Consider the following 57313-nt stretch of genomic DNA (forward strand, 5'->3'; position numbering starts at 1 on the left):
GCGGCACTTGCCCCGATGCCATTGTCCCCGCCAGGACGATCGATGCTGCCGCGCCAAGCACCGCGCGATGAAGTGTCTTCATAAAAGGCTGCCCCCTGCCTCTATCAATGGTTGAATAGTAACGCGCATCCAGACGCGGGCAACCACACTGCCGACGCCAGATATCCCGTCATGCCGGATTGTACTTCGCCAGGAACGTCTCGAGTTCCTCCAGGAATTGCAGGCGGTCGGCCTGACGCGTGAAATGGTGGTCGCCCAAAGGCTGCTCGACATAGCGATAGGTCGCGCCGGCCGCTTTCAGTCTCTCGACCATCTCGCGCGATTGCTTGACCGGCACGACCTGGTCGGCCTTGCCGTGCATGATCAGGATCGGCGTCGAGAAATCGGCGGCGAAGTTGATCGGCGACACCCCCTTCAGGTCGGGAGCCTGCTTGCGCAGATAATCCTTGTTTCGGCCGCCGTTGAGGAACGATCCGTCGTAGCGCAGCATCGCCGTCATGTCGGACACGCCGGCAAAGGACACCGCGCAGCGATAGACGCCCTTGTCGCGCTGCGCCGCGCGGAACGCGGCATAGCCGCCATAGGACGCACCGACGATGCACACGCGCTTGGGATCGGCGATCCCCTGTTTCGCCGCCCAGCCGACCGCGTCGACCAGGTCGTCCTGCATCTTCAGGCCCCATTGGCCCTCGCCGAGCTTGTTGAACTTGGTGCCGAAACCGGTCGAGCCGCGATAATTGGGCTTCAGCACGGCATAGCCGCGGCTTGCCAGGAACTCAGACCACCAGTCCCAGTCCTCCTCGTCTCGAACCGCCGGACCGCCATGCGGCATCAGGATCAGCGGGAGATCCTTCGCCTCGCGCCCCCTGGGCAAGGTCAGTACCGCGGACATTTCGGTACCGTCGCGCGCGGTGTAGCGGACGGTCTTGACCGGCGCATAGGTCCTGGTGCCGAGCGTCGCGTTGATCGTTGCGAAGACCGACATGCGTCCGTCGGCCGGCCGATAGAGATAATAGGCGCCCGGGCTGTCGGCCGCGCCGATATGCACGATCAACACGCTCAGATCGTTGCTCCACGACACGATATCGGGCCACAAATTGGGAACCGCTTTGTCGAGATCCGCCTGGACCTGGGCCAAAGTGGGGTCGAGCCACTTCGTGCGCGTCCGCGTATCGGTATATTGGAATCCCATCAGCTTCGTGCCTGTCGGGTCGAGAAAAGGCCCGTCGACGTCATAGCCGGGCGAATCGAAGATCTTGGCGCCGATCTTCATCGTGTCGAGATCGAAATCGTAGACCGCGTCGAACCCGTCGGCATCGTCGATCGCGATTGCCTTGCCCGATTGCGGCAAGATCAATGCCGGCAAAGTGGTGAGCGTGCTGCCCTTGCCGGTCGTGCGAGCTATCGTTTTCAGCGAGCCGCCGGCCTGCGTGCGGTACAGCGTACGGTACGACCGCCGGTCGTCGTCATAGGCGATGCCCATCCTGACCGTTCCGGCAGTATCGGCATACCAGTCCATCACATTCGTCGTCGAGCCCTGGACGATCTTGCTCTTGCCGGTCGAGATGTCGAAGTCGCGTACCTGCGGCCAGAAATCCTCGTCCATATAGATCGAGTTCTGCATCGCGATCAGGGCATGCGGGCTGCCGTCGCGTGCGATCCACAATATATCGGCGCCATTCTGGCCGGTGGTTGGCGTCGCCAGGACATTGATCTTGCCGCCATCGGCCCGGACGCCGAACGCGCGGCTGACATACCAGCTGTCGCCTTGAACCGGTTGCATCTCTCCGGCGCGGAGCAACAGCCAGTCATTGTTGACCCATTTCCAGCTCGTCAGCTCGAAATCGCCCGGATCGAGGAGCTTGAGCTTGGTGGTGTCGGCGAGCGGAATGATCGCCAGCCGCATCTTGCCCTGGATCGCCATTCGCGCGGCGATGCGGGTACCGTCGGGCGACAGCGCCGGCGCCTCGATGAACGGCAATTGCGCGAAGGCGGCAACGGGGGGCGGACCGGCATTGGCCGGCGCCGGTTTTGCCTCCGGTGCCGATGTGTCCGGCTTGGCGTCTTGCGCCGACACCGCGGTGGTCGCCGGAAACAGCGCAGCCGCCGCCGCTATCGATATGATACGCCCGAACATGGCTTTCCCCCCAATGCCCCGGCGCCAAGTCTAGCAATGAAAAAGGGGCAGACAAGCTGCCCCTGATCCATTTTTATGTCCGAAAAGAACGATCTGTTCCCATCCGGCGCAATGGCCGGATGGGAGTGGTATTGCCTAGCCGACGCCGTGCGCGGCCAGTGCCGCGAGCAGCAGCAGCGCCACGATGTTGGTGATCTTGATCATCGGGTTGACCGCCGGGCCGGCCGTATCCTTGTACGGATCGCCCACGGTGTCGCCGGTGACAGCGGCCTTATGGGCTTCGGAGCCCTTGCCGCCGTAATTGCCGTCCTCGATATACTTCTTGGCATTGTCCCAGGCGCCGCCGCCCGAGGTCATCGAGATGGCGACGAACAGGCCGGAGACGATCACGCCGAGCAGCATCGCGCCGACCGTGGCGAAACCTTCCTCACGATTGGCCACTGCCTGGATGACAAAGAAGACTACCACCGGGCTGAGCACCGGCAGCAGCGACGGGATGATCATTTCCTTGATCGCCGCCTTGGTCACGATATCGACGGTGCGACCGTAATTGGGACGGCTGGTCCCTTCCATGATCCCCTTGTCGGCGGCGAACTGCGCGCGAACGTCCTCGACCACCGATCCCGCCGCCCGGCCGACCGCGGTCATGCCGAACGCGCCGAACAGATAGGGAAGCAGCGCGCCCAGCAGCAACCCGACGATGACATAGGGATTGCTCAACTCGAAGTTGATCTTGCCGATGCCGAGCTGGGTCGCATAGCGATCGAGGTCGGTCGTGTAGGCGCCGAACAGCACCAGAGCGGCGAGCGCCGCCGAACCGATCGCATAGCCCTTGGTCACGGCCTTGGTGGTGTTGCCGACCGCGTCGAGCGCATCGGTACGGTGCCGCACATCATCAGGCAGCCCCGCCATTTCGGCAATGCCGCCGGCATTGTCGGTGACCGGACCATAAGCGTCGAGCGCGACCACCATGCCGGCGAGCGCGAGTAGCGACGTCGCGGCGAAGGCCACGCCGATGATCCCGGCCAACTGGTACGTCGCGATCACCGCGACGACGATGACGAGCGTCGGCAGCGCGGTCGATTCGAGGCTGATCGCCAGCCCCTGGATGACGTTGGTGCCGTGGCCGGTGGTCGACGCCTTGGCGATCGACTTGACCGGGCGATAGTTGGTGCCGGTGTAATATTCGGTGATCCACACCAACAGGCCGGTCACGGCCAGGCCGATCAGCATGCAATAGAACAGCGACATACCGGTAAAGCTCTTGTCGCCGACGGTGCCGATCGCGGCGTTGAGGTCACCGAGCACCCATTTCTCGGCGCCGAAGATGGCGAAGGCCGAGAGCACGACGGTGGTCCAGAATCCCTTGTACAGCGCGCCCATGATCGACTCGCCTTTGCCGAGGCGGACGAAATAGGTGCCGATGATCGAGGTGATGATGCACACGCCGCCGACGATCAGCGGCAAGGCCATCAGCGCGAACAGATTGGGCGCGTCCGACAGCAGCAGCGCGATCGACACCATGGTCAGGCCGATGGTCACGACATAGGTTTCGAACAGATCGGCCGCCATGCCGGCGCAATCGCCGACATTGTCGCCGACATTGTCCGCAATCGTCGCCGGGTTGCGGGGATCGTCCTCGGGAATGCCTGCCTCGACCTTGCCGACCAAATCGGCGCCGACATCGGCGGCCTTGGTGAAGATACCGCCGCCCAGACGCGCGAAGATCGAGATCAGCGAGGCACCGAAAGCCAGCGCGGTCAGCGCGGCGACGATCTCATGGTCGCCCGGCTCGAGATGCTTGACCCCGGTCAGATACCAGAAGATCCCGGCGATCGAGAGCAGGCCGAGACCCGCCACCAGCATACCGGTGATCGCGCCCGAGCGGAACGCCATGGTCAGGCCGCCCTGAAGCGAGGTCCGTGCGGCTTCCGCGGTGCGCACATTGGCGCGGACCGAGATGTTCATGCCGATGAACCCGGCAATGCCCGACAGCACCGCGCCGATCAGGAACGCCACGGTCGACAAAAGGCCGAGCGTGAAGAACAGGATCACGGCGACGATGACGCCGACGATCGCGATGGTGGTATATTGGCGACCCAGATAGGCTTTGGCGCCTTCCTGGATGGCGGCGGCGATATCCTGCATCTTTTCGTTGCCGGCCGGCGCGCGGAGCACCTGCTGACTGGTGATGAAGCCATAGACTACGGCGATCAGGCCGCAGACGATGGCCGCATAGACAATCGTCATTCCTCTTCCCCTATTAGACACGTCGCGCCGGATGGCGCGCGCGAACTTTCCCGAAGGTGGGCAGGAGGTATAAGGAGGGATCGAGCGAGCGCAAGCGCCCACGGACCCTGGCCGTCAGTGCTGAAAACCGAGGCTGGCCGGGAGCGGGACGGAGGCGCCCTGCCACGTCAGCGTGATCCCGCTGCCGGCGGCGAAACGGCCGACCGAGAATGCGCCGATGGGCGGCTCGTCGCCCTTGGGCAGCGCGAACAGCAATTCGTAATCGTCACCCGCGGTCGCCGCAGCGAGGTGAGCGGCGAGATCGGCGCCTGCGAAGGCGAGATAGTCTGCCGATAGCGGGATGGCGGCGAGCTCGACGGTGACCGCCAAGCTCGAGGCCGCGGCCATGCGGCTGGCATCGATCAACAAGCCGTCCGACACATCCATCATCGCATGGACGAGCGGGGCCAGCCGGAATCCCTCGGCGAGACGCGGCGTCGGGCGGCGATAGCGAGCGAGCAGCGCTTGCGGACCCGCTGCCCCCTGCGCGATCCGCAAGCCCGCACCGGCGTCGCCGATCGTCCCCGTCACCCAAAGCTCGTCGCCCGCTTGCGCGCCCGAGCGTAAGGGGGCGGGCGCATCGTGCCCGATCGCAGTCAAGGTGAGCACGCGTGGCGCGTTCGCGGGAAGCGACACCGTGTCGCCGCCGATCAGCAGACAACCGAACGTGTCGAGCGCTGCGCGCAGGCCGTCGAGGAACGCGCGATCCCAATCGTCGCTCGACAGCGGATAATTGAGCAATACGCCCCCGATCCGCGCGCCTTTGGCGGCGAGGTCGGACAGATTGACCGCGAGCAGCTTCCAGGCGACGTCGCCGGGCGGATCGTCGGGCAGGAAATGGACGCCCTCGACGATCGTATCGGTGGTGATGGTCAATCCGCCGATCGTCGCATTATCGTCGCGCAGATCATGCGCGTCCGGGTGGAGCGGCAGCGCGCGCAATGCGGCGATGAAATCGTCCTCGGTCACGCGCGCCGCGTCATGGCGCGCGCTTCGCCCCGTCCAGGTCGCGGGCGCGCCGCTCGGCTTCCGCCTTGGCAGCTTGTTTCTCTGCCTTGGTCCGGCCGTGTGCGACCCGGTTGGCGGCGGCAGTCGCCTGGGCCTCGCCGCGCGCTTTCGCCTTGCGGGCGCGGTTGAGGTTGACGATCTCCGCCATCGGCGCCGCCGGTCAGGCCCGCGCGCTCTTGGCGACGCCGTCGAGGATGCCGTTGACGAAGCCCTTTTCGCGACGTTCGTAAAAGGCATCGGTGACGTCGAGATATTCGTTGATCACGGTGCCGACCGCGACGTCCTTACGCGCGAGCAATTCGTAGGTCCCGGCGCGCAGGATTGCCTTCATCAATTTGTCGAGCCGCTCGATCTTCCAGTCGGCGGTCACATTTGCCGAGATCAGCGCATCGATCTCGTCGATCCGCGCCAGCGCGCCGGTCACCAGATCGTCGAAGAAATCGACATCGGCATCGGCATATTCGGCGTCCTCGATCGTCGCGCCGAGGCGATGCTGATGGAATTCGTGGAGCAGCGAGACGACGGCCGTTCCGTCCATATCGTGCTGATAGAGCGCCTGGGTCGCGGCGAGCCGCGCGGCGGCGCGGGCTTTGGATCGTGTGGCTGTACGTTGGGACATGACGGTGCCTTAGGCGCGCGCGCCGCCAAAAAAAAGCGGTGCCATGATGAATCGTTCCTCCGGGCGACGTTATCTAAGTTCGTCATGCCGGGCTTGTCCCGGCATCCACCGTGCAACAACTCCTCATCTCGGTTGCGGAGGAGTGGACCCCGGCACAAGGCCGGGGTGACGAAGGAATTGTGGGGAGGTTAGGGGCGCACGACGCCGCGCCTCAACCAACAGCCATCAGCCCAGCCGCAGCGCGACCGAGCGGGCATGCGCGGGCAAGCCCTCGGCTTCCGCCAGGGTAACCGCGGCGGGGCCGATCGCGGCCAGCGAGGCCGGATCGAGCGAGAGGAAACTGGTGCGCTTCATGAAGTCGAGCACCGACAATCCGCTCGAAAAGCGCGCACGGCGGCCGGTTGGCAGGACGTGATTGGGTCCGGCGACGTAATCGCCCACCGCTTCGGGCGTGTAGCGGCCGATGAACACCGATCCGGCATGCTTGACCATGTCGAACAGCGCATCGGCTTCGTCGCAGGCGAGCTCGAGATGCTCGGGCGCCAGCCGATTGACCAAGGGCATCGCCTCGACCAGATCGGCCGTCACGATGATCGCGCCGTTCGCGTCCCAACTCGCGCGTGCGACCTTGGCGGTCGAGAGGTCGCCGATCTGGAGGTCGACCGCCTCCGCCACCGCGCGGGCCAAGGCGGCATCGTCGGTGAACAGGATCGACTGGCTCGACGGATCGTGCTCGGCCTGGCTCAACAGATCGGCGGCGATCCATTGCGGATCGTTCTTGCCGTCGGCGACGACGACGATCTCGCTCGGTCCGGCGACCATGTCGATCCCGACCACGCCATAAAGTTGGCGCTTGGCCTCGGCGACCCAGGCATTGCCGGGCCCACACACCACGTCGACCGGCGCGATGCGGCCGGTGCCGTATGCGAGCGCGGCGACGGCCTGCGCCCCGCCGATCCGCCAGACCTCATCGACGCCAGCGATATGCGCGGCGGCGAGCACCAAAGGATTGACCTCGCCATTGGGGGTGGGCGTGACCATCACCAGCCGCTCGACCCCCGCGACCTTGGCCGGAATCGCGTTCATCAGCACCGAGCTGGGATAGGCCGCGCGGCCGCCGGGGACGTAGATCCCCGCCGCGTCGACCCCGCGCCAGCGCGCGCCCAACCGCGCGCCGACCGCATCGATCTCGTCGCGGTCCTCCGGCTTCTGCTTGATGTGATAGGCCGCGATCCGCTCGGCGGCGAGTTCGAGCGCGTCGCGCAGATCGGGTGCCAGTGCCTCGTGCGCGGCGAGCCATTCGGCCCGCTCGATCCGCCAGCCGGTCTCGTTGAGATCGTGATGGTCGAACTTGCGGGTGAAGGCATGGACCGCGGCGTCGCCTTCGTCGCGGACGCTGGCGACGATCGTGCGGACATCGCGCGCGACATCGCTATCCGCCTCGCGCCGCGCGTCGACCAGCGCCTGGAACTGGCGCTCGAAGCCGGGCTCGGACGTGGAGAGTTTGATCATTTTAAGCCCCTCCCCTTCAGGGGAGGGGTTTGGGGTGGGGGAGTCAAAAGGGATGCGCTCTGCGAGGCTTCGCCCCACCCCAACCCCTCCCCTGAAGGGGAGGGGCTAAGAACACGATCATGCCACATCGCGCTTCTCCACCGCGCGCCTAAACGCATCGACCAACGGCACCAGTTCCGGCCGCGTCTTGAACGCCGCACGGTTGACGATCAGCCGGCTGGTGACCTGGGCGATCACCTCGACCTCGACCAGGCCATTCTCCTTGAGCGTCCGGCCCGACGAGACGAGATCGACGATGCGCGGCGCGAGGCCCAAGGTCGGGGCCAGTTCCATCGCGCCGTTGAGCTTGACGCATTCGGCCTGGACGCCGCGCGCCTCGAAATGGCGCTGCGTCACATGCGGGTATTTGGTCGCAACACGAACGTGGCTCCAGCCGCGCGGATCGTCGGCCGCGGCCATTTCGGCCGGTTCGGCGACCGACAAGCGACAATGGCCGATGCCCAGATCGACCGGCGCATAGAGTTCGGGATAGTCGAACTCGGCGAGCACGTCCGACCCGACGATGCCGATCTGCGCGGCGCCATGCGCGACGAAGGTGGCGACGTCGAACGCGCGGACGCGGATCAGGTCGATGCCGGGATGGTTGGTCGAAAAGCGCAGCGCGCGGCTGTCCTTGTCGGAGAATGCTGCCTCGGGCTCGACGCCGGCGCGCATGAGCAGCGGCACGGCTTCCGACAGGATACGGCCCTTGGGGACGGCAATGACTAGGGGTTGCGCCATGGCGGGGCTTTACTTGTGCACCTGCGAAGGCGCAATGCATCCTGGTGGCTCCGCTTTCAGCGGTTTTGCCGCGCCGGCGCGCTTCCCCGCCCGACCCTCCGAAGGACAGCAATCTATGGAAGGTCGCGCGGGTTAGCGCGCCGGAACTGCGCGAATGAGGAGGCGACATGGCCGACGAGGCGGGCAATCGCGAGGCATTCCGGATCCAGGAATTCTATTGCCGGAACATGGACGCGCCGATCTATGCGCGGCTGTGCGCCGCCATCGCCGATGGATTGGCGCGCGACAGCCGTACCGGCGCCCGCATCCTCGACTGGCCCGGCGAGCCGACTCGCGACGCCTTGCCGCTCAGGTTCATCGGCGGACTGCATGCGCTGGTGCAGGCGAGTGCCGATTCGGGTCTGGCGGCAGTATTCTGCGGCGAGACGACCGATCAGGACGCGATCGCGGCGGCGGTGAATGCCGCGCTCGGCGTGCATGACGATTTCCTGCTGCCCTGGCTCGATGGGCCGCCGCAGACCAACGAACCGGGCCGATCGGGCGCGCTGATCGTCGGGTTGCTCGAGATCGCGCGGCGTCATGGCCCGAAAATCGAACTGCTCGAAATCGGGTCGAGTGCCGGGCTCAACCTGTTGATCGACCGCTATGCCTTCGATCTTGGCGGCGTGCAGGTCGGTGCTGCGGGGGCGCCGGTCACGATCGCGCCCGAATGGCGTGGCGACCCGCCGGTGCCGACGCCGATCGAAATCATCTCGGTGCGCGGTTGCGATGTCCGTCCGCTCGACGCGCCCGATCCCACGGTCGAGGCGCGGCTGGCCGCTTATGTCTGGGCCGAAACGCCGCTTCGTGCCGAGCGGCTGCGCCAGGCGATCGCGATGCAGCGCGCCAAGCCGGTCGATCTGGTCCAGGCCGATGCCGCCGACTGGATCGAAGCGCGACTTGCCGAACCGCAACCAGCCGGCGTAACGCGCGTGCTGATGCATTCGGTGGTGTGGCAATATCTGCCCGAGGAGCGCGCGAGCCGCATCCGCGCGACGATGAATGCGGTGGGCGCGCGCGCCACGACCAACCGTCCGCTCGCCTGGGTGATGATGGAACCCGACCGCGCCTTCGCGCATCAGGTGATCCGCGTGAAGAGCTGGCCCGGTCATGACCAATGGCAAGTGATCGCGACCGCGCATGCGCATGGCGCGTGGGTCAAGAATGGCGTCGAGGATAAGGACAAGCGCCGCTACGATCTGCCGGAATCGGCCAAGGTCGAAGCCGGGTAAGCTGTCGAACAACCGTGACTCATGCGAAGGTTGATTTGAACGATCGGGTCGCCGATCTTGGCAGCATGGCCACGCTCCATCGCTACCGCGTTTTCGAGACCGCACACGGCGTCGCCGCAATCGCGTGGAGCGGCGACGCGATCACCGCCTTTCGTCTGCCGGGAGAAACGGCGCGCGAGGCGGAGTGGTCGCTGCTTCGCCGCTTGCCCGACGCTGTTGCGGGCGACCCGCCCCCAGCCATCGCCGCGGTGATCGCCGACGCGGTCCGCTATTTCGCCGGGGAGCCGGTCGATTTCGATGCGGTCGCGATCGATCTCGGCGAGCAGGAGCCCTTCTTCGCTCGGGTCTATGACCGTGTCCGAGCGATCGGCCGCGGCGAGACGATGACCTATGGGGCGGTCGCCAGGGAATTGGGCGCGGGACCGGAAGCGGCGCGCGCGGTCGGGCAGGCAATGGCGAGGAATCCGATCCCGCTGATCGTGCCGTGCCATCGCGTGCTCGCGGCGGGCAGCCGGGTCCATGGCTTTTCGGCGCCCGGCGGCGCGCTCGCCAAGGTCCGCATGCTCGAGATCGAAGGCGTGGCGACCGAGCCGCCGCCTGCTGCACAGACCGCATTCGAATTCTGAAATCAGGCATCGCTTGCGCTTTGCCGCGCTGCGGCATAGACGCCGCGCCGTGACGGGTTCCCCGCAAGGGGAAGCAAAAGGGAAGTCCGGTCGAGATGCCGGCGCTGCCCCCGCAACTGTGACCGGAGAGCGGTCGCCCCAACAATGCCACTGGCCGCAGGGTCGGGAAGGCGGGGCGAACGCGACGACCCGGAAGCCAGGAGACCTGCCCGCCACGGTCGATCCTTTGCGCGGACGGGGTGTGCCGGGCGAACGAGGGATATCCCTCGCGTGAGCGACATGAACCGGGCCGTAGGGTCCGGGTGTCGCGTTCAGGCGCCCGGACTCCGCGGCCCCACCAAAGGGGCATGTCCAATGTTGAAGTTTTCCATCCTCGCGACGACGGCGTTCGCCGCGATCGCTATCGCGACGCCGGCCTGGGCGCAGGAGACGCCGGCGGCCGACGATAACAATATCGTCCTCGCCGATCAGACCCGCACCGACATTATCGTGACCGCGACCGGTGTACCCCAGACGCCCGAGACGATCGGCCAGGCGGTGACCGTGATCGACCGCCAGACGATCGAGCAGCGCCAGACCGTCGCTTTGTCCGACCTGCTGGCGACCACGCCGGGCGTGACCGTGTCGCGCAATGGCGGGCTCGGCGCCCTGACTGCGGTACGCATCCGCGGCGCCGAGGATTCGCAGACGCTGACCTTGATCGATGGCGTGCGGGTCAACGATCCCTCGTCGCCCGGCGGCGCGTTCGATTTCGCCAGCTTGCTCGCCGGTTCGATCGACCGCGTCGAGGTGCTACGTGGCCCGAACTCGGTGCCATGGGGCAGCCAGGCGATCGGCGGTGTCGTCAACGTCACCACGATGCAGCCGGGCTATGGCCTCCAGGCGCGCGGCAATGTCGAATATGGCAGCTTCGATACGGTCTTCGCCAATGGCGGCGTGTCGGGAAAGAGCGGGATCGTCTCGGCCTCGCTCAACGCCGGCTATCTCAAGACCAACGGCTTCTCGGCAGTGTCGTCGGGAAGTGAGCCCGACGGCTATCGCCAGTTCGGCGCGACCGGGCGGATCGAGATCGCCTTGGCCGATAACATCAGGCTCGACCTGCGCGGTTATTATGCGCACAGCAAGGTCGACATTGATGGTTTTGACGGCGTGACCTTCCTGCCCGCAGATGATGGCGAATATGCCAAGACCCAGGAATTGTACGGCTATGCCGGGCTCAACGCTGATTTCCTCGGCGGCCGCTTCAAGAACCGCATCGCTTTCACCATCGCCGATATCAATCGCGACAATTACGACCCGGCGTTCGGGTCAGCAGTTAGCTTCTTCGGCCGCGGCCGCAGCGAGCGTTATCAATATCAGGGTGATTTCCAGGTGATCGACGGCGTCCGGCTGGTCGCCGGCGCCGAGCGCGAGAATACGCGCTATTTCGACGGCGATCTCTCCGCGACGCGCGGCGTCACCAGCTTCTACGGCGAAGCCATCCTGTCGCCGATCGATCGCCTGACGATCACGGGCGGCGTGCGCTACGACGATGATTCGGCGTTCGGCGGGCACACGACATGGGGCGCCAATGCGGTCTATACCTTGCCGACCGAGACGACGTTCCGCGCCAGCTACGCCGAAGGGTTCAAGGCGCCGACCCTCTATCAGCTCTATGGCCGGTTCGGGACGTCGGTGTTCGGCAACAAGGATCTCAAACCCGAAACCGCGCAAAGCTATGATATCGGGGTCGAGCAACGGCTGGTCGGCGGGCGGATCGTCGCCGGGATTACCTGGTTCCACCGCGATACGACCGACCAGATCGATTTCGGTCCGGCCTTCTCCTACGTCAATATCGACCGCGCCCGGACCAAGGGCGTGGAGTTCGCGCTGTCGGTGCGGCCGAGCGACCGCCTGACGCTCAGCGGGTCCTACAGCTTCATCGATTCGATCAACCTCTCGCCCGGGTTCAATTTCGGCAACGAGCTGGCGCGCCGTCCGCGCCAATCGGTCAGCGCGTCGATCGACTGGAAGACTCCGGTCGGTCTCGGGATCGGCGCGACCGTGCTGAGCGTCGGCGACAGCTTCGACGATGCCGGCAATTTCAGCCGGCTCGATGGCTATACGGTGGTCGGATTGCGCGCGGACTTCCCAATCGGCGACAAATTCTCGATCTATGGCCGCGTCGATAATCTGTTCGATGAGAAATATGCCGTGGTGAAATATTACAGCACACCGGGCCGCGCGGCCTATGGCGGCATTCGCTTGAAGTTCAATTGAAGCCTTTGATCGCCTTGATCGCCCTCGGGCTGGCGGGGTGCGCGAGTGCGCAGCCCGCCACGACCGGGGGGATCGTCTCGACCAACCCCTGTTCGGACCAATTGCTGCTCGCGCTGGCGCCGGGCAAGGTCACGGCGATCAGCCATTATTCGCAGGAGCCGGGCGCGACCTCGATCCCGCTCGGGCTCGCGCGGCGCTATCGCGCCACCGCGGGGACGGCCGAGGAAGTGATCGCGCTCAAGCCCGATCTGGTGGTGGCGTCGAGCTTCACCTCCAAGACTACACTCGCCGCGTATCGTCGCGCCGGGCTCAAGGTGCTGACGCTCGATTCGCCGACCAATGTCGCCTCCAGCCGCGACCAGATCCGCAGCGTCGCCGCCGCGGTGGGGGAACCCGCGGCGGGCGAGCGGCTGATCGCGCGCATCGATCGCGCCGTGGCCAACGCCGCTCCGCGTGACGGCCGCCGGCCCGCGACCTTGCTCTATATTTCCGACAGTTTCGCCAATGCCGGGCCCAGCCTGTTGACCGAGATGGTCGAACTCGCTGGGCTGGGCGATGCCAGCAAGGATTTCGGGCTCGCTTTCTCGGGCAACGTGCCGATCGAAAGTGTGGTCGCGCATCCGCCGCGCATCGTGATCGACCCCGACCCCAATGGCCGCACCGCGTCGCTGCGCCGCCGCGTGCTCGGCATGGCGGGGTATCAGGTGATCGAGGAGCGTTTCCCGCGCCAATTGGTCAATTGCGGCGGGCCGACCATCATCCCCGCGCTGCGCGCCCTCGCCGCGATTCGATCGCGAGCGCTGTCGTGAATCGCGCGATCCGCCTCGGCCTGCTCGTGTTGTTGACCGCGACGCTGTTCGCGCTGTCGCTGATGGCGGGCAAGCAATGGATACCGTTCGACGCGTGGTTTGGGCACGATCCGCGTTGGGCGATCATCGCGGAGTTGCGCATCCCGCGTGCGGTGCTCGGTGTCCTGCTCGGGGCCGCGCTCGGCCTGTCGGGCGCAGTATTGCAGGGCTATCTCAGGAACCCGCTCGCCGACCCGACGGTGATCGGCGTGTCGTCCTGTGCCGCACTCGGCGCGGTCGCGTCGATCGTCCTCGGATTCGGTGCCGGCTGGCTTGGCCAGTTCGGCTGGGCGATGGCGGGGGCGGGGGGGGCGATGGCGCTGCTCGCGATGCTGACCGCGCGTGCGGAGACGCCAGTGGTGTTCGTGCTGGCCGGCACCGTGCTCGCCAGTTTGGCGGGCGCGCTGACCGCGTTCCTGATCTCGATCGCGCCCAATCCCTATGCCATCGCCGAGGCGATCGACTGGCTGATGGGCGCGCTGACCGACCGTGGGCCCGACGACGTGTTGATGGCGGCGCCGTTCATCGGCGCGGGCATGCTGTTGATGCTGTTCACGGGGCCAGCGCTCGACGCGCTGGCGCTGGGCGAGGATGCCGCGCGCTCGCTCGGCGCCAATCTCGGCCGGTTGCGCTGGCAAGTGGTGATCGGCACCGGGCTGGCGGTCGGCGCGGGCGTCGCGGTGACCGGCGTGGTCGGGTTCGTCGGCTTGGTCGTCCCGCATCTGTTGCGGCCGGTGTTCGGCGCCAAACCCTCGGCGTTGCTGGTGCCGAGCGCGCTGGGTGGCGCCGCGCTGACGCTGGCGGCCGACAGCCTGTGCCGGCTCGCGCCGGGTGCGGGTGAGGTGCGGCTGGGCGTTGCCATGGCGCTGATCGGCGCGCCGTTCTTTCTGGCGTTGCTGTTCCGCGAAGGAGCCAAGCAATGGCGCTGACTCTCGACCGGGTGACACTCGATCTGCGCGGGCGCCGAGTGCTGACCGATGCGAGCGCCATGTTCGCCGCCGGCCGCATCACCGTGATCCTGGGGCCCAACGGCGCGGGCAAGACCAGCCTGTTGCGCGCCGCCGCCGGGTTGATCGCCCCGAGCGCAGGCAAGATCGCGATCGACGGCCGCGCGATCGGTGCGATGCGCCGCGATGACCGCGCGCGGACGATCGGCTACCTGCCGCAATCGGGCGATGTCGCCTGGAACATGCCGGCGCGCGACGTCGTGGCGCTCGGCCGCCTGCCGCACCGCGCGGGCGTGGCGGAAGACATCGCAGCGGTGCTGTCGGCGATGGCGGCGACTGACACCGAGCAATTCGCCGAGCGCCGCGTCGGCGAGCTATCGGGCGGCGAGCGCGCGCGGGTGCTGCTGGCGCGCGTATTGGCGGGAGAGCCGCAATGGTTGCTCGCCGACGAGCCGCTGGCCAGTCTCGATCCTGCGCATCAGCTCGATCTGCTCGACCGCTTGCGCGGCCAGGCGGCGCGCGGGGTCGGCGTGGTCGTGGTACTCCACGATCTGGTTCAGGCCGCGCGCGTCGCCGACGAGATTTTGTTGCTGCGCGACGGCCGCGTCTTCGCCTTCGGCCCGCCCGACGAGGTGCTGACGCAGCATCATCTGCGCGACGCATTCGGCGTCGATGTGCTGCTCTTCGCCGATGCGCAGGGGCGGATGCTTCCCGTCCCGGCGGGTCGCTCAGGGTCAGCCTAGCCCCCGGCCGATCGCCTGGAGCCAGGTGGACACCGCCTGGATTCGCGAGGTCGCGTGCGTGTCCTGATGTGTCACCAGCCAGAAGGTACGATGGACGGCGACGCTCTCGCCCAGCACGGGTTCGAGCCGAGGATCGTGCTGCGCCATGAAGTCGGGAAGCACCCCGATCCCCCCGCCGGCGGACACCAGCGCGCGCTGGACGTTGATGCTGGTGCTCCGCACCTGCGGGGACAGGCCGGGCTCGATCTCTGACAGATAGTCGAGCTCAGGCGCGTAGATATGCTCGGGCACGTAGCCGACGAGGATGTGCTTGCCGAGGTCGGCATTGGACGTCGGCCGGCCGTGGCGGTCGAGATAATCGGGCGTGGCATAAAGACGCAGGCGATAGCGGGCGAACTCGCTAGCGCGGAGCTGTGCGCTGCGTGGGCGGGCGAGCATCACCGCGATATCGGCTTCGCGTTTGGAGGGATTGAGGAAACCCGAGGCGGTGATGAGGTCGAGCCGGATGCGCGGATGGCTCACCTGGAACGGTGCGATCGCGGGCGCGATCACCCAGGTCGCAAGGCCCTCCGCCACGCTCACCCGGACATGACCGGCAGGCGCCAGGTCGCTCGCGGGCGCGATTGCGGCGATCACCGCGGCTTCGACCGTCTCGGCATGCGCGAGCAGCGCTTCGCCTTCCTCGGTCAGCCGGCGCTCGCCGCCGACCGACTCGAAGAGCGGCCGATCGACCCGCGCCGCCAGACGGGCGAGCCGCCGCCCGACGGTGGTGGCATCGACGCCGAGCGATCGTGCCGCCGGCGCGATCCGCTTCGAGCGCGCGACGGCGAGGAAGATACGCAGGTCATCCCAATTCTGCATCGCGCCACCTGCATTTTTGCATGTTCATTTGGCAATTAAGTAGCCTTGCGTGCGAATTTGCCTAGTGAAATAGAGCATCGAGCCGAACGAGGCCCAGGAGAGTTGACCATGCGCACCATCGACCATTTCATCGCGGGCTCTGCCGGCGGTGGCGCCACTCGTACCAGCGACGTGTTCGACCCCAATACCGGGCAGGTCCAGGCCAAGGTAAACCTCGGGGCGCAAGCCGATCTCGATCGCGCCGTCGCCGCCGCGCAGGCCGCGCAGCCGGCCTGGGCGATGACCAATCCCCAGCGCCGCGCCCGGGTGATGTTCAACTTCAAGGCGCTCGTCGAAAAGAACATGGACGAGCTCGCCCACCTGCTCTCGTCCGAACATGGCAAGGTGATCGCCGATTCAAAGGGCGACATTCAGCGCGGGCTCGAAGTCGTCGAATTTGCGTGCGGCATCCCGCACGTGCTCAAGGGCGAATATACCCAGGGCGCAGGGCCGGGGATCGACGTCTATTCGATGCGCCAGCCGGTCGGCATCGGCGTCGGCATCACGCCGTTCAACTTCCCGGCGATGATCCCCTTGTGGATGGGCGCCGTTGCGACCGCCTGCGGCAACGCCTTCATCCTCAAGCCGTCGGAGCGCGACCCCTCGGTGCCGGTGCGCCTGGCCGAACTGATGCGCGAGGCGGGCATGCCGGAGGGCATTTTCCAGGTCGTCCATGGCGACAAGGAAATGGTCGACGCGATCCTCGACCATCCCGCGATCGCCGCGGTCAGCTTCGTCGGCTCGTCCGACATCGCGCATTACGTCTATAATCGCGGCGTCGCCGCCGGGAAGCGCGTCCAGGCGATGGGCGGGGCCAAGAACCATGGCATCGTCATGCCCGATGCCGATCTCGACCAGGTTGTCGCCGATCTGTCGGGCGCCGCATTCGGCTCGGCCGGCGAGCGCTGCATGGCGCTGCCCGTCGTGGTGCCGGTCGGCGACAAGACCGCCGAGGCGCTCAAGGCCAAATTGATCCCGGCGATCGCGGCGCTGCGGGTCGGCGTCTCGACCGACAATGACGCGCATTACGGCCCGGTGGTCAACGCCGCGCACAAGCAGCGCGTCGAAAACTGGATCCAGACCGGGGTCGACGAAGGCGCCGAACTGGTCGTCGACGGCCGCGGCTTCCAGCTCCAGGGACATGAACAGGGCTTCTTCATCGGCCCATCCTTGTTCGACCATGTCACGCCCGACATGCAGTCGTACAAGGAAGAGATTTTCGGACCCGTCCTGCAGATCGTCCGCGCACCCGATTTCGAAACCGCGCTCAAGCTGCCGAGCGATCACCAATATGGCAACGGCGTCGCGATCTTCACGCGCAACGGCCACGCCGCGCGCGAATTCGCCGCGCGGGTCAATGTCGGCATGGTCGGGATCAACGTGCCGATCCCGGTGCCGGTCGCCTATCACACCTTTGGCGGCTGGAAGCGCTCGGCGTTCGGCGACACCAACCAGCACGGCATGGAAGGCGTCAAGTTCTGGACCAAGGTCAAGACGATCACCCAGCGCTGGCCCGACGGCGGCGTCGGTGACGGCGCCAACGCCTTCGTCATCCCGACGATGGGGTAAGGGCGGGGCGGTCGGTGACGATCGCCTCGAACTTCTCATGATAGCGCGGGTGCTCCGTCCCCATCATCCGGTCCCACCAGGTGAAGTAGAGGCCGAAATTGTGCCGGCCCTCGCTATGGTGGAGGTCGTGATGCGTGGTCGTGGTCAGCCATCCCGTCCAGCGGCTGCGGGTGAAGCCCGACCAGGCGAGTTCGTGCCCCGAATGGCCGATCACGTTGCGGATGATCTGGTGGAGCAGGAAGGCCAGCACGACCAAGGCGTGGAACGGCACGATCAACAGGAACAGCGGCAGGAAGGCGGATTCGAACGCCGCCTCGATCGGCGCGAAGCTGTAGGCGGCCCAGGGCGTCGGCGTGCGCGACATGTGATGCGTCATATGCGCGCGGCGAAACAGCGCTTTCAGGTGCAACGCCCGGTGCATCCAGTAGAAATAGGCGTCGTGCGCGATGACCACCGCGACGAACTCGACGCCCGCGAGCCAGAGCGGCGGCGCGGCCATCGAGACATGGATGATGCCCATCCGCGCCAACGCGATCGTCAACATGGTGGAGGCGGCGAAGGTCACCATCGTGATCAGCGAATTGATCACTTCGTGCTGCCAATCGGTGAAATCGGGCGTGCGCAACTGGATGCGCCGGCTCTCCGTCCAGCGCGCGCCCAGCCACAGGACCAGAGTCACGCCGCCCGCCGCGGCCAGATAGCGGGTCAATTCGATCATATAGCCTTGCGCGCCGCCCATGATGAGCGTTCGGATCGAGTCGGTCATGCCAAGCTCCCGTCAAATGATGCGGGCTGTCTGGCCGATCGGGTGCGGGCGGTCGCGGCACCGCCGGAAAAAGCCGATCGATTCCGGAATCGATCAGCTATTTTCGAAACCGCCCAGCGCCGCGCGGCGCCAGTCGGTCGGGGTCTGGCCGGTGGTGTCGCGGAACGCGCGGTTGAACGGCGCCAGGCTACCATAGCCCAGGTCCATCGCGATGGTGAGCACTGGCAGTGCGACCTTGGCGGGGTCGCTGAGCCACGCCTGGGCATCGGCGATGCGATGCGAATTGAGGAAGTCCGAAAAGTTGCGATAGCCCAGCCGCTGATTGATCAGCGCGCGCAGGCGATGCTCGGGCACAGCGAGCTTTCCGGCCAGCACACCGATGGTCAGCCCGGGCTCGCGATAGACATGGCCGGCCATTGCCGCGTCGAGCTTCTGCTTGAGGACATTGTCGGCGGGCGCCAGGCTCGGCTGCGGCGGCGCTGGGGCGTCGGCATCGAACAGCAGATCGGCATTGCTCGACAGCAGCACCGCGCCGAACGCCAGCACCGCGATCAGGGTGCTGCCCGATTGCAGCAGCATCAGCCAGGGGATGGTGGCGTAGCCGACGATGGTCTCGACCACGACGACCGCGAGCGTCTGCAACCCGACCACGATCACGAAACCGGTGCGGAACGCGCGGCGTCGCTCGATCAGATCGTCGCCGCGTTCGGTGATTGCGATCCAGATGGCGTGGACGCAGAGCGCGAAGGACAAGGCATGCTGTGTCACGTCGGCGGTCACCGGCATGCGATGCGTCCAGTACACCGCCACGAGGAAATTGATCCAGCAGGCGAGCGTGACCGCGGTAGCGATCGCCAGCAACCGCCGGTCGATGCGGCGTTCGAAGATCAGGTGAGCGAATACCCACAAAGCGAGCGGCGAGCTCTGCGCACCGAGCTGGACGACCGGCCAGATCCGCATGCTGCGCACGTCGATCACCGGCGCGACGTCGGCCAGATAGGCCGCGACGCACAGCAGCAGCAGCACGGTTGCCCAGCGGATCGGGCGCGGCGCGCGTCCGCGGCCGATCACCAATGCGATCAGCATCAGCTGGCCTGCCGACAACAGGCGCAGCGCGGTATCGATGAGCAGCATCCGCGTCATTGCTCACGCGTTATGGCTTCGCCCCGACCGCGGGTCTATGGCCCTCTCCACACCGTCCAGACGAGACTTTCCGCATGACCAACCAGTTCGACCTGACCGACGACCAGCGCGAGATCCAGGATCTGGCGCGCAAGTTCACTGCCGACCGCATCACGCCATTCGCGGCCGAATGGGACGAGAAGCGGCATTATCCGGTCGACGTCTGGAAAGCGGCGGGCGAGCTCGGCTTCGGGGCGATCTATGTCGCCGAGGAATCAGGCGGGATTGGGCTCGGCCGGCTCGAGGCGGCGCTGATCATGGAAGCGATGGCCTATGGCTGCCCGGCGACCAGCGCCTATATCTCGATCCACAATATGGCGACGTGGATGATCGACCGTTTCGGCGATCAGGCGATCAAGGACCGCTTCCTTCCCGATCTCGTCAGCATGGACAAGATCGCCAGCTACTGCCTGACCGAGCCGGGTTCGGGATCGGACGCGGCGGCGCTCAAGACCAGCGCGAAGCGCGACGGCGACCATTATGTCTTGAACGGCACCAAGCAGTTCATCTCGGGTGCCGGCTATAACGACATCTATGTCTGCATGGTCCGCACCGGTGAGGAGAAGTCGAAGGGCATTTCCTGTCTGGTGGTCGAGAAGGACACGCCTGGTTTGTCGTTCGGTGCGCCCGAAAGGAAGCTCGGCTGGAACGCCTCGCCGACCGCGCAAGTGATCTTCGAGGATTGCCGCGTACCGGTCGAGAATCGCGTCGGCGCCGAAGGCGACGGCTTCCGCTTCGCGATGGCCGGGCTGGATGGCGGCCGGCTCAATATCGGCGCCTGCTCGCTCGGCGGCGCGCAACGCTGCCTCGACGAATCGATCAACTACACAAAGGAACGCCAGCAATTCGGCACGCCGGTCGCCGATTTTCAGAACACGCAATTCATGCTTGCCGACATGGCCACCGACCTCGAGGCGGCGCGGGCTTTGCTCTATCTGGCGGCGGCCAAGGTGACCGCCAACGCGCCCGACAAATCGCGCTTCTCGGCGATGGCGAAGCGGCTGGCGACCGACAATGGCAGCTCGATCGTCGACCGCGCGCTCCAGCTGCATGGCGGTTACGGCTATCTGATGGACTATCCGATCGAGCGCTTCTGGCGCGACCTCAGGGTCCATTCGATCCTGGAGGGGACCAATCAGGTGATGCGGATGATCGTCGGCCGGGATCTGACGCGGCAATGAGGGGGCTCGCTAGTTCCTCCCCATTCATGGGGAGGGGGACCGCTCGCGCAGCGAGTGGTGGAGGGGGATCTCCCCACCTACATCGCTCGTGGCCCACCCCCTCCACCAAGCCGCTTCGCGCCTTGCGTTGGGGCGAGATCGTGTCCCCCGGACACGATCTTGGTTCGCCGGGGGCGAACCAAAGCCCCAGCGCCCTCCCCGTAAACGGGGAGGATTTGGGATGACCGACGACGTCCTCACCTTCATCGAGGGCAAGGTCGGCCGGGTCCGGCTCAACCGGCCCAAGGCGATCCATGCGCTCAACACCGCGATGTGCGCGGCCATACTCGACGCGCTGGCGGCGTGGCGCCACGACCCCGCGGTAGAGGCGGTGATGATCGACCATGCAGAGGGTCGCGGGTTCTGCGCCGGCGGCGATATCCGCATGCTCGCGGAAAGCGGCGCCAGGGACGGCGTCGAGGCGCGCGAATTCTTCTTCACCGAATACCGCATGAACCATCGGCTGTTCACCTATGAGAAGCCGGTGGTGGCGTTCATGGATGGCATTACGATGGGTGGTGGCGTCGGTATCTCGCAACCCGCGCGTTATCGCGTCGCGACGGAGAATACCCGGCTTGCCATGCCCGAGACCGGGATCGGCCTGTTTCCTGATGTCGGCGGCGGCTGGTATCTGTCGCGCTTGCCGGGCCGCGTCGGCCAGTATCTCGCGCTGACCGGGCATCGGCTCGACGGGGCTGAGTGCCTCAATCTCGGGCTGGCGAGCGACTATCTGACCAGCGATACGCTCGATGAGGCCAAGGTGCGGATCGCGGCGGCGCCGACCGAGATCGAGGAGATTCTCGTCGACCTGGGAGGTCCCGTGCCCGAGGCGAAGATCGTCGCGCAGGAAGAGGAGATCAATCGCCTGTTCGAGTCCGATCGGCTGGAAGACATCTACGCGGTGCTGGAGAGCGAAGGCGGCGCCTGGGGCGCGGCAACGCTGGCGACGCTCAGGACCAAGTCGCCGCAGACGATGAAAGTGTCGCTGCGCTTGCTCAAGGAAGGGCGGCAGATGGTCGATTTCGCCGCCGAGATGGTCCAGGAATATGCCGTCGGCGCCCGCGTCGTCGTACGCCACGATTTCCTCGAAGGCGTCCGCGCGGTGATCGTCGACAAGGACAATGCGCCGGTCTGGGACCCCGACACCCCCGAAGGCGTCACCGACGAGCTGATCGACGCGATTTTCGCACCATTGCCGGCGGCAGAGGCTTGGACGCCGGCGTGAATTTGTCCGTCAGCCCAGCTTTCGCTGGGATGACGATTGGAGGAATTGAATGGCTGATTACGAAACCATCCTGGTCGACCAGCGCGAGGGCGGCGTCACGCTGATCACGCTCAATCGGCCGCAGGCGCTCAACGCGCTCAACAATCAGGTGCTCCGCGAGCTGGTCGCCGCGTTGCAGGCGTTCGACGCCGACCCGTCGCAGGGTTGCGCGGTGCTGACCGGCAGCGAAAAAGCGTTCGCCGCGGGCGCCGATATCAAGGAGATGCAGCCGCAATCGTTCGGCGACATGTACGGCGACAATTATTTCGCGGGGTGGGAGCAGTTCACTCGCACCCGCAAGCCGGTGATCGCCGCGGTCGCGGGTTTCGCGCTCGGCGGCGGCTGCGAGCTGGCGATGATGTGCGACTTCATCCTGGCCGCCGACACTGCCAAGTTCGGGCAGCCCGAGATCAAGCTGGCGGTCGCGCCCGGCATGGGCGGATCGCAGCGCCTGACCCGCGCGGTCGGCAAGGCCAAGGCGATGGAGATGTGCCTGACCGGCCGCTTCATGGACGCCGAGGAAGCCGAGCGCGCCGGTTTGGTGTCGCGGATCATTCCCGCCGCCGATCTGGTCGAGGAAGCGGTCAAGACCGCGGCGACGATCTCCGGCATGGCGCCGCTGGCGGTGCTCGCCAACAAGGAAATGGTCAACGCCGCATTCGAGACCACGCTGATGCAGGGGGTGCAGTTCGAACGCCGCCTGTTCCATGGGCTGTTCGGGACGGAAGACCAGAAGGAAGGCATGGCCGCGTTCGTCGAGAAGCGGCCGGGGAAATGGGTGGGGAAGTAAGCCGTCGCCCCGGCGAAGGCCGGGGCCGTAGGCGGTCTGTCCCCCCGAAACATAGCGGCCCCGGCCTTCGCCGGGGCGACGGAGAGAAGAACATGGCACGCGTCGCATTCATCGGGCTGGGCAATATGGGCGGCGGGATGGCCGCGAATCTGGCGAAGAAGGGGCACGACGTCCGCGCCTTCGATCTGTCGGCCGAGGCGCTCGACAAGGCCAAGGCTGCCGGCTGCCTGCCCGCCGCGAACGCAGCCGAAGCGGTCGACGGTGCCGAGGCGGTGGTGACGATGCTGCCCGCGGGCAAGCATGTCGAAAGCGTCTATGACGAGTCGATCCTGGGCAAGGCGCCACTCAACGCGATCCTGATGGATTGCTCGACGATCGACGTCGCGACCGCCAAGCGCGTCGGCGAGGCGGCGCAGGCCAAGGGCTATGCCGCGGTCGACGCGCCGGTGTCGGGCGGGATCGCGGCGGCCAATGCGGGCACCTTGACCTTCATGGTCGGCGGCTCGGCAGAGGCGTTCGATCGCGCCCAGCCGTTTCTCGCCGACATGGGCAAGGCGGTGATCCATGCCGGCGCGTCGGGTGCCGGACAGGCGGCCAAGATCTGCAACAACATGGTGCTCGGCGCCGAGATGATCGCGACCTGCGAAGCGTTCGTGCTGGCGGACAAGCTTGGTCTCGATCCGCAGAAATTCTTCGACATCGCCAGCGTGAGTTCGGGCCAGAGCTGGTCGCTGACGAGCTATGCGCCCTGGCCCGGTGTCGGCCCGGAAACGCCGGCTGACCGCGACTATCAGGGCGGCTTCGCGACCGCGCTGATGCTCAAGGACTTGCGGCTGGCGATGGAAGCAGCGGCGTCGGTCGATGCCGATACGCCGATGGGGGCTAAAGCGGCGGAGCTCTATCAAGCGTTCAACGATGCCGGGAATGGCGGGCTCGATTTCTCGGCGATCATCCGCTTGCTCGGCAAGGACCGGCAATGAGCGTCGCGTTCCGCCGCGAGAGCGACGAGGAGCATAAGGAACCGCGGTTCGAGCTGCCGATTCCGGCCGGGCCGAATCTGGTCACCGAAGGCGGACCGGCGCTGATCGACGGACGTATCGCCGCGCTCGAAGCCGAGCAGGCGGAAGCGGATGAGGCGCGCCGCGAGGAGATCGCGCGCGACTTGCGCTACTGGCACACTCGCCGCGTTACCGCCATCGTCGCGCCTGTGCCGCCGGCGGACGAGATCGCCTTCGGGTCGCGGGTGCGGATCGCGGTGGATGGCGGCGAGCGGGTTATCCGGATCGTTGGCGATGATGAGGCCGATCCGGCGGCAGGGCTGATCGCGTTTTCGGCGCCGCTGGCGCGGGCGTTGATCGGGGCAGAGGAGGGGGAGGCGGTGTCTCTGCCGGGCCGGCCTGATGCGGTTGAGGTGATTCAGATTTTAGCTGCAGCAGACGCCTAGAAACAGACCCTCATCCTTCCGGCGCTTCGCGCCTCCCTCCCTCTCCCGCATGCGGGAGAGGGAAGGGGCCCGCCGCCGAAGGCGGTGGGAAGGGTGAGGGTCTATTCAGCTCTGGCTGGCTGGACAACCGCCCGCCATTGTGGCGGAAGGGCGCACCCCTCCCAGGCCCAGGATTCTCCCTCCATGTTTAGCCGGCTCGCTCGCCTCATCGGTTCCGCCCTGATCGTTGCCGCGACGACCGCAGCCAGCAGCTCGAGCTACCAACCGCGCGAGACCTTCGCGCCGTTCGATATGGAGCAAGCGGTCAATCGCTATCGTGGCGGCGACGGCATGCCCGGCCCCGATTACTGGCAGAACCGCGCCGATTACGTGATCCGCGCGACGCTCGACCCCGCCGCGCACACGATCAAGGGTGAGGTCGCGATCACTTATACCAATGCCAGCCCGAGCGCGCTCGACGTGCTGTGGCTGCAACTCGAGCAGAATATCTACCGTCCCGGATCGCGCGGCAGCCTGGCGCAGGGCGGCGCGCCGCGCGGCAACACCGACGGGATGACGCTCGACCAGGTGACGGTGACGCTCGGCAAGGCCGCGGTGGCGGTCGACCCGGTGATCAGCGACACCCGCGCGCAGCTTCGACTGCCGACCCCACTCGCATCCGGCGGCAAGGCGGTGATCCATATCCGCTATCACTATGAAGTGCCCAATGACGCGTTCGGCGGGCGCACCGGCTGGCTGACCGCGAAGAACGGCGCGCCGATCTATTCGGTTGCGCAATGGTACCCGCGCATGGCGGTGTTCGACGACCTGCGCGGCTGGGACCCGGCGCCCTATCTCGCGCAGGAATTCTACCTCGAATACGGCAATTTCGACTATTTCATCACCGTCCCGTCGGACATGATCGTCGCCGGATCGGGCGAGCTGCTGAATCCGCAGGACGTGCTCACCCCGCAACAGCAAGCGCGGCTGGCGGCGGCGCGGCGTAGCGACCGCACGGTGATGATCCGCGAACCCGACCGGATCGGCGACCCAACCACGCGGCCCAAGGTCGGCCCGCTGACCTGGCATTTCCACATGGACAATAGCCGCGACGTCGCCTTCAGCGCTTCGTCGGCCTTCGCCTGGGATGCGGCGCGGATCAACCTGCCCGGCGGCAAGAGCTCGCTCGCCATGTCCTTCTATCCGGCGGAATCGGCCGGCCCCGACCGATGGGCGCGCTCGACCGAATATATGAAGGACGCGGTCGAGCGGTATTCGGCCAAATGGTACCCCTATCCTTGGCCCGCCGCGATCAACATCGCCGGTCCCGCATCGGGGATGGAATATCCCGGCATCGTGTTCGACGGTGTCGAGGACAAGGGCAAGGAGCTGTTCTGGATCAGCGCGCACGAGATCGGGCACAGCTGGTTCCCGATGATCGTCGGCTTCGACGAGCGCCGCAACGCCTGGATGGACGAAGGCTTCAATACCTTCATCGACACGTACGAATCGGACGAGTTCAACCGCGGCGAATATGCCCCCAAGCGCGACAGCGAATATGCGCCGGGCGGCGGCAACCCGGTCGACGAAATCCTTCCGATTTTGGCCGATCCCGACGCCCCGCCGATCCTGTCGCGGTCGGACACGATCCTGAACAAATACCGCCACCCGGTGACGTACTTCAAATCGGCGCTTGGACTGGTGCTGCTGCGTGAACAGATTCTAGGCCCACAGCGCTTCGATGCCGCCTTCCGCCGCTTCATCGCCGCCTGGGCGTTCAAGCATCCCAAGCCCGCCGATTTCTTCCGCGCGATGGAGAGCGAAAGCGGCGAGGATTTGTCCTGGTGGTGGCGCGGCTGGTACGCGAACAATTGGCAGATGGATTTGGCGGTCGACACTATCTCGACAGCCAAAGACGGCACGCCATTGGTCCGCGTCGTGTCGCGTGATAAGCTGGTCATGCCGGTGACGTTGCGCATGACTTATGCAGACGGGCGGACGAGCGACGTCGCGTTGCCAGCAGAGACGTGGATTCGCCAGGCAGCAACCGACGTCGCGGTGCCGCGCGGCACGGTCGTGAGGGCCGAGCTCGACCCGGACCATAAGCTGCCCGATCGCGACCGGTCGAACAACGTCGCGACGCGCAAGCCGTGAACCAATAGCGCCGTGTTCCTGCTTTTGCAGGAACACGGTTTTAGAACCCAATCCGTCCACCACCTTCCGGCCGCGACGCCACTTCCTTCGCGATCAGCCCGACCAGCGCCTCGGGCTCGGGTCGGGCCTCGGCGAAGCGCAGGCCGCGTGCTACCACCGCGAGGTCGCCCGGCGTCACGCCGTGGAGCCGCGCCAGCGAGCGCGGTGCCGCGACCCCGAACTGCCGCTCGAACGCCTGCGCCGCCCGCACCGGCGACAGCGCGCGCAGTTCGAGCTTGAACACGAACCGCCGCATCGCCGCCGGGTCGAGCTTTGCCGCGTGGTTGGTCGCCGCGACGAACGGCAGGGGGTGCCGCTCGAACCAGGTCAGCAATTCGTTGACCTGGCTGACTTCCCAACTCGCCTGTGCATTGCCGCGATCGGCGAGGATCGAGTCGATCTCGTCGAATAGCAACACCGCCTCGTCCTCTCGCGCTTCGGCGAACGCATCGGCGATGTTCGCCTCGGTCCCGCCGACCCATTTGGACAACAAGTCCGACGCGCGCTTGACGATCAGCGGCCGGTCGAGCCGCTCGGCCAAGTGATGCGCCAGCGCGGTCTTGCCGGTGCCCGGCGGCCCGGTCAGCAGCAATGAGAAGTCGCGCGGCGCCTCGGTGCGGGTGACGCGATCGAGCAACGCGGCGACGTCGATATCCGCTTCGACCAAGGCGGGGTCGAACCGCGCCGTGCCTTCGACCGGGCGCAACGGCCCGGACAGCGCCGTGACCAAAGATTCGGCCGTCGCCACCGCATCGCCGCCCCCCAGTTTGGCCGATCGGATCGCGACGCGCGCGATGCTCGCTGCCTCTGGCGCGCGCGACACCAAAGCGTCGAACGCCGGCGGCACCGCCACGCCCTCCTCCGCCGCGATCCGCGCCAGCACCTGCCGCGCCGCGCGTGCCGACGGCTGCTTCATATGCAGCACGAAGCTCATCCGTCGCAGGATCGCGGGGTCGACATTGCCGATCGCGTTGCTGGTCCAAATCACCGGCAGCTGGTTGGTTTCCAGCATCCGATTGACGAACACTTTGGACCCCTGCCGTCCGCGCATGAAGTCGCCGTTGCTCGGCGAGGCATCGCCAATCAAATCCTCGAACTCGTCGAACAGCAGCACGGTATTGCCGCGCGCGGCGAATGCCCGCTGGCCGAGATTGAGCGAGCCGATCCGGTCGAACCGGCTCGGTTCCTCGCCATCGAAATCGTGCTCGCCAACCGCGAACAACGCCGCTCCTGCCGCTTCGGCGAGGCTGCGCGCGAACTCGGTCTTGCCGGTGCCGGGCGGCCCGTGGATCAGGATGTTGACTCCGGGCGTCCGCGTCGCCGCCGCGCCGCGCAGCAAGCCAACGAGCAGGTCGCTGCACGCGCGCGCTTGAGGGAAGGCGTCGAGCGGCAGCGTCCCGCGCTGGCGTGCGCCGACCATCGCGGCGACGATCTCCTCGCCGTCAGTGATGCCGCGGTCGAGCAGCCGGTCGAATCGCCAGGTCGTCTCGATCCGCGGCGCCTCGAGATGTTCGCGGCTGAATTCGAACAAGCCCAGTCGCATCACCAGGCTGGCGCGCGCCGCGGACGCGGTGGTGGCACCGGCGAGGGTGCCAAGCGCCATCGCCATGTCGACCTGCGCGCGCGCCATCGCTCGCGCCAGCGCATTGGCGCGCGGGCGCCGCTCGAACATCAGCGCCAGTGTCAGCAACCGCCGGTCAAACGCGTCGAGCGCGAGCAGATCGCCAAGCGCCGTAGCGAGATCGACCAACGAGTCTGTCTCGTCAGGTGCTGCGATCGCCCGTGCGGCGGCGTTTTCCAGCCATGCGAGATCGGTCGCCACACCCTCCACGGGTGCACCGGCCAGCCAGGTCGCATTGGTTTCGGCCCATTCGGTCAGCGCGCGGGCGACCGTGACGGACCCTCTGTAAGTATCGATCAGGTGGCGCAACAGCGTCGCCACCAGGCGCAACTCGCCCATGACATCTCCTTCGTGCCGCACGCGTGCAAAGGTGCACGCCTGCGGCAACTCGTTCAGTGGTTGTGGAGATCGGCGCGCCCGATGCCCGCGGGCCGGCGCGCAAGGGCTTGCGCTAGGGCTGGCGCGGGACGCGGACGGAGCGGAGCCCCGTTATGATCTTGCGTCCAAACATGCGTTGTCCTCACATATCGGGCGGACTCGCCACCCGAGGCCGGGCCCGTTACGCCCGCGCACCGATAACGTCAAGCATCGCGGCCAAGCATCATGCTTGCCGCCGCCACATGACACGCTAAACCGGCGGCAAACAGGGGATTGATCGATGGCGACGGTAATGGCGGAAGAGTTGCGGCCGGATCCCAGCCCATCCGATATCCGGCTGGTCATCGCCGCCTCGTCGCTCGGCACCGCATTCGAGTGGTATGATTTCTTCATCTACGGCACGCTCGCCAAGATCATCGGCGCGGCGTTCTTCCCGGCGGGGAACGAGATGGTCCAGACGCTGCTCGCCTGGGCGGGGTTCGCGGTCGGCTTCGGTTTCCGTCCGCTGGGCGCGGTGCTGTTCGGCTATCTCGGCGACAAATTGGGCCGAAAATATACGTTCCTCGTCACTATCACATTGATGGGCATCGCCACCGCCGGCGTCGGGCTGGTCCCGCCGGCCGCGCAGATCGGCCTATGGGCGCCCGGTATCATCATCCTGCTGCGCGTCGCGCAGGGCCTGGCGCTGGGCGGCGAATATGGCGGGGCGGCGATCTATGTCGCGGAGCATTCTCCGCCCGGTAAATCGGGTTTCTACACCAGCTTCATCCAGGCCTGCGTCGCCGGTGGTTTCATCCTCAGCCTGGCGGTCGTGCTGCTGACCAAGCTCGCGGTGAGCGAGGCGGACTGGGCGGCCTGGGCATGGCGGTTCCCGTTCCTGTTCTCGCTGGTGTTGCTCGCGGTGTCGCTGTGGATGCGGCTCAAGCTCAGCGAAAGCCCGGTGTTCCGGGCGATCAAGGAAGCGGGGGAGACGGTCAAGAATCCGATCGTTTCCAGCTTCACTTATCCCGGCAATCTTAAGCGGCTGTTCGTCGCCTTGTTCGGCGTCGCCGCTGGGCTGACGGTGATCTGGTACACCGCGTTGTTCTCGACTTTGTCTTTCCTGACGACGACGATGCGGGTCGAGGAAACCACCGCACAGCTGATCGTCGGCGTCGCCGGCGGCGCGGGATTGTTCTGGTTCATCTATTTCGGCCGGATGTCCGATCGCGTCGGGCGCAAGGCGCCGATCGTGATCGGCTATGCGGTGACCCTGGCCCTGCTCTTCCCGATCTTCTGGGTGATCGGCAGCGCCGCCAATCCGGATCTCGCGCATGCCGCGAAGCGCGCGCCCGTCATCGTGTCGGGGCCGCATTGCAGCTATGATCCGTTCGCCGCGAAGCAGGTCGACGAATGCGGCCAGCTGCTCGACTATTTCTCCAAAAAGGGGATCGCCTATACCAAGGACACCACCCCCGCGATCGCGGTGATCATCGGGGGAGACGCGGTGTCCGACACCAGCCCGGCCGGGCTCGATGCGGCGCTCGCCGCCAATGGGTACAAGCTCGACAAGGTGCGGCCGACGGCGATTGGGATCGCAGTGATCATCTTCGCCATGCTGGTGATGGGGGCATTGGCCGGCGCCACGTATGGGCCGGTAGCGGCCTTGCTCGCCGAGATGTTTCCGGCGCGCATCCGCTACAGTTCGATGTCGATCCCCTATCATATCGGCACCGGCTATTTCGGCGGCTTCCTGCCGTTCATCAGCCAATATATCGTCGCCAAGACCGGCGATCCCTATGCCGGGCTGTGGTATACTTGGGCTGTGGTGCTGATGGCGCTGCTGGTGTCGCTCTGGGGCCTCAAATGGAAAGGCGATAAGCTGGCCGAGTAACGGCGGCTCCTGTGAGTTCGGTCTTGCGGGCGGCACTCAGGGTAGCGTCACCGCCGCCCTGCCGCTAGGCAGCGGCGCATGGTCGCAGCTCCCCTTCGTTTGCGTCGCGATGCCGACGCCCTGGTCGCCAATTGGCGCGCGCTTGCGCGGCTGAGTGGGTCCGCTGCGTGCGGCGCGGCGATCAAAGCCGATGGTTATGGGCTCGGCGCCGGCTGGGTTGCGGAGAGGCTGGCAGCGGTCGGATGTCGCGACTTCTTTGTCGCCACCTGGGCCGAGGCCGCTGCGCTGGCGACGCTGGGGTTGCCCAGCCTGTCGGTCTTCCACGGCGTGCGCGACGAGGACATGGAACTGGCGCTGTCGGGCATCGCGACGCCCGTTCTCAACACCGTGAAGCAGGCGGCACGTTGGCGCGAAGCCGGTGGCGGCATGTGCCATGTCATGCTGGACACCGGGATGAACCGGCTGGGGCTCGGCGAGGACGACCTCGCCGCCGGCGCGGTCGAGGGACTCGAGATCGACACGCTGATGAGCCATCTCGCCTCGGCCGACGAGGACGGGCCGCAGAGCGGCGACCAGCGCGGCCGGTTCATCTCGATGGCCGATGGGGTCACGGCACAGCGCCTGAGCCTCGCCAATTCGGCGGGGATCGCGCTCGGCGCCAATTATACCTTTGACCTCACCCGTCCGGGCCTGGCGCTGTACGGCGGCGTTCCGCGGCCGGAGCTTGGCGGTGCCATCATTCAGGTCGCCCGGCCAGAGGCGCAGGTGCTCCAGCGACGCACCGTGCGGGCGGGCGAAGCGGTCGGCTACAACGCGACCTGGGAGGCGCCTGCGGATACCGAAGTCGCGATCCTCAACTATGGCTATGCCGACGGCTATTTCAGGGGCTTTTCGGGGCGCGGTTCTGCGCTGATCGGTTCTGCGGTGCTGCCGCTACTCGGCCGTGTGTCGATGGACCTGATCGCGATAGATGTGACAGGGCATGATGTCGGCGAGGGCGACTGGCTGACGATCGACTTCGACCTGCCGCGCGCCGCGGCGGAATCAGGCATGTCGCAATATGAACTGCTGACGGGGCTGGGGCGCCGGTTCGATCGGATGGGTTGACCGGTCGCGTTCGAACTGACGCTGCCCGCGGCGGGTTCGCAATCCCCAAAAAATAAGGGCCGCCTCTTGCGAGACGGCCCCTTTTTATTTGCCTTCGCCTGCTTAGCGGAACTTGAGCTTGAAGCCTGCGTAGAAGAAGCGACCCACGTTATCGTAGATCGAGCTGCCAGCTCCAGTGCCGGTCAGCAAGAACGGCGGCTTGGTATCGAACAAATTGTCGACGCCAGCATAGAACTCATACTTCTTGCTGATCGTCGCGCCCAGGCGGACGTTGTGATACCATGTCGCCGGGTACCAGACCTCGCTAGTGAGATCGGCGTTCTGCGGAGGGCTGCCGTTGAACGAATGCTGTGCCTCGTAGGTGCCGATCGTCATCTTGCCGATATACCGTGCCTGGTAGCGCAGGCTAAACCCACCCTGGGTCTCGTAAGCGACAGACGCCTGCGCCTCGAACTGCGGATCGCCCAGTTCGCTCAACTGACGGTCTGGCTTGTTCGGGTTGACCGGATCGAGATAGTTGGTCTTCTCGAACACGTAGGTTCCGATACCGCGAAGCGACAAACGACCGCCCAGAACGGTGCGGGTATATGACAAGTCAGCGTCCAAACCGCGAGTCTGTTGCCGCGCGAAGTTAACCGGACCCGACGAGCCGACATAGGGCGTCGCGAATTCGTGGGTGGTTGAGTTACGCGGATTGAGCAGCGCGCAATATTGGTTGTTCAGCGATGACGCGTCGTAGCATTGGTTGAGGATTGTCTGCAGGCTCAACGACGCGATCAGGCTCTTCACGTTGATATTATAATAGTCGAACGTCAGCACGAGGCCGGGCGCGAAGCGTGGGGTGATCACCGCGCCGTAGGTCCAGCTGTTCGACGTCTCGGCCGTCAGCTGCGAGTTACCGCCGTCCAGATAGCTGAGCGTCTGGGTACGCGCCGGGGTGTTGACGAACCCGACCGGGACGCCAGCAGCCGCACAATTGGCCTTGCGGTTGGTGCTGCCGCCAGTGCCGTTATTGATGTTGGCGATGTCACAGGGATCGCCGACCGAGGCGAAGTTCTGTGACAATGGTGAAAACAGATCGCTTTGGGTCGGCGCACGTACCGACTTCGAATAACCTGCCCGGAACCGGATATCCCTGACCGGTGCCCAGATTCCCGACACGTTGTAGGTCCATACCGTGCCGGTTGCCGTGTTGTAGTCCGATACGCGGCCGGCGCCGGCGATCGTCAGCTCCTGCGCAAACGGCAGGTCCTTGAGGATCGGGATGTTGATTTCCGCAAACGCCTCCTTGACGTCCAAGGCCGGCGGCAGGAACGGCTGGATCGCGTTGAGGAAGGTGCCGCCCGACTGGGTCAGAGCGTCGTAGACCGAACGCGCGGTTTCCCGACGGTACTCAGCGCCGAGGTTGAACGCGACGGGCCCGCCCGGCAACGAGAAGAGCTGCGAAAGGTCGCCGGTGAGGTTCGCCGTGATGTCGAGCTCGGTAGCGCGCTCGACGCGGGTTGCGGTCGTGTTGATGAACCGCAATGCGGCGGCCGACGGTGCCCCGCTGCCGAACAGGTTGATCGGCACGCAGTCCGGACGAACGTTGCCGCCCGCACCCGCATTGATCCCGCAGATGACCTTTTGTCCGTTCGCGCCGGTAGCGAAGTTGCTGCCGCTAAAGCCGGCCGGTGCAACCACGGCGTCTTCCGCAAGCAGGAACCCGTCAAGGTTGCCGTTGAGATCGAACAACTTAAGGTTGTTCAACGACGTCATGTGCGTGTCGAGTTGCCCATAATTGACCGCCACTTCGTAGCGCCAATCTTCATTGAACGTGCCCTCGACGCCGCCGACGATACGGAAGGTGTCGCGACGATGCAGTTCGCCGCGGCCGCCGAAGTCGACATTGAAGCGGCTGAGCGTCAGCAAGCCGGTCGCCGGGTTGGCGCAACGGCCGATCGACTGCAGCGTCTGCAGCGCTTGATTGCTCAGGAACGGATTGTTGCAGCGAAGTTCCTTGATTGCCGCGAACTGGTCGTCGGTGGTCGCGAAGAACCCGGCCAGCGAGCCCTGGAAGAAGCTCGGCTGACCTTCCTGATTGGCGTTGATGCGGACGAACTTGGCTTCGACGAACGGCTTGAACGCCGGCGAGACATCGAAATGCGCCAACAGGCTGACCGATATGCGCTCGAGCTCTGGATCGAGCTGACCGGTGTTGTTCAGCGTCGAGCCAAGGCCGCCCACGGTATTTGAGCTGATGCCGTTGGTGATGTCGCGGAAGTCGATCGTCGGCTGACTGAGCGCCAGCGAACCGTCCGGCATGAACATGTAGCGCTCGGCGTTGTTTGCCGACGCGCCGGTTACTCGGCTGGCGCGGCACCTGCCGGCCAGGATGCTACCAGCTGCCGGGCCGCCGGCCGCGGTGCTCGGACAGATCGCGGTCAACTCGCCGCCATCCGAGATCGTGCCGTTGCGAACGCCCCTGTAGAAATGCTGGTCGATGATGCCGTTCGAACCGCTGGTACCATCGAGCGTGGTGTCGGAATCGGTGTTGAACTGGTTGCGGCCGCTGAATGCGCCGGTCAGATAGTCGCGATCGGTCAGGTAAAGCGCATTGTTCTTCGAATATTCGGCGGCGACGGCGATGTTGCCCCGGCCACCGGCGAAATTCGTACCGGCAGCGATCGACCCGAAGTAGCCGCCACGGTCGCCCCGCGACGAAATGCCGCCCTGGCCCGAGATTTTGATGCCGGTGAAATTACGCTTCATGACGAAGTTGACGACGCCGGCGACTGCGTCCGAACCGTAGACCGCCGAGCTGCCGCCGGTGACGATGTCGACACGCTCTAGCAAATCATCCGGAATGGTATTGGTGTCGACCAGATAGTCACCTGGCGACGCCGTGACATGACGGCGGCCGTTAACCAACACCAGGGTGCGGGCGGTGCCCAAGCCGCGAAGGTCGAGCAGGTTGAGGCCCGAGGTTCCGATGAAGCGGGTCGAGTTGGCTTGGCTAAACGTCGAACGCAGCGCCGGCAGGTTGTTGAGTGCATCACCGACGTTGAGCTGGCCGTTGGAAAGCAGATCTTCGGCGGTGACCGTCGTTATCGGAACGGGCGACGACAGGGTCGGGCGAGCAATGCGCGAGCCCGTGATGATAATCTCGTCCTTGTTCGGCTTGCCGTCGTCGGTCGCGGTGGTGGTCTGCGGGTCGGTCTGCGGCGCCGCTTCGGGAGCGGTGGTAGCCGCAGGCGTGGATTTGTCAGCTTTGGCAAAGGCGACTGCCGGCATTGCGGACAGCACGCCAACGAGCGCGGTCGCGCCCAGAAAACGCTGGATGTTCATGTTAGGCCCCTTGCTGTCGAGGTCTATATGCCTCGGTACAGCGATAGAACCCTTGCGGCTTCATTCATGCAAGGTTCAGCACCTCGTTAGTGACAATGTTTCCAATGAGGCGTGGTAAATCTGCAACGCTACTTGGCGAAGCTTACGTCGCCGCTCCCCGTTACGTAATTTTAGAACTCAGCGAGTAGGCCGTTACCGCTCGACGCACATCGCAATCCCCATCCCGCCGCCGATGCACAGCGTCGCCAATCCCTTCTTCGCGTCGCGCTTGGCCATTTCGTACAGCAATGTGGTCAGCACGCGCGCGCCCGACGCGCCGATCGGATGGCCGATCGCGATCGCGCCGCCATTGACGTTGACCTTGTCGGGATCCCAACCAAGTTCCTTGCCGACCGACAGCGCCTGCGCGGCGAACGCCTCATTGGCCTCGATCAGGTCGAGATCGGCGATCGACCAGCCGGCCTTTTCCAGCGCGCGGCGCGTCGCCGGGACCGGGCCGATGCCCATGATCGAGGGGTCGACCCCGGCCGATGCCCAGCTCGCGATCCGCGCTAGCACGGGCGCGCCGCGCTTCGCCGCTTCGTCGGCCGACATCACCACCAACGCCGCCGCGCCGTCGTTCAGGCCCGAGGCATTGGCCGCGGTCACCGTACCGTCCTTCTTGAACGCGGGGCGCACACCCGACACGCTGTCGATCGTCACGCCGGCGCGGATATATTCGTCATCGGCGACGATCGTGTCGCCCTTGCGGCCCTTGATCGTGACGGGCACGATCTCGTCGCGGAAGCGACCCGACGAGCGCGCGGCGTCGGCCAGGTTCTGCGAGCGGACCGAGAATTCGTCCTGCATCTCGCGCGTGATCTGATATTGCTCGGCCAGGTTTTCGGCGGTGATCCCCATGTGATAGCCGTTGAACACGTCGGTCAGGCCGTCGCGGATCATCGTGTCGATCAGTTCGAGCGTCCCCATTTTCTGGCCGGCGCGGATAGTCTGGGCATGCGCGCTCAGCGACATCGATTCCTGCCCGCCGGCGACGACGATACGGGCATCGCCAGTCGCGACCGCCTGCGCCGCCAGCGCCACGGTGCGCAAGCCCGATCCGCACACCTGATTGACGCCCCAGGCGGGGATTTCCTTGGGCACGCCGGCTGCCATCGACGCCTGGCGCGCCGGGTTCTGGCCTTGGGCGGCGGTCAGCACCTGGCCCAGGATGACTTCGGACACGTCGTCGCCCGCGACCCCCGCCTGCGCCAATGCCGCCTCGATCGCGATGCGGCCAAGCTCATGCGCCGGGGTCCCGCTGAACGCCCCCATGAAGCTGCCGACCGGCGTACGCTTGGCGGCGGTGATGACGATGTCGGTCATGGGAGACTCCAGCAATGAACGTGTGGGATTTGCCCGCTATCTAGGCGCGCTTGAGCCAGTCCGCCAGCGGCTCCCACAATTGGACTTTGGCCCGGCCGCCGACGATCATGCCGACATGCCCCGAACCCAGGTCGCGGCGGTCGGCGAGGTCGACGGCGCTTTCCTTGGGAACGATGCGGTCGCTCAGCGAGACGAATTCGACCGCGGGGCAGGGCAAGGCGATCGGATCGACCGTGCGACCCGCGACGGCCCAGCCGCCTTTGCCGGTCAGGTCGCCGCCGACAAATTCCTCGAACAATTGCCGCCCGGCCGCATAAGGCAATGGTGCGCCCGCATTCGCCCAATCCTCCAGCGCGATGAACCCATTCCAGCCCGGGCTGCCTGGTTCCATCCGCCCGAACGCTTCATATTTGCTCACCGTGCGCGCCGGGTCGAGGCGCCAGAACCCGGTTTGCAGCACTTCCATCGGCACCAGGCCCATCCGTTCGCAGGCCGGCTTGGCGGATTGCCACAGCTCGCCGATCGCCGAGCGCCCGCCGCCGAAGCCGACAAAATGCCATGGCGTCGCGATCAAGGCGAGCCCGGCCACCCCGCCTGCCGCCGCGGCGCCGATCGCCAGCGTGCCCCCCAGGCAATAGCCGACCAGCAACGGCGGTTCGTCGAACCTTGCGATCAGCGGCAGCAGGATATGCTCGACATGCGCGGTCACGTCCATCGCGCGATCGGCCGGCGACGGCTCGCCCCAATCGAGCAGATACGGATGCAGTCCGTGTTCGCTGCACCAGCGCAACAGAGAATTTTGCGGCGCAAGATCGAGAATGAAGGGCGGATTGATCAGCGACGGCACGAAGATCACGTTGCGCCCGCTGCCGCCATAATCGCGCAATCTTGCCCGCCCGGCCCTGAAACGCGTTGGCGCAGGTCGTTTTTTCGACACTCGCGGCGCCTGCTGATACGCCTTCAGCCCGGCCAAGGCGGCGGCGCGGCGCTCGGGCGATGCTGCGGTCTCTTCGCGCAGCATCTCGAGGAACAACGGTAAGGGACGCGGTCCATGTTGCGGTGCGTCATGCATTGATGGTACAGCCGCGACAAATCATTGGAGGGGCGTTCCCATGAAGAAGCAGGCGGCCACTGATGGCCCGGTGATCATCAAGAAATACGCCAATCGTCGACTCTATAATACCGAAAGCTCGTCCTACATCACGCTCGACCATCTCGCCGCGATGACGCGCGAAGGGCGCGATTTCAAGGTCGTCGACGCCAAGACCGATGAGGACATCACGCATAACGTGTTGACCCAGATTATCATGGAAGAGGAAGCGCGCGGCCAGACCATGCTGCCGGTCAATTTCCTGCGCCAGCTGATCGCGATGTACGGCGATTCGATGCAGGCCTTCGTGCCGAGCTATCTCGAAGCGTCGATGGACAGCTTCCGCCGCAATCAGGAACAGTTCAAATCGGCGGTCGAGGGGGCCTTCGCCAATTCGCCCTTTGCCGAGATCGCCAAGCGCAATTTGGAGATGTTCGAAGCGGCAACCTCGGCATTCAAGCCGCAGGCGGGCATGGGCGCAACTCCGACCAAGCCGGCAGAAAGCGACGACGACGTCTCCGCGCTCAAGGCCGAATTGGCGCGTCTGCAGGAAAAGATCGACAAGCTCGGCCACTAGGGATTGGGCTTTTCGCCGAAACAGATTGCGGAGGCAGTCGCGGCTGCGCTGGCGCTGATCGCGCTGGCCGCGGGGGTTATCGATTGGCGTCATCGCAAGCGCGACAATCTCGATCGCGTGTCGTTGCTCGACTGGCGCAATATCCAGGTATTCGCGCTGATCAGCGCGATCATTGCCGCGGCGGTGGCGTTCCAATTGTAGCCGGTACATCGCGGGCGGGCAGGTCGCGGCGCAGATAGACCAAGGTGCGATAATCGCCCCGCGGCACGCTGTAGATCACGCGATAGCCGCTCAGTGCCGCCTTCAGTGCGGCTAGGCTGCCCGGGTTCCAGATATCGAGGAGGCGGGTCGAGGTGACGATCACCGGCGGCCGCGCGGCGAGAATGCGCCGCACCTCGGCCGCCTCGTCGATCCCGGTCGCGCCCTGCTCGGTGGTATAGGCCAGCAGGTTCGGAAAGGCATAGCGTGTCGGCAGGCACGTGCCGGCGCGCTCGTAGGTGAAGGTGTCGCCGATAAAGACATAGGGGCAGCCGCCATGGCTATTGGCCTTGACCAATGCCGCCACGGCATAGGCGCCCTCGCCATCGTTGCTCTTGATCCCGCGCTCGACGACGTTGAGCAGCAGCCCGAGCGCGAGCGTGGCGATGAGTAGCCGCGACGACCGGCCCAGCGCGCGCGCCGCGACGACCGCGATCGGCGCGACCAGCGGCAAGGCGTAATGATCGAAGAACGTGCCGATCAGCAGGAACCCGCCGCCGGCGGCCGCCAGCCAGCCGAACCCGATCAGCGCTTCCTCGCGTCGATCGGCGCGGGGCCGCCACGCCCAGGCGATCGCGGCCGACACGATCAACGGCGACAGGGTCGCGACGATGCCGAGCAGCCGCATCGCCAATTGGTCGGTCGGATAGCCCGCGCGCAGAAAGATCGAGGTGACGTTGGCGAACCAGAAGGCGTCGAACGCCTGCGGGCCGAGGTGCCAATAATATGCGCCGATCGCCAAGGTCGGCGCCAATCCCGCCAACACCCATAACAGCGCGGCGGCCGCGAGCATTGCCCAGCCTGCGCCTGCGCGGCGCAGATACCAGAGATGGGCGCAGCCGATGAACGCGCCTTCGATCGCGGGCGTGTATTTGGTCTGGATCGCAAGCCCGCCGAGCAAGCAGGCGAATGCCCCCCAGGCGATAATCGCGCGAGCTGCACCAGCCCGCGCGCGATCGGGCAAGTGGAGCGCGATCAGCGCTGCGCCGGCGACGAACAGATTGTAGAAGACCGGCGATTGCCCGCCGCGCCCACCCAGCAACGGCAGCCAGATCAGATACGCTGCCCCCGCCGCAAGCGCGCCGGTCCGGCTCGCTCCCGTCCGCAATGCCGCGCGCCAGACGATATAAGCGGTCGCGGCGGCGAACAGGCTCGCGACCAATTGATAGGCGATCACGCCGTCGCCGGGCAGCAGCCGCATCGCGGCATAGAGCAGGAACAACCCGACCGGCTTGCGATCCCAGATGTCGAGATAGGGTATCGCGCCGTGCAAGATGCGGTCGCCGACCAGCAGATAATATTGCTCGTCGACATGGATGACCGGGTTGCCGAAATCCCAGGCGCGCAAGGCAAGTGCGACGACCGCGAGCACCGCCGCCATCTGCCAGGCCCTGAGACGATCCAACCCGCCTGCGCTCAATAGAAGCGCTCCAGCGTCAGCTTGCGCTCGCCGCCGCCGCAAATGCCCAGGCGCACGATTCGCCCCGGGTCGGCGACCGACCAGGTCGAGATCGGCTCGCTGGCGTAATTGGCGGTGATCGGCTGGCCATCGACGCTGCAGATCTGGTCGCCCGCTTGCCAGCCGGCGCTGGCTGCCGGGCTGCCGCGCATGACGTGGAGGACGCGCAGGCGATCGCTATAGAAGCCGAGCAGCAATCCGCTGGTCGACCGCAGCGGCGGGCGGTCGACATCGGCGCCGGCCGCCATCACCATTCTGCCCGCGCCGGGATCGAGCAGCACGCGATAACGCTGGAGATAGCCCAGGCCGATCCGCCCCGCCGCGCCCATCTGCGCGGAAAAGCCGCGGCCCGGCTCAATGCGCGCCTCGGCATCGCGCACCATCGTCTCGCCGACGCGGACCGCGGGCAGCACCGTCAGCTCGGACGTGACCGGGCCGGCGATGCTGTACGAAATGGTGGTGGTCGTGGTCGGCTTGACGCCGCCGACCGATTTCCATGCCTCGTCCGACATGGTGATCGTCGCACCGTCCCCGGTGTCGACGATCATCGGACGCAGCCTTGTGCCGTCGATCGACATCTCGCTGACATAGAATTGGTCGCGCAAGGCCATCGCCAGTGGTGCGGTCTGGCCGACAAAGGGCAGGCGGCCGCTCGGCAGCAAGCGGAAACGCTGCGCTGCGAAGTCGATATCGAGCGCGTAGCGGCGCAACAGGTCGCTGCCGATCACTGCGTCGATCGTCGTGCCGTTGCCGGTGGCGCCGCCGGGCAAGTCGAGCACGCCGAGCCGCCCGCCGCTGCGCGTCAATCCGCCGATCGCCAAGATGCGCCCGTTGATCTGGCCCATCGCGACGGTGCCGCCGATGCCGACGCCTTCGCCGCCGCCAGACACCTTGAGCCCGGCGCGGGTGGCGAAACGGCGCGAAACCACCGACAGGCTGAACCCGGTGTCGAGAATCGCGGCGACCGGACGGCCATCGACCGTCATCTGGAATTGAATCTGGTTGCCGGGGGTCAGTTCGAACGGCACCCATTGCGCCTCGGCATCGAGTGACAATACGACGCGTTCGGGTTGCGGCGCGGGCATGGCGGGCGGCATCGCCGCGCCGAGCGGCACAGCGGCGAACATCAGCAAGGGCAGCATGCGGCGGCGCATGCCCCCCGCTTATACCTGTCGCGACCCCGCGGATACGGGGTAAAATGCTTATTAACCGCGTTGTTGGAGTCTGTTTCAGCGAAGCTGAAACGGCGACATCGACTCAGCGAAGCTGCAAACGACTCTCGCGGTTAGTACGTCCCCGAGCAGAGGCTCAGAGGCAGGCTTCGAGGAACGCCTGATCGAACCCGAACTGGCGCGCCTTTTCGAGCGTGTAAGGGCGCAACCCCATGGCGCGATATTCGCCGACGATCTTACCGTCGGCCGATTCGCTCTGATATTCGAACTTGAACAATTCCTGTGTCACGATGACCGGCCCTTCCATGCCGATCACCTCGGTGATGTTGGTCACGCGGCGGCTGCCGTCGCGCAGACGCTTCACCTGGACGATCATGTCGACCGAATCGGCGATCTGGCGGCTGATCGCTTCCTTGGGGATCTTGATGTCGCCCATCAGCACCATGTTCTCCATACGGCCCAGGCACTCGCGTGGGGAGTTGGAGTGGAGCGTACACATCGATCCGTCGTGACCGGTGTTCATCGCGGCGAGCAGGTCGAAACATTCCGACCCGCGAATTTCGCCGAGGATGATGCGGTCAGGACGCATACGCAGCGCGTTCTTGACCAGGTCGCGGATGGTGATCTCGCCCTGGCCCTCGAGATTGGCCGGGCGGGTTTCTAGCGGCAGCCAGTGCGGCTGCTGCAGCCGCAATTCGGCCGCGTCCTCGATCGTCAGCACGCGCTCGCCCGGGTCGATCATCTTCGACAGGGCATTGAGCATCGTCGTCTTACCCGAGCCGGTACCGCCCGAGATGACGACGTTGAACCGGCACGCGCCCGCGATCTTGAGCGCGGTCGCCATCTTCTGCGACATCGAGCCGAAGCCCGCCATCATGTCGAGCGTGATCGGCTTGTTGGAGAATTTACGAATCGAGATCGCGGTGCCGCGCAAGCTGAGCGGCGGGACGATCACGTTGACGCGGCTGCCGTCCTTGAGGCGGGCGTCGGCCAGCGGCGTGGTCTGGTCGACGCGGCGGCCGACCGAGTTGCAGATGCGCTGCGCGATCTGGAACAGATGCTCTTCGTCGCGGAACTGGATCGGCGCGATCTCCAGCCGGCCCTTCTTTTCGATGAAGGTCTGATTGGGGCCGTTGACCATGATATCGCTGATGTCAGGGTCGGCGATCAGCTCTTCCAACGGGCCCAGGCCGAGCAATTCGTCGACCAGCACCTTTTCGAGCGCGAATTGCTCGCGGCGGTTGAGCGTGAGCTTGAGCTCGGCGAGGACCTCGCCGATGATCGGGCGGAATTCCTCGGCCAGCTCATCCTTGTTGAGCGTGGCGGCGGCTTCGGGGTCGACGCGTTCGAGCAGGCGCGGCAGCACCTGTTCCTTGATCTTGTGGACCGACGCCTCGAACCCTTCGGCCTTCATCCCGGCGGCTTCGCCACTGGAATTCTGGCGTTCGGTCAGGCGCGCCATCGCGTCGCCATTGCTGCCCGGCATATTGCCCGGCAGATCGGCGTCGATCTCGCTCGTATCGGGAAGCGGTGGGAACTGCTCGGCAGGATCCGCGGCGGGCTGGGCACCGCCACCTTGCATCGGACGCGCCACGCCGAAGGCCGGCCGCGCAGCCTGCCCGGCACCCAATCCATTACGGCGTCCGAACGCGCTCATGCCCCTCGATCCTTCATGGTCAGGTCCGGTTCGTAGGGGCTAAGCTTTGACAATTTCCTAACCAAGGCGATGCCGGGCTAAGCTGGGCTTGGCGACAATGGGGAGGCGAGGATGCGTCGAACGATATTGCTCGGACTGACACTGCTCGCGACGGGGGCCGGATCGGCGCCGGTGCCGGCGATGCCGGGCTGGCTCACCGGATGCTGGAGCGAGCAGAAAGGCCCAAACTGGACCGAGGAATGCTGGACGAGCCCGCGCGCCGGCAACATGCTGGGGAGCGGCCGCAATGGACGCGGTGACGACCTCCGATCATGGGAAGCGATGCAGATCGAGCGTGGGCCGGACGGCAGGCTCGTCTTCTACGGCTCGCCCAAGGGCGCGCCGCGAGTCGCTTTTCCGGAACTATCGTCAGGGTCACGCGAGATCGTCTTCGCCAATCCGCAGCACGATTATCCCCAACGTATCCGCTATTGGCGCGAAGGCATGGACCTAGCGGCGGAAACCAGCCTTATGGACGGGACCAAGGCGTTTCGCTGGCGGTACAAGCGGCAACTCGGGAGTTGAGGCTTTCTCGTCATCCCAGCGAAAGCTGGGATCTCAAGCAGCTTTGGGCTGCAAGAATAAGGCGTCAGCTTTCGCCGACGCCGTTAATTCTAACTTGGGAATGGAGCGCCGCGGCAAGGCCGCGTCGTCGGTCCTCGCTATGCGAGGCCGGCCGGGCTTGTCGCCGGGCGGGAAATAGCTGCGGCTATTTCCCTGCGACGAGCCTTACCTCGCCTGCTCAGCCAGCACCGTCAAGCCGGTTGCCGACACCTCGGCGAATCCGCCCTTGATCGGCACCAATTCGGGTTCCGACTTGTCGGCGCGGTAGATCGCCAGATTGCCGTCGCGAATCGTCGACATGAAAGGCGCGTGGCCTTCCAGCACGCCGAAATCGCCCTCGGTGCCGGGCACGACGACCTGATAGACTTCCTCCGAGCGGAGCAGCTTTTCGGGTGTGACGAGTTCGAAATGCAGCATTGCCTTGTCCTGTTTTCCCTCTCCCGTTGGGATCGGGCTGTTCCGCCGGGCCGAAATTCCCCCCGGGAATTTCTCAACGATGCTGGGAGCATCGTTGACCCGGCGGGACAGCCCGATGGTTGCGCAGACTTAGGCCCGTCAGGGCCTTAGTCGGAGCTGGGTGAGGGGATCACCCTATCGAGAGCGGGTCCCCTCATCCAACTTCGGCTAGGCAGCAAGCTGCCAAGCCTTCGTATCCTTCTCCCTCTGGAGAAGGTTTGCAGTAGCCTTACGCCTCCGCGGCCATCTTCTCGGCCTTGGCGATCGCGCCGTCGATGCCGCCGACCATGTAGAAGGCCGCTTCCGGCAGGTGATCATACTCGCCGTTCACCACTGCCTTGAACGAGCGGATCGTGTCTTCGATCTGGACGAACTCGCCCGGAATGTTGGTGAACACCTCGGCGACGTGGAACGGCTGGCTGAGGAAGCGCTGGATCTTGCGTGCGCGCGACACGGTCAGCTTATCCTCTTCCGACAGTTCGTCCATGCCCAGGATGGCGATGATGTCCTGCAGCGACTTGTACTTCTGCAGGATCGACTGGACCGCGCGCGCGGTGTCGTAATGTTCCTGGCCGACGATGCGCGGTTCGAGCACGCGGCTGGTCGAATCGAGCGGATCGACCGCCGGATAGATGCCGAGCTCGGAGATCGCGCGGTTGAGCACGGTCGTCGCGTCCAAATGGGCGAACGAGGTCGCCGGTGCCGGGTCGGTCAAGTCGTCCGCGGGGACGTACACGGCCTGGACCGACGTGATCGAGCCCTTGTTGGTCGAGGTGATGCGTTCCTGGAGCGCACCCATGTCGGTCGACAAGGTCGGCTGATAGCCCACCGCCGACGGAATGCGGCCGAGCAGCGCCGACACTTCGGCGCCCGCCTGGGTGAAGCGGAAGATGTTGTCGACGAAGAACAGCACGTCCTGGCCTTCGACGTCGCGGAAATATTCCGCGATGGTCAGGCCCGACAAAGCGACGCGGGCACGCGCGCCCGGCGGCTCGTTCATCTGGCCATAGACCAAGGCGACCTTCGATCCCTCGCTGACGGCATTGCCGTCGGCATCCTTGGCGATGACGCCCGCGTCGAGGAATTCGTGATAGAGGTCGTTGCCTTCACGCGTGCGCTCGCCGACGCCGGCGAACACCGAGGTGCCGCCATGGCCCTTGGCGATGTTGTTGATCAGCTCCTGGATCAGCACGGTCTTGCCGACGCCGGCGCCGCCGAACAGGCCGATCTTGCCGCCCTTGGCGTAGGGCGCGAGCAGGTCGATGACCTTGATGCCGGTGACCAGGATCGAGCTCTCGGTCGACTGATCGACGAACAGCGGCGCGTCGGCATGGATCGGCGAGGTCTGCGTGGCGTTGACCGGTCCGCGCTCGTCGATCGGCTCGCCGATAACGTTGAGGATGCGGCCGAGCGTCGCCGGGCCGACCGGCACGCGGATCTGCGATCCGGTGTCGGTGACGTTCTGGCCGCGGGTCAGCCCCTCGGTCGAGTCCATCGCGATCGTGCGGACGGTGTTCTCGCCGAGATGTTGCGCGACTTCGAGGACCAGGCGGTTGCCGTTGTTATCGGTCTCGAGAGCCGAGAGGATCGCCGGCAGCTGATCGGGGAAGCTCACGTCGACGACCGCGCCGATCACCTGGCTGATGACGCCGACATTGTTGGTCGTCGCGATCGGCGCGGTGGTGGTCGCCTCGGCCTGAGGCGCAGCGGCCTTGCGCGGAGCGGCGGCCTTCTTGGCCGGGGCCTTGGTCTTGGGAGCAGCGGTTGCCATGATGTCCTACCTTGCTTCTTCAATTCGTCGCCCCGGCGGAGGCCGGGGCCGCTAAGTTAAACGCGTCAGCTCCGCCAACATGGCGGCCCCGGCCTCCGCCGGGGCGACGCGGGAATTACAGCGCCTCGGCGCCCGAGATAATCTCGACGAGTTCAGTCGTGATCGCGGCCTGGCGGGCGCGGTTGTACTGGATCGACAGCCGCTTGATCAGGTCGCCGGCGTTGCGCGTGGCATTGTCCATCGCGGTCATCTTGCTGCCCTGCTCCGACGCCGAATTCTCGCGGATCGCGCGGAACAGCTGGATGCCGACGTTGCGCGGCAGCAGGTCGGCGAGGATTTCCTCCTCATCCGGCTCGTAATCGACCGAGGCGCTGACGCCCGTCGTGTCGGCGGCGATCGCCGGGATCGATACCGGGATGATCTGCTGCTCGGTCGGTTCCTGGGTCAGCACCGACTTGAAGCGCGAATAGAATAGATGCGCGACGTCGAACTCGCCGGCTTCGAACCGCGCGATCAGGTCGTCGGCATAGCCGCGCGCATCGGCGAAGCCGAGCTTGTCGAGCGCGCCGGGTTCGATCGAGTGGATGAAGTCATTGGGGTACAGGCGGTTGAGTACCGCACGGCCCTTCTTGCCGATGGTGTAGAACTTGACCGTCTTGCCTTCGGCGATCAGCTCGGCGGCGCGGCGCCGCGCCAGGCGCGCGATATTGGTGTTGAACGCGCCGGCCAGACCCTTGTCCGACGTCGCGACGACGAACAGGTGAACCTGATCGCGGCCGGTGCCGGCGAGCAATTTGGGCGAGTTCGGCCCGACGGTGACGGTCGAGGCGAGGCTCGCCACGACCTTTTCCAGCCGCTCGGCATAGGGGCGGCCGGCCTCGGCCGCTTCCTGCGCGCGGCGCAGCTTGGCGGCGGCGACCATCTTCATCGCCTTGGTGATCTTCTGCGTCGACTTCACCGAGCCGATGCGGATCTTGAGGGCCTTAAGACTTGCCATCGTAACCTTCTTTGCCTCTCCCGCCTGCGGGAGAGGATACGGAGACTTGGCAGCTTGCTGCCTAGTCGGAGTTGGTGAGGGTCTTCTTTCTTCTTCTCGTCCAGACCGCCTGGAAGAAGAAGACCCTCACCCAACCCTCTCCCGCAAGCGGGAGAGGGCTAGAACTTACGCAAACGTCTTGGCGAAGGCGTCGAGCGCCGCCTTGAGCTGGTCGCGGACGTCATCCTTCAGATCCTTGCTGTCGCGGATCGCCTTCAGGATGCCGGCGTGGTTCGCGCGCATGTCGGCGAGCATCGCCGCTTCGTAGCGCACCACGTCGAGCGTCGGCACCGCGTCGAGATAGCCAGCGGTACCGGCGAAGATCGACACCGTCTGCTCTTCGAACGGCAGCGGGCTGAACTGCGGCTGCTTGAGCAGCTCGGTCAGGCGCGCGCCGCGGTTGAGCAGCTTCTGGGTCGAGGCGTCGAGGTCCGAGCCGAACTGCGCGAACGCCGCCATCTCGCGATACTGGGCAAGCTCGAGCTTGATCGAGCCGGCGACCTTCTTCATCGCCTTGGTCTGCGCGGCCGAGCCGACGCGCGATACCGACAGGCCGACGTTAATGGCGGGACGGATGCCCGCGAAGAACAGATCGGTTTCGAGGAAGATCTGGCCGTCGGTGATCGAGATCACGTTGGTCGGGATGTAGGCCGACACGTCGCCCGCCTGGGTCTCGATGATCGGCAGCGCGGTCAGCGATCCGCCGCCCATCGCGTCCGACATCTTGGCGGCGCGCTCGAGCAGGCGCGAGTGGAGATAGAAGACGTCGCCCGGATAGGCTTCGCGGCCCGGCGGGCGGCGCAGCAGCAGCGACATCTGACGATAGGCGACCGCCTGCTTCGACAGATCGTCGAACACGATCAGCGCGTGCATGCCGTTATCGCGGAAATATTCACCCATCGCGGTGCCGGTATAGGGCGCCAGGAACTGCAGCGGGGCGGGCTCCGACGCGGTCGCGGCGACCACGATCGAATATTCCATCGCGCCGTTCTCGGTCAGCGTCTTGACCAGCTGGGCGACGGTCGAGCGCTTCTGGCCGATTGCGACATAGACGCAATAGAGCTTCTTCGACTCGTCGTCGCCGGCATTGACCGTCTTCTGGTTGATGAAGGTGTCGATCGCGACGGCCGACTTACCGGTCTGGCGGTCGCCGATGATCAGCTCGCGTTGGCCGCGGCCGACGGGAACGAGCGCGTCGATCGCCTTCAGGCCCGACTGCATCGGCTCCGACACCGACTGGCGCGGGATGATGCCCGGCGCCTTCACTTCGACGCGGCTGCGCTTCTCGGCGACGATCGGGCCCTTGCCGTCGATCGGATTGCCTAGGCCGTCCACGACGCGACCGAGCAGGCCCTTGCCGACGGGCACGTCGACGATGGTGCCGGTCCGCTTGACGACGTCGCCTTCCTTGATCTCGGCGTCCGAGCCGAAAATCACGACGCCGACATTGTCGGCTTCGAGGTTGAGCGCCATGCCCTGCACGCCATTGGCGAACTCGACCATCTCGCCCGCCTGGACGTTGTCGAGGCCGTGGATGCGGGCGATGCCGTCACCGACGCTCAGCACCTGGCCGGTTTCCGAGACCTCGGCCTCGGTGCCGAAATTGGCGATCTGGTCCTTGATGACCTTCGAGATTTCTGCGGCGCGGATGTCCATGTTCTAAACCTTCAGCCTTTCATCGCGTGCGCGAGGGTATTGAGACGGGTACGGATCGAGGAATCGATCATCTGCGATCCGATACGAACGACCAGGCCGCCGAGCAGCGACTGGTCGACATTCAATTCAACGGCGACCTCGCGGCCGACGCGCTGGCGGAGCTGCTGCTTGAGCTCGCTCACCTGTGCCGCGCTCAGCGGATGCGCGGACGTCACTTCGGCCGTGGTCTCGCCGCGATAGCGCGACGCCAGGCCGCGAAACGCGCGGATGATCGCCGGCAGCTGGCCGAGCCGCCGGTTGTGCGCGAGCACGCCCAGGAACCTGGTGGTCGTCGCGTCGAGCTTCATCACGCCGGCCGCGGCGGCGACCGCCTTGGCGGCGTCGAGTCGGCCGATCAGCGGGCTGGTGGTCAGCGTCTTGAAGTCGGCCGATTCGGCCAGCGCCTGGCGGATCGTCGCCAGGCTCGCTTCGACCGTGTCGATCGACTTCGATTCGCGGGCGAGCTCGAACAGCGCGGTTGCGTACCGTCCACCTAAGCTCGCTTGAATACCGCCGGATTGCTCCACGCGATGATGGTCCTTTTCAAAAGGGTATGTGGCCCCATACGAAAAGAGGGCAGCCCTGAGGCGCCCTCTATGGGTTGGCGCGCGGTTAGCATCGGGGGGCTGGGGATGCAACCCGGTGCTTTAGGATGAGGTGCCAATACCCCCTCTCCCGCGTGCGGGAGAGGGAGGGGGTCCGCTGCGTAGCGGTGGGAGGGTGAGGGTCTTCTTGCTACTTCTTTTTGGCACTGGCCGCTTGGAAGAAGAAAGAAGACCCTCACCCAACCTGCACCGGGTGAACAGCGCCCCGCGCTGTTCAGGTCATGCCGGGGGCATGACCGACCCGGTGCACCCGCTTGCGGGAGAGGGCTAGGAGGCACGAGAGGGCGAATTTCGCCTATCCGTGCTTGACCGATGCAGCGAGGAAGTGTGCAAAAGTGCATATAGGGGTGCCAAATGGACGTCGAACTCGCCGAAGAACGCGTGCTGATCCTCGCCGACCGGTTCAACATGGACCATGCCGAGGGGCGCGCCTGGACCAAGCGGACCGATGCGTTCGGGACGATGGCGAAGATCACCGGATTCCTGTCGCGTCCTAAGGACGACGAGTATGAAGTGATCTATCGCGAGCGCCGGTTGCAGCCCTTCTTCCGCATCGGCTGCACCGCGACGATGACCTATGAGCGGCGCAAGGACTATCGCGTCGCGGTCGACGCCAACGTCACCAAGGTCGAGATCGACGGCAAGACGCATGAGGTCACCTCGGGCGCCTATACGCTGACCGGCACCGAAACCTGTCACGACGAGATCCACCGCGAAGTCTATTACGACGCGATCAGCGGCAGCCCGGACCCGAGCACCGCGCAATACGTCCAGCACGAAGCCAAGATCATCGACGCCGCGGGCCTTGCCAAAGCGGCGGCCGATGGCGCGGTGGTGGTGCCGCCGACCGCCAAGGCGTCGATGCTGGTGCGCGACGTGCTGGCGAGCTCGATCGAGCGGATCGAGGCCGACAAGGTGCTTGAGGAGAAGCTCTCGCTCCATCACATCGACCTCTATTATCGGCCGGTCTACGCCTTCCGCTATCGCTGGCAGGGCAAGGAAGCGGTGGTCGAGTTCGACGGGGTGACCGGCGACACGCGGACCGGCGGCAGTACGTTCGAGCAGTTCCTTGGGCACAAGATCGACGCCGAATTCCTGATCAATGCGGGGGTCGAAGCGGCGGGCATCTTCATCCCCGGCGCGCGGCTGGCCGAGATCGTCATCTCGAAGAGCATGAAGGCGCAGAAGGACAAGAAGAAATAGTGCGCCGCGGGTTGCGCCGGGCCGCGATCCGGCTGCTGACCGCGGCTGCACTGATCTATATCGCCATCGTCGGGCTGCTTTACACATTCCAGCGGCGGCTGATCTATCCCGGTTGGTATTTCGGGACCGCGGCAGTCAATCCCGATCAGAGCGACTATCGCGACGTCACCATCACGACTTCTGACGGTTTGCGCGGGCGGCTGCTCTATCATCCGCCGCAGCCTGGCAAGCCGGTGATCCTGTTCTTCCACGGCAACGGCGATTCGGTGCTGGGCAGCGCGGTTGCGATGCGCTCGCTGGTGGCCGCGGGCTATGGCGCGGTGCTGCCCGAATTCCGCGGCTTCAACGGTGCGCCCGGCATTCCTGACGAGCAAGGACTTTATCGCGACGCGCGCGCGTCGCGCTCGTGGATGACGGCGAACGGGATCGCCGCCGACCGCATCGTCATCATCGGCTATTCGCTCGGCACCGGCGTCGCCGCGCAGATGGCGATCGAGCAAAAGCCCCGCGCGCTGATCCTGGTCGCTCCTTATGCCAGCATCGCCCATGTCGCCGCGGCCCGCTTCTGGTGGCTTCCCGCCAATTTGTTGGTCAGCGAGCGGTTCGACACGGCGGCCAAGATCGGCCGCATCGCCTGCCCGACCTTGCTGATCCACGGTGCGGCCGACACGACCATTCCTCCGGAGAACAGCGCCTTGCTCAAGATGCTGCGCCCAGCTGCCGATCGCGCGGTCGTTCCGGGCGTCGGACACGAAGTGGTGTTCACGCCGGCGGCACAGGCACTGATCGCCCGTTGGCTCGACGCGCATAGGCTCTGATCGCTGGCCCAGCGTGGTGCGACCGCCTATTGGACACGCGATGACTCACGCCACGCTCTCGCCCGCCGCGCGCCATGCCGAGCTTCACGCCGCCCAGGACATCGCGCTGACATTGCTCGATCGGATCGAAGCGCTGGGATTGATCGCGCCGGGCCGGACCGAGCGCGAGGTCGAGCAGGACATCTATGCCCTGGCGCGCGACGAATTCGGGGTCGAGAAGCATTGGCACAAGCGCATCGTCCATGCCGGGGTCAACGGCCTCGCTACCGCGCGCGAGAATCCGCCGGTGCTGACGATCGCCGAGGACGATCTGGTGTTCCTCGATCTCGGCCCGGTGTTCGACGATTGGGAAGCCGATGTCGGCCGCTCCTATGTCGTCGGCAACGATCCCGACAAGATCCGCCTGGTTGCCGACCTCCCGGTCCAGTTCGACAAGGTCAAAGCGCAGTTCGACGCGCATCCCGATATCACCGGTGCCGAGCTCTACGCCTTCGCGTGCGACAGCGCGGCGGCGGCGGGCTGGCGGTTCGGCGGCGTCATCGCCGGGCATGTCGTCGGCGAATTCCCGCACGCGCATCTGCCCGGCGACAAGGATTTCTACCGGATCAATCCGGAGAACACGACGCGGCTGCGCGACCCGGACCCCAATGGTAACGAACGCTTCTGGATTCTCGAAATCCACCTGGTCGATCCCGCCGGGCGCTATGGCGGTTTCTACGAGCGGCTGATGTCCTGATCCGGCTTGTCCGCGATACTGCCGCTGCCTAAGGCGGGCCAATGAAAGGCACCACGCTCCGCAGCCTGCGCCAATGGCACCACCTTATCGGTGTGTCCCTCGCCCCTGCGATCCTGTTCTTCGCGTTTAGCGGGTTGATCCAGGTGCTGGGGTGGCAGGACCAGCGCAATCCGCCGCCGGCCGCCTGGGTCTCGGCGATCGCCGGAATCCACAAGAAACAGGCGTTGCCCAAGCCGCGCCCGGCCGAACCAGCGCGCAAACCGGCGGGAGCGGCGCGGCCCGGCAGCGGCGGTCACGATGCGGACGCTTTCACACCGCTCAAGATCTTCGCGCTGCTGACCGCAATCGGTTTGTTCGTCACGACGCTGATCGGCCTGACCATCGCCTTGGGCACGCGCAATATGCGTCGCAAGTCACTCATTGCATTGGCACTCGGCATCGTCGTGCCGGTCGTTCTCTTGATTGCGTGACCAGGTGCTCGACCGCCAGCCACACTTGATCGGCGAGCTGATCGAGCTTCGCCCCGCTGCTCCCGACGATTTCGACGCGCTGTTCGCGGTCGCCACCGACCCGCTGGTCTGGGAAGTCCATCCGGCGCACGATCGCTGGCAGGAGCCGGTGTTCCGCCGCTTCTTTGCCGACGGCCTCGCCTCGGGCGGGATGCTGGTCGCGATCGACCGCGCGAGCGGGGCGGTGATTGGCAGCTCGCGCTACGATTTTGGCCGCGCCGAGCCGGATGAAGTGGAGATCGGCTGGACCTTCCTCGCGCGGTCGCATTGGGGCGGGCGCTATAATGGCGAGATGAAGCGGTTGATGCTCGATCATGCCTTTGCCGGCGTGTCGCGGGCGATGTTCATGATCGGCGAGACCAATGTCCGCTCGCGCCGCGCGGTCGAAAAGATCGGCGGCAAGCTGACCGATCGGCGCCATCATGCCGAGATGGCGGGCAAGCCCGTGACGCACGTGATCTACACGATCGATCGGCCCGCCAAGGCGGCGTAATCCCGTTGCCGCTTTGGCCGCAAACGCCGGGATGTGGGGAAGTGCGCGGGCGCCTACATAGGCTGCATGACGACCGAAACCCCCATCGATATCGACGCCGCCTGGGCGGCCTTCGAGGCTCGCGACCGCGCGCATGACGGACGCTTCGTCGTCGCGGTCAAGACGACCGGCATCTATTGCAAGCCGAGCTGCCCGGCGCGGCATCCGAGACGCGAGAATGTCGAGTTCCATCGCGATGCCGCCGGCGCGCGGGCTGCTGGGTTCCGCGCCTGCCTGCGCTGCAAGCCCGATGAGGTTGGCCGTGATCGCATCGCGGTGGCCAACGCTATTGCGCTGCTAGAAGCGGCGGAGGAGGCGATCCCGCTCGAGGAGTTGGCGGCGGAGGTCGGCTATGCGCCGCACCATTTCCACCGCTTGTTCAAGCGCGCCACCGGGGTGACGCCGGCCGCTTATCTCCGCGGTCTGCGCGCCACCCGCGTTGCCCAGGCACTCAAGGAAGAAAGCTCGGTCACCAATGCGATCTACGAGGCTGGATATTCAGCCCCCAGTCGCTTCTACGAAGGCGGCGCCAAGCGGCTGGGCATGACCCCGAGCGCCTGGCGGCAGGGCGGGGCAGGGGTGACGATCCGCTGGACGATCGCCGATACCAGCCTGGGCAAGTTGCTGATCGCCGCTACCGACAAGGGATTGTGCCGCGTTTCGTTCGACGAGGATGCGCTCGACCTCGCCAAGCATTTTCCCAAGGCCGAGATCGTCCCTGGAGGCGCCGCGCTCGGCGACCTTGCCGCGCGCGTCGTCGCCAAGGTCGAATCGCCTGATCGCGACCAGAATCTGCCGATCGACGTCCAGGGCACCGCCTTTCAAGAGGCAGTATGGCAAGCGCTTCGCGACATCCCCGCGGGGGAGACGCGGTCCTATGCCGAGCTCGCCGCCATCGCGGGCAACCCCAAGGCAGTGCGTGCCGTCGGCAGCGCGTGCGGCGCCAATCATGTCGCGGTCGTCATCCCTTGCCACCGCGCGCTGCGCAGCGACGGCTCGATGGGCGGCTATGCCTATGGCGTCGACCGTAAGACCGTTCTGCTCGATCGCGAAGGAGTGAAGTAATGGCGTATGTCATCCGCGGGCTCGATCCCACCCCGTTCAAGCCGCTCTATGGACTGAGCGACGGCGAACTCGCCGCCTTCGGTGCGGTGCGCCGCCGCGCCGATGAGAAGCCTGGCTTTCCGTGTCGCGTGACGCTCGAGGATGCCGAGTTGGGCGAGAATCTGATCCTCATCAACTACCAGCATTTGCCGGTCGATAGCCCCTATCGTGCGAGCTACGCGATCTTCGTCCGCGAAGGCGCCGAGCGGGCGGCGGAATATCGCGATGCAGTGCCCGAGCAACTCTCCTGCCGCCTGCTCGCGCTGCGCGCGTTCGATGCCGATGGGATGATGCTCAAGGGCGATGTGATGGACGGCGGCGAGCTGGCCGAGGCGATCGGGCCGTGGCTGGAGGATCCGAATGTCGCCTATCTCCAGGCGTACAACGCCCGCGCAGGGTGCTTCGCGGCGCGGATCGACCGGGCTTAAGCGACGTCTTTGAACTCCCCTCCCTGCTTGCAGGGAGGGGCAGGGGGTGGGTGCGCGCGTCTGCGCGCTCACAAAAACTCGTCGGCGACCCGGAAAAGCAGCGTCGGACGGGGCATCGAGCCCCGCCCAACGCTCAACCCACCCCTTAATCCCCTCCCTTGCAGGGAGGGGAAAGCCCTAGTGAAGCTTAAGGCGCCGGGCGCTTCATCCCCGGCCGCGCCACGGCATACATCGCCCAGGCATTGTCCTTCATCAGCGCCATCTTGTCGTCGCCGCGGACATAGAGGTCGAAGTGCGTCTTGTCGGGCAGATAGGTGAAGCTCGCCTTGATCCGCGCCTTGGCCATCGCTGCCTCGAGCAGATGCGCCGGACCATCGAGATAGAAGGTGTCGGCAGTGCCCACAGCCAGGTGGATCTTGCCGTCGAGGTCGGGGCGCAGCACCGCGGCGTCGCGCGTGACGATATTGGCGATGTCGTAATTGTCGCGCCAATAAGCGATCACGGCGGGATCGACCTTGCCGGTCGCACGATCGAACACCGGCGCCGGCCGGCCATCGGCGCCGCGCGGGCTGAACACCCATTCGAACGAGGCGATCTGGCCGCCATAGGGGCCGAGCACTGCCTCGGCGCGGGCGAATTGCTCCATCGTCGCGATCAATTTGCCGTGATCGCGGACCAATGGAATCGGCTGGCCCTTGGCATCGCGGTAGAAATTCGCGCCCGGTGCGTAGAGGTCGATATTCGTGAAATTGTGGAAGTCGCTTGGGTCGGGTGAGGTCGGCCAGCTGCCGCCGAACAGTTTTGGATAGCGAACCTGGAGCCAGAGCGTCGACCAGCCGCCCGAACTATGCCCGGTCAGGAAGCGCCCGCTCGGCCTGGCGTCCATCGCATATTGGCGCTCGAGCGCGGGGATCAGTTCCTCGGTCAGCGCCTTGCCCCAGGGACCGTTATTGACCGAATCGGCGAATTCGTTGGTTCCGGTTGCGCCGCTATGATCGAGGAACACCCAGATCATCGGCGGCAGCGAATGATCGGCCATCATCGCCGAAATGCGCGCGCCCTGCATCCGCTCGGACGCGAGCGTCCCGCCGAAGCCGCTGTCCGAATAGACGGTGGGGAATTTGGTCTTGCCATCATAGCCGGGCGGCAGCGCGACCCAGCCGCGGATCGATGTTGGTGTCCCACGAAAAATGGTCAGCGCGTTGCTTTGGAACTCGACCGGCTTGAGCTGGGCAAGTGCGGCTTCGACTGGCGGCCGCTCCTTGGGCGACAGGCGCGCGAGCATCGCCGTCGGATCATCGGCCGGAATCATCGTGTCGAGCGCGATCGTCGGCAGCTTGCCGGGCAGCGTCACCTCGACGACCTTCGACACCAGGTCGCCGGCATCGCGGCCGCCATAATTGTAATTGTGGTTGCGATCGAGCACCGCCTGGACGCGATAGGTGCCGGGCGGCAGGCTCGACAGCGGCGCGGGAAAGGCATCGGCCTCGCCATCGATCTGCGCGATCGTCTTGGGGCCGAGGTCGCTCACCTCGCGCGCGGCGATCGACGCGCCGGTGGGCTCGAACGGCGAGAAATCGACCGCGGCCGCTGGCTTGACGTCGGGCTTGGCCTTTTCGGCGAAGACGATCAGTCGCCCCGAGAAATGATCGCCCAGCGCGGGCGCCACGGTCACCGGGATAACCACCGGGGAGGCGGGCGTGTCCGCTGCGCCGATCAACGCCAGGCAGGCCAGCAGGCCAAGTCGCTTCATCGCTCTTTTCCCCAATGTCGTCGCGACCGCCCGGCCTTGTCATCCGACGCCAGCCGATTCCCTTTCATTCCCGGATATCCGAATTGCTTGCGCAAGACACCTGTTGATCTAGGCTCGCGCCGGACGGAGGTGGCATGGACGAAGACGATCAATCGACGCCGACGCTCAGGATCCTGCGCCACCCGGCGATGCTGCTCGTTCTCGCGGTCTTGACGGCGTTTTGCGCAATCATCGTGACCGGCGAGATCGGAAAGGTGATCGGCGGGACCGTGAGCGGTCCGGCGGGTATGCTTGCCGCTGCCGTCACCGTCGCAGTGCTGTTCATCGCCGTCTATGCCGCCTTTCGCTACTGGGTGGAGGGGCAACCGGTGCGCGAGTTTGCGATGCCGGGCGCGGCGTCCGAATTGGGGGCGGGGTTTCTGACCGGCCTGATCCTCTTTTCGATCATCGTCGGTGTGATTGCCGTGTTTGGCGGATATCGCGTGATCGGTACGCATCCCTGGAGCGTGCTCGTCCCGGCGCTGGCGATCGCGATCCTGTCGGGTGTGACCGAGGAAATCATGTTCCGCGGCTGGTTCTTTCGACTGGTCGAGCGCTGGCTCGGAAGCTGGGCAGCGCTGGTCCTGTCGGCGGTCCTATTCGGCGCCCTGCATCTGCATAATCCGAATGCGACGCTGCTCGCGGGAATCGCGATCATGTTCGAAGCCGGAATCATGCTGGCGGCGATCTACATGATCACTCGCAGGCTGTGGGCAGTGATCGGCCTCCATGCGGCGTGGAACCTGGCTCAGGGCGGTCTGTATGGCATCCCGGTTTCCGGGGAAAATATGGATGGCGTGCTGCGGCCCGATATTCGCGGCTCCTACCTGTTGACCGGCGGTGCGTTCGGCGCCGAAGCGTCGCTTCCCGCGATCGTCGTCGCGACCGCCTTCGGACTCGTGCTGCTCTATGTCGCGTGGCGGCGCGGTCGGTTCATGACCCCGCTTTGGGTCCGTCGCCGTCAGGGCGTGGTCGAACAGGCGTAAACCAATTTCTCGCTATAGGTCGTCGGCAAGGCGGCGCGGATCGACTGCTGTTGCACCATCAGATTGTTGCGCGCGCCGGCATCGGCGCTGCATTGCTTGAGCGGGCTCTGCGCGCGCACCTTACGCGCGGCGTCCATCTGCACCGCGCTCAGGAAATAGCGATAGGCGGTGTAGGTCCGCGTCTCGGGGTCGAATTGCAGTACCGATACGGTCTGCTCGTCGTTCGGCACCAGCACGCGGGTCCATTTGCCGTTGTCATCGGCATATTGCGTCTTGCCGTTCAAGCACCCGTCCTGCCCCCAATCGAGATTGACGTCGGCGGTGGCCGACACCGTCACGCGGCTGCGGTCGGGCTGGAACTTGCATGCCATCTTGCCCAGCGAGCTCGCGCCCGCCGCCGACGGAGTCGGCGTCGCGACGGGTACCGCAAAGCCCGGGGGCAGCATCGGCTCCTCGCTCGGCCGCAACAGGAAGACGATGACCGCCGCGACGATCAGCACGCCGCCGGCCGATCCCGCCCAGATCGCCTCGCGCTGGCGTCCGCGCGAATAGAGCAGACCGCCGCCGCCGACGGACAACGCGCCGAGTACGAGCAGCAAGGCCGAGATCGCCATGACGTTCTCGCTGGCGCGCTGGGCATTGAGCCGCGCCGCTTCGACCGCCTGTTGGCGGCTGGCCTGGTCGCGCGCGGCGGAATCACGCCGCGACGCATCGGCCGCCTCGCGCGCCGCGGAGTCCGCCGCCTCATCGGCGCTCAGCCGCGCTTCGAGGCTCATGCAGGGAATGTCGACCGTGTTGAACGCCTGCCG

Annotated in this window: 51 protein-coding genes and 1 riboswitch (2 of these 52 running past the window's edge); of the genes, 26 read left to right on the plus strand and 25 right to left on the minus strand. The window is 65.8% G+C overall.

What is annotated here, in order from left to right:
• From AC1DRD_RS01775 to hisG, 8 genes are all read right to left on the minus strand, one after another.
• A protein-coding gene (locus AC1DRD_RS01775) for an alpha/beta hydrolase family protein (RefSeq protein WP_478039871.1) crosses the window boundary here: on the minus strand, positions 1 to 82 show its 5' portion. Its footprint begins 1937 nt before the window's first position; 82 of the gene's 2019 nt are visible here — the first part of the coding sequence; its start codon is at positions 80 to 82; its stop codon lies beyond the left edge, outside the window.
• An 87-nt stretch (positions 83 to 169) separates the two neighbouring features.
• Positions 170 to 2137 (minus strand): alpha/beta hydrolase family protein, encoded by a 1968-nt coding sequence (locus tag AC1DRD_RS01780; RefSeq protein ID WP_478039873.1) that lies wholly within the window; start codon positions 2135 to 2137, stop codon positions 170 to 172.
• A 135-nt stretch (positions 2138 to 2272) separates the two neighbouring features.
• Positions 2273 to 4387 (minus strand): sodium-translocating pyrophosphatase, encoded by a 2115-nt coding sequence (locus AC1DRD_RS01785; RefSeq protein WP_478039874.1) that lies wholly within the window; start codon positions 4385 to 4387, stop codon positions 2273 to 2275.
• Between the two features lie 114 nt (positions 4388 to 4501).
• Positions 4502 to 5395, minus strand: coding sequence for a thiamine-phosphate kinase (gene thiL / locus AC1DRD_RS01790; RefSeq protein WP_478039876.1), 894 nt, complete (start codon positions 5393 to 5395; stop codon positions 4502 to 4504).
• Between the two features lie 10 nt (positions 5396 to 5405).
• Positions 5406 to 5582, minus strand: a complete 177-nt coding sequence (locus tag AC1DRD_RS01795) for a DUF4169 family protein (protein ID WP_478039878.1) — start codon at positions 5580 to 5582, stop codon at positions 5406 to 5408.
• Positions 5583 to 5594: 12 nt separating this feature from the next.
• Positions 5595 to 6053, minus strand: a complete 459-nt coding sequence (gene nusB / locus AC1DRD_RS01800) for a transcription antitermination factor NusB (protein WP_478027659.1) — start codon at positions 6051 to 6053, stop codon at positions 5595 to 5597.
• A gap of 225 nt (positions 6054 to 6278) precedes the next feature.
• Positions 6279 to 7565, minus strand: coding sequence for a histidinol dehydrogenase (gene hisD / locus AC1DRD_RS01805; protein ID WP_478039880.1), 1287 nt, complete (start codon positions 7563 to 7565; stop codon positions 6279 to 6281).
• A 117-nt stretch (positions 7566 to 7682) separates the two neighbouring features.
• The gene (hisG, locus tag AC1DRD_RS01810; RefSeq protein ID WP_478039882.1) at positions 7683 to 8345 is read right to left on the minus strand and encodes an ATP phosphoribosyltransferase; all 663 of its coding nucleotides are present in this window, start codon (positions 8343 to 8345) and stop codon (positions 7683 to 7685) included.
• 167 nt (positions 8346 to 8512) lie between these two features.
• Here hisG and AC1DRD_RS01815 point away from each other — a divergent pair, with 167 nt between their 5' ends.
• The 6 genes from AC1DRD_RS01815 to AC1DRD_RS01840 all read left to right on the plus strand — a co-directional run bounded on the left by AC1DRD_RS01815 (position 8513) and on the right by AC1DRD_RS01840 (position 15039).
• Positions 8513 to 9616 (plus strand): DUF2332 domain-containing protein, encoded by a 1104-nt coding sequence (locus AC1DRD_RS01815; RefSeq protein WP_478039883.1) that lies wholly within the window; start codon positions 8513 to 8515, stop codon positions 9614 to 9616.
• Positions 9617 to 9651: 35 nt separating this feature from the next.
• The gene (locus AC1DRD_RS01820; RefSeq protein WP_478039884.1) at positions 9652 to 10242 is read left to right on the plus strand and encodes a methylated-DNA--[protein]-cysteine S-methyltransferase; all 591 of its coding nucleotides are present in this window, start codon (positions 9652 to 9654) and stop codon (positions 10240 to 10242) included.
• Between the two features lie 37 nt (positions 10243 to 10279).
• Positions 10280 to 10469, plus strand: a riboswitch (cobalamin riboswitch).
• 127 nt (positions 10470 to 10596) lie between these two features.
• On the plus strand, positions 10597 to 12501 hold the full coding sequence (locus AC1DRD_RS01825; RefSeq protein ID WP_478039886.1) for a TonB-dependent receptor plug domain-containing protein: 1905 nt from the start codon (positions 10597 to 10599) through the stop codon (positions 12499 to 12501).
• Entirely contained in the window at positions 12498 to 13310 is an 813-nt protein-coding gene (locus AC1DRD_RS01830) for an ABC transporter substrate-binding protein (RefSeq protein ID WP_478039887.1), read from the plus strand. The genes AC1DRD_RS01825 and AC1DRD_RS01830 overlap by 4 nt, the downstream gene beginning before the upstream one ends.
• Complete coding sequence (locus AC1DRD_RS01835; RefSeq protein WP_478039889.1) at positions 13307 to 14278, plus strand: FecCD family ABC transporter permease; 972 nt, start codon at positions 13307 to 13309, stop codon at positions 14276 to 14278. The genes AC1DRD_RS01830 and AC1DRD_RS01835 overlap by 4 nt, the downstream gene beginning before the upstream one ends.
• Positions 14269 to 15039, plus strand: a complete 771-nt coding sequence (locus tag AC1DRD_RS01840; RefSeq protein WP_478039890.1) for an ABC transporter ATP-binding protein — start codon at positions 14269 to 14271, stop codon at positions 15037 to 15039. Before AC1DRD_RS01835 ends, AC1DRD_RS01840 begins: the two co-directional genes overlap by 10 nt.
• On the opposite strand, the gene AC1DRD_RS01845 is transcribed toward AC1DRD_RS01840, so the two are convergent.
• Entirely contained in the window at positions 15031 to 15900 is an 870-nt protein-coding gene (locus AC1DRD_RS01845) for a LysR family transcriptional regulator (protein WP_478039892.1), read from the minus strand. The genes AC1DRD_RS01840 and AC1DRD_RS01845 overlap by 9 nt on opposite strands.
• Positions 15901 to 16008: 108 nt before the next feature.
• Between AC1DRD_RS01845 and AC1DRD_RS01850 the strand changes: the two genes are divergently transcribed.
• The gene (locus AC1DRD_RS01850; RefSeq protein ID WP_478039894.1) at positions 16009 to 17508 is read left to right on the plus strand and encodes a CoA-acylating methylmalonate-semialdehyde dehydrogenase; all 1500 of its coding nucleotides are present in this window, start codon (positions 16009 to 16011) and stop codon (positions 17506 to 17508) included.
• On the opposite strand, the gene AC1DRD_RS01855 is transcribed toward AC1DRD_RS01850, so the two are convergent.
• Together AC1DRD_RS01855 and AC1DRD_RS01860 are read right to left on the minus strand one after the other, a co-directional pair.
• On the minus strand, positions 17489 to 18274 hold the full coding sequence (locus tag AC1DRD_RS01855) for a sterol desaturase family protein (RefSeq protein ID WP_478039896.1): 786 nt from the start codon (positions 18272 to 18274) through the stop codon (positions 17489 to 17491). The two genes, AC1DRD_RS01850 and AC1DRD_RS01855, sit on opposite strands and share 20 nt — an antisense overlap.
• A 93-nt stretch (positions 18275 to 18367) precedes the next feature.
• Positions 18368 to 19417, minus strand: a complete 1050-nt coding sequence (locus AC1DRD_RS01860) for an AraC family transcriptional regulator (RefSeq protein WP_478039898.1) — start codon at positions 19415 to 19417, stop codon at positions 18368 to 18370.
• Between the two features lie 74 nt (positions 19418 to 19491).
• Here AC1DRD_RS01860 and AC1DRD_RS01865 point away from each other — a divergent pair, with 74 nt between their 5' ends.
• The 6 genes from AC1DRD_RS01865 to AC1DRD_RS01890 all read left to right on the plus strand — a co-directional run bounded on the left by AC1DRD_RS01865 (position 19492) and on the right by AC1DRD_RS01890 (position 26307).
• Positions 19492 to 20637 (plus strand): acyl-CoA dehydrogenase family protein, encoded by a 1146-nt coding sequence (locus tag AC1DRD_RS01865; RefSeq protein ID WP_478027672.1) that lies wholly within the window; start codon positions 19492 to 19494, stop codon positions 20635 to 20637.
• Between the two features lie 220 nt (positions 20638 to 20857).
• The gene (locus AC1DRD_RS01870) at positions 20858 to 21901 is read left to right on the plus strand and encodes an enoyl-CoA hydratase/isomerase family protein (protein ID WP_478039900.1); all 1044 of its coding nucleotides are present in this window, start codon (positions 20858 to 20860) and stop codon (positions 21899 to 21901) included.
• A gap of 49 nt (positions 21902 to 21950) precedes the next feature.
• Complete coding sequence (locus AC1DRD_RS01875) at positions 21951 to 22730, plus strand: enoyl-CoA hydratase (RefSeq protein ID WP_478039901.1); 780 nt, start codon at positions 21951 to 21953, stop codon at positions 22728 to 22730.
• A 92-nt stretch (positions 22731 to 22822) separates the two neighbouring features.
• Positions 22823 to 23710, plus strand: a complete 888-nt coding sequence (gene mmsB, locus AC1DRD_RS01880; protein ID WP_478039902.1) for a 3-hydroxyisobutyrate dehydrogenase — start codon at positions 22823 to 22825, stop codon at positions 23708 to 23710.
• Entirely contained in the window at positions 23707 to 24174 is a 468-nt protein-coding gene (locus tag AC1DRD_RS01885) for a GreA/GreB family elongation factor (RefSeq protein WP_478039904.1), read from the plus strand. Before mmsB ends, AC1DRD_RS01885 begins: the two co-directional genes overlap by 4 nt.
• A gap of 183 nt (positions 24175 to 24357) precedes the next feature.
• On the plus strand, positions 24358 to 26307 hold the full coding sequence (locus tag AC1DRD_RS01890) for a M1 family metallopeptidase (protein ID WP_478039906.1): 1950 nt from the start codon (positions 24358 to 24360) through the stop codon (positions 26305 to 26307).
• 40 nt (positions 26308 to 26347) lie between these two features.
• On the opposite strand, the gene AC1DRD_RS01895 is transcribed toward AC1DRD_RS01890, so the two are convergent.
• Positions 26348 to 28306, minus strand: a complete 1959-nt coding sequence (locus AC1DRD_RS01895; RefSeq protein ID WP_478039907.1) for an AAA family ATPase — start codon at positions 28304 to 28306, stop codon at positions 26348 to 26350.
• A 319-nt stretch (positions 28307 to 28625) separates the two neighbouring features.
• Between AC1DRD_RS01895 and AC1DRD_RS01900 the strand changes: the two genes are divergently transcribed.
• A complete protein-coding gene (locus AC1DRD_RS01900; protein WP_478027679.1) occupies positions 28626 to 30218 on the plus strand; it encodes an MFS transporter in 1593 nt (530 codons plus the stop codon).
• Positions 30219 to 30296: 78 nt separating this feature from the next.
• Entirely contained in the window at positions 30297 to 31325 is a 1029-nt protein-coding gene (locus tag AC1DRD_RS01905) for an alanine racemase (protein ID WP_478039909.1), read from the plus strand.
• Between the two features lie 102 nt (positions 31326 to 31427).
• Here AC1DRD_RS01905 and AC1DRD_RS01910 read toward each other — a convergent pair whose 3' ends face one another.
• From AC1DRD_RS01910 to AC1DRD_RS01920, 3 genes are all read right to left on the minus strand, one after another.
• A complete protein-coding gene (locus AC1DRD_RS01910) occupies positions 31428 to 34652 on the minus strand; it encodes a TonB-dependent receptor domain-containing protein (RefSeq protein WP_478039911.1) in 3225 nt (1074 codons plus the stop codon).
• Positions 34653 to 34844: 192 nt separating this feature from the next.
• Complete coding sequence (locus tag AC1DRD_RS01915) at positions 34845 to 36017, minus strand: acetyl-CoA C-acetyltransferase (protein WP_478027682.1); 1173 nt, start codon at positions 36015 to 36017, stop codon at positions 34845 to 34847.
• Positions 36018 to 36057: 40 nt separating this feature from the next.
• Entirely contained in the window at positions 36058 to 37089 is a 1032-nt protein-coding gene (locus AC1DRD_RS01920) for an alpha/beta hydrolase (RefSeq protein ID WP_478039913.1), read from the minus strand.
• Positions 37090 to 37129: 40 nt separating this feature from the next.
• On the opposite strand from AC1DRD_RS01920, the gene phaR reads away from it, so the two are divergent.
• Positions 37130 to 37684, plus strand: coding sequence for a polyhydroxyalkanoate synthesis repressor PhaR (gene phaR / locus AC1DRD_RS01925; RefSeq protein WP_478039915.1), 555 nt, complete (start codon positions 37130 to 37132; stop codon positions 37682 to 37684).
• Between the two features lie 3 nt (positions 37685 to 37687).
• Positions 37688 to 37885 (plus strand): hypothetical protein, encoded by a 198-nt coding sequence (locus AC1DRD_RS01930; protein WP_478039916.1) that lies wholly within the window; start codon positions 37688 to 37690, stop codon positions 37883 to 37885.
• On the opposite strand, the gene AC1DRD_RS01935 is transcribed toward AC1DRD_RS01930, so the two are convergent.
• The 3 genes from AC1DRD_RS01935 to AC1DRD_RS01945 form a co-directional block, all read right to left on the minus strand.
• A complete protein-coding gene (locus AC1DRD_RS01935) occupies positions 37854 to 39347 on the minus strand; it encodes a hypothetical protein (protein ID WP_478039918.1) in 1494 nt (497 codons plus the stop codon). The genes AC1DRD_RS01930 and AC1DRD_RS01935 overlap by 32 nt on opposite strands.
• Before the next feature lie 11 nt (positions 39348 to 39358).
• The gene (locus AC1DRD_RS01940; protein WP_478039920.1) at positions 39359 to 40555 is read right to left on the minus strand and encodes an aspartyl protease family protein; all 1197 of its coding nucleotides are present in this window, start codon (positions 40553 to 40555) and stop codon (positions 39359 to 39361) included.
• 154 nt (positions 40556 to 40709) lie between these two features.
• Positions 40710 to 42230 carry a CpaF family protein gene (locus AC1DRD_RS01945; protein WP_478039921.1) on the minus strand — a complete coding sequence of 507 codons (1521 nt, stop codon included), beginning with the start codon at positions 42228 to 42230 and terminating at the stop codon, positions 40710 to 40712.
• 111 nt (positions 42231 to 42341) lie between these two features.
• On the opposite strand from AC1DRD_RS01945, the gene AC1DRD_RS01950 reads away from it, so the two are divergent.
• Positions 42342 to 42794 carry a DUF6265 family protein gene (locus tag AC1DRD_RS01950; protein ID WP_478039923.1) on the plus strand — a complete coding sequence of 151 codons (453 nt, stop codon included), beginning with the start codon at positions 42342 to 42344 and terminating at the stop codon, positions 42792 to 42794.
• Between the two features lie 204 nt (positions 42795 to 42998).
• On the opposite strand, the gene AC1DRD_RS01955 is transcribed toward AC1DRD_RS01950, so the two are convergent.
• From AC1DRD_RS01955 to AC1DRD_RS01975, 5 genes are all read right to left on the minus strand, one after another.
• Positions 42999 to 43250, minus strand: a complete 252-nt coding sequence (locus tag AC1DRD_RS01955) for an ATP synthase F1 subunit epsilon (protein WP_478039925.1) — start codon at positions 43248 to 43250, stop codon at positions 42999 to 43001.
• A 268-nt stretch (positions 43251 to 43518) separates the two neighbouring features.
• Positions 43519 to 44961 (minus strand): F0F1 ATP synthase subunit beta, encoded by a 1443-nt coding sequence (atpD, locus tag AC1DRD_RS01960; RefSeq protein WP_478040601.1) that lies wholly within the window; start codon positions 44959 to 44961, stop codon positions 43519 to 43521.
• Positions 44962 to 45175: 214 nt separating this feature from the next.
• Complete coding sequence (locus tag AC1DRD_RS01965) at positions 45176 to 46057, minus strand: F0F1 ATP synthase subunit gamma (protein WP_478039927.1); 882 nt, start codon at positions 46055 to 46057, stop codon at positions 45176 to 45178.
• Between the two features lie 165 nt (positions 46058 to 46222).
• Entirely contained in the window at positions 46223 to 47752 is a 1530-nt protein-coding gene (gene atpA / locus AC1DRD_RS01970; RefSeq protein WP_478027692.1) for a F0F1 ATP synthase subunit alpha, read from the minus strand.
• A gap of 11 nt (positions 47753 to 47763) precedes the next feature.
• Positions 47764 to 48318 (minus strand): F0F1 ATP synthase subunit delta, encoded by a 555-nt coding sequence (locus AC1DRD_RS01975; RefSeq protein ID WP_478039928.1) that lies wholly within the window; start codon positions 48316 to 48318, stop codon positions 47764 to 47766.
• A 432-nt stretch (positions 48319 to 48750) separates the two neighbouring features.
• On the opposite strand from AC1DRD_RS01975, the gene AC1DRD_RS01980 reads away from it, so the two are divergent.
• From AC1DRD_RS01980 to AC1DRD_RS02010, 7 genes are all read left to right on the plus strand, one after another.
• A complete protein-coding gene (locus tag AC1DRD_RS01980; RefSeq protein WP_478039930.1) occupies positions 48751 to 49599 on the plus strand; it encodes a hypothetical protein in 849 nt (282 codons plus the stop codon).
• A complete protein-coding gene (locus AC1DRD_RS01985; protein ID WP_478039932.1) occupies positions 49599 to 50417 on the plus strand; it encodes an alpha/beta hydrolase in 819 nt (272 codons plus the stop codon). Before AC1DRD_RS01980 ends, AC1DRD_RS01985 begins: the two co-directional genes overlap by 1 nt.
• A 40-nt stretch (positions 50418 to 50457) precedes the next feature.
• On the plus strand, positions 50458 to 51153 hold the full coding sequence (locus AC1DRD_RS01990) for a M24 family metallopeptidase (RefSeq protein ID WP_478039934.1): 696 nt from the start codon (positions 50458 to 50460) through the stop codon (positions 51151 to 51153).
• Positions 51154 to 51194: 41 nt separating this feature from the next.
• Positions 51195 to 51623 carry a hypothetical protein gene (locus AC1DRD_RS01995; RefSeq protein WP_478039936.1) on the plus strand — a complete coding sequence of 143 codons (429 nt, stop codon included), beginning with the start codon at positions 51195 to 51197 and terminating at the stop codon, positions 51621 to 51623.
• Entirely contained in the window at positions 51616 to 52155 is a 540-nt protein-coding gene (locus tag AC1DRD_RS02000) for a GNAT family N-acetyltransferase (RefSeq protein ID WP_478039938.1), read from the plus strand. The genes AC1DRD_RS01995 and AC1DRD_RS02000 overlap by 8 nt, the downstream gene beginning before the upstream one ends.
• A 66-nt stretch (positions 52156 to 52221) precedes the next feature.
• Complete coding sequence (ada, locus tag AC1DRD_RS02005) at positions 52222 to 53259, plus strand: bifunctional DNA-binding transcriptional regulator/O6-methylguanine-DNA methyltransferase Ada (protein ID WP_478039940.1); 1038 nt, start codon at positions 52222 to 52224, stop codon at positions 53257 to 53259.
• Entirely contained in the window at positions 53259 to 53726 is a 468-nt protein-coding gene (locus AC1DRD_RS02010) for a DUF1203 domain-containing protein (protein ID WP_478039942.1), read from the plus strand. Before ada ends, AC1DRD_RS02010 begins: the two co-directional genes overlap by 1 nt.
• A 187-nt stretch (positions 53727 to 53913) precedes the next feature.
• On the opposite strand, the gene AC1DRD_RS02015 is transcribed toward AC1DRD_RS02010, so the two are convergent.
• Positions 53914 to 55479: an alpha/beta hydrolase gene (locus AC1DRD_RS02015; RefSeq protein ID WP_478039944.1), complete on the minus strand. Its 1566-nt coding sequence runs from the start codon at positions 55477 to 55479 to the stop codon at positions 53914 to 53916.
• Between the two features lie 134 nt (positions 55480 to 55613).
• Between AC1DRD_RS02015 and AC1DRD_RS02020 the strand changes: the two genes are divergently transcribed.
• Positions 55614 to 56504: a lysostaphin resistance A-like protein gene (locus tag AC1DRD_RS02020; protein WP_478039946.1), complete on the plus strand. Its 891-nt coding sequence runs from the start codon at positions 55614 to 55616 to the stop codon at positions 56502 to 56504.
• On the opposite strand, the gene AC1DRD_RS02025 is transcribed toward AC1DRD_RS02020, so the two are convergent.
• Positions 56480 to 57313, minus strand: the 3' portion of a protein-coding gene (locus AC1DRD_RS02025) for a S1C family serine protease (RefSeq protein ID WP_478039948.1). Its footprint extends 699 nt past the window's final position; the window shows 834 of its 1533 coding nt (coding positions 700-1533); its start codon lies off the right edge, out of view — the gene reads right to left on this strand; the stop codon is at positions 56480 to 56482. The two genes, AC1DRD_RS02020 and AC1DRD_RS02025, sit on opposite strands and share 25 nt — an antisense overlap.

It is taken from the genome of Sphingomonas sp. P4_G2 (genome assembly GCF_056401155.1).

Excerpts from the sequence above, each read along its gene's own strand:
- AC1DRD_RS01990 (WP_478039934.1), top strand. The coding sequence starts at position 50,458 with ATGACTCACGCCACGCTCTCGCCCGCCGCGCGCCATGCCGAGCTTCAC.
- AC1DRD_RS01850 (WP_478039894.1), top strand. The coding sequence starts at position 16,009 with ATGCGCACCATCGACCATTTCATCGCGGGCTCTGCCGGCGGTGGCGCC.
- AC1DRD_RS02020 (WP_478039946.1), top strand. The coding sequence starts at position 55,614 with ATGGACGAAGACGATCAATCGACGCCGACGCTCAGGATCCTGCGCCAC.
- AC1DRD_RS01915 (WP_478027682.1), bottom strand. The coding sequence starts at position 36,017 with ATGACCGACATCGTCATCACCGCCGCCAAGCGTACGCCGGTCGGCAGC.
- AC1DRD_RS01870 (WP_478039900.1), top strand. The coding sequence starts at position 20,858 with ATGACCGACGACGTCCTCACCTTCATCGAGGGCAAGGTCGGCCGGGTC.
- AC1DRD_RS01980 (WP_478039930.1), top strand. The coding sequence starts at position 48,751 with ATGGACGTCGAACTCGCCGAAGAACGCGTGCTGATCCTCGCCGACCGG.
- AC1DRD_RS01900 (WP_478027679.1), top strand. The coding sequence starts at position 28,626 with ATGGCGACGGTAATGGCGGAAGAGTTGCGGCCGGATCCCAGCCCATCC.
- hisD (WP_478039880.1), bottom strand. The coding sequence starts at position 7,565 with ATGATCAAACTCTCCACGTCCGAGCCCGGCTTCGAGCGCCAGTTCCAG.
- ada (WP_478039940.1), top strand. The coding sequence starts at position 52,222 with ATGACGACCGAAACCCCCATCGATATCGACGCCGCCTGGGCGGCCTTC.
- hisG (WP_478039882.1), bottom strand. The coding sequence starts at position 8,345 with ATGGCGCAACCCCTAGTCATTGCCGTCCCCAAGGGCCGTATCCTGTCG.
- AC1DRD_RS01860 (WP_478039898.1), bottom strand. The coding sequence starts at position 19,417 with ATGACGCGGATGCTGCTCATCGATACCGCGCTGCGCCTGTTGTCGGCA.
- AC1DRD_RS01945 (WP_478039921.1), bottom strand. The coding sequence starts at position 42,230 with ATGAGCGCGTTCGGACGCCGTAATGGATTGGGTGCCGGGCAGGCTGCG.
- AC1DRD_RS01955 (WP_478039925.1), bottom strand. The coding sequence starts at position 43,250 with ATGCTGCATTTCGAACTCGTCACACCCGAAAAGCTGCTCCGCTCGGAG.
- phaR (WP_478039915.1), top strand. The coding sequence starts at position 37,130 with ATGAAGAAGCAGGCGGCCACTGATGGCCCGGTGATCATCAAGAAATAC.
- mmsB (WP_478039902.1), top strand. The coding sequence starts at position 22,823 with ATGGCACGCGTCGCATTCATCGGGCTGGGCAATATGGGCGGCGGGATG.
- AC1DRD_RS01910 (WP_478039911.1), bottom strand. The coding sequence starts at position 34,652 with ATGAACATCCAGCGTTTTCTGGGCGCGACCGCGCTCGTTGGCGTGCTG.
- AC1DRD_RS01815 (WP_478039883.1), top strand. The coding sequence starts at position 8,513 with ATGGCCGACGAGGCGGGCAATCGCGAGGCATTCCGGATCCAGGAATTC.
- atpA (WP_478027692.1), bottom strand. The coding sequence starts at position 47,752 with ATGGACATCCGCGCCGCAGAAATCTCGAAGGTCATCAAGGACCAGATC.
- AC1DRD_RS01905 (WP_478039909.1), top strand. The coding sequence starts at position 30,297 with ATGGTCGCAGCTCCCCTTCGTTTGCGTCGCGATGCCGACGCCCTGGTC.
- AC1DRD_RS02010 (WP_478039942.1), top strand. The coding sequence starts at position 53,259 with ATGGCGTATGTCATCCGCGGGCTCGATCCCACCCCGTTCAAGCCGCTC.
- AC1DRD_RS01885 (WP_478039904.1), top strand. The coding sequence starts at position 23,707 with ATGAGCGTCGCGTTCCGCCGCGAGAGCGACGAGGAGCATAAGGAACCG.
- AC1DRD_RS01940 (WP_478039920.1), bottom strand. The coding sequence starts at position 40,555 with ATGCGCCGCCGCATGCTGCCCTTGCTGATGTTCGCCGCTGTGCCGCTC.
- AC1DRD_RS01965 (WP_478039927.1), bottom strand. The coding sequence starts at position 46,057 with ATGGCAAGTCTTAAGGCCCTCAAGATCCGCATCGGCTCGGTGAAGTCG.
- AC1DRD_RS01890 (WP_478039906.1), top strand. The coding sequence starts at position 24,358 with ATGTTTAGCCGGCTCGCTCGCCTCATCGGTTCCGCCCTGATCGTTGCC.
- AC1DRD_RS01920 (WP_478039913.1), bottom strand. The coding sequence starts at position 37,089 with ATGCATGACGCACCGCAACATGGACCGCGTCCCTTACCGTTGTTCCTC.
- AC1DRD_RS01895 (WP_478039907.1), bottom strand. The coding sequence starts at position 28,306 with ATGGGCGAGTTGCGCCTGGTGGCGACGCTGTTGCGCCACCTGATCGAT.
- AC1DRD_RS01950 (WP_478039923.1), top strand. The coding sequence starts at position 42,342 with ATGCGTCGAACGATATTGCTCGGACTGACACTGCTCGCGACGGGGGCC.
- AC1DRD_RS01865 (WP_478027672.1), top strand. The coding sequence starts at position 19,492 with ATGACCAACCAGTTCGACCTGACCGACGACCAGCGCGAGATCCAGGAT.
- AC1DRD_RS01785 (WP_478039874.1), bottom strand. The coding sequence starts at position 4,387 with ATGACGATTGTCTATGCGGCCATCGTCTGCGGCCTGATCGCCGTAGTC.
- AC1DRD_RS01780 (WP_478039873.1), bottom strand. The coding sequence starts at position 2,137 with ATGTTCGGGCGTATCATATCGATAGCGGCGGCGGCTGCGCTGTTTCCG.
- AC1DRD_RS01840 (WP_478039890.1), top strand. The coding sequence starts at position 14,269 with ATGGCGCTGACTCTCGACCGGGTGACACTCGATCTGCGCGGGCGCCGA.
- AC1DRD_RS01855 (WP_478039896.1), bottom strand. The coding sequence starts at position 18,274 with ATGACCGACTCGATCCGAACGCTCATCATGGGCGGCGCGCAAGGCTAT.
- AC1DRD_RS01825 (WP_478039886.1), top strand. The coding sequence starts at position 10,597 with ATGTTGAAGTTTTCCATCCTCGCGACGACGGCGTTCGCCGCGATCGCT.
- AC1DRD_RS01795 (WP_478039878.1), bottom strand. The coding sequence starts at position 5,582 with ATGGCGGAGATCGTCAACCTCAACCGCGCCCGCAAGGCGAAAGCGCGC.
- AC1DRD_RS02015 (WP_478039944.1), bottom strand. The coding sequence starts at position 55,479 with ATGAAGCGACTTGGCCTGCTGGCCTGCCTGGCGTTGATCGGCGCAGCG.
- AC1DRD_RS01995 (WP_478039936.1), top strand. The coding sequence starts at position 51,195 with ATGAAAGGCACCACGCTCCGCAGCCTGCGCCAATGGCACCACCTTATC.
- AC1DRD_RS01875 (WP_478039901.1), top strand. The coding sequence starts at position 21,951 with ATGGCTGATTACGAAACCATCCTGGTCGACCAGCGCGAGGGCGGCGTC.
- AC1DRD_RS01845 (WP_478039892.1), bottom strand. The coding sequence starts at position 15,900 with ATGCAGAATTGGGATGACCTGCGTATCTTCCTCGCCGTCGCGCGCTCG.
- nusB (WP_478027659.1), bottom strand. The coding sequence starts at position 6,053 with ATGTCCCAACGTACAGCCACACGATCCAAAGCCCGCGCCGCCGCGCGG.